This window comes from Clostridium magnum DSM 2767 (assembly GCF_001623875.1).
GTDB classification, from domain to species: domain Bacteria; phylum Bacillota; class Clostridia; order Clostridiales; family Clostridiaceae; genus Clostridium_AM; species Clostridium_AM magnum.
In genome coordinates this window covers 1-57,671 of sequence record NZ_LWAE01000013.1, presented here as the reverse complement: position 1 = coordinate 57,671, position 57,671 = coordinate 1, and the positions used below count along the sequence as shown (strand labels likewise).

The 57,671-nt window shown below is 30.7% G+C and carries 62 protein-coding genes and 1 pseudogene (1 of these 63 running past the window's edge); 16 read left to right on the top strand and 47 right to left on the bottom strand.

Annotation, left to right across the window (positions count from 1 at the left end; all coding sequences use genetic code 11):
* Positions 1-522: the 5' portion of a S1 RNA-binding domain-containing protein gene (locus tag CLMAG_RS27690; protein WP_066630437.1), read on the bottom strand. The gene continues 330 nt to the left of window position 1, outside the view; only the first 522 of its 852 coding nucleotides appear in the window; its start codon is at positions 520-522; the stop codon falls past the left edge of the window.
* A 40-nt stretch (positions 523-562) separates the two neighbouring features.
* Positions 563-1,465 carry a hypothetical protein gene (locus CLMAG_RS27685; protein ID WP_066630435.1) on the bottom strand — a complete coding sequence of 301 codons (903 nt, stop codon included), beginning with the start codon at positions 1,463-1,465 and terminating at the stop codon, positions 563-565.
* 676 nt (positions 1,466-2,141) lie between these two features.
* On the opposite strand from CLMAG_RS27685, the gene CLMAG_RS27680 reads away from it, so the two are divergent.
* Positions 2,142-2,735: a Uma2 family endonuclease gene (locus CLMAG_RS27680; RefSeq protein ID WP_066630430.1), complete on the top strand. Its 594-nt coding sequence runs from the start codon at positions 2,142-2,144 to the stop codon at positions 2,733-2,735.
* 361 nt (positions 2,736-3,096) lie between these two features.
* Here the strand turns inward: CLMAG_RS27680 and CLMAG_RS27675 are convergent, their stop codons facing one another.
* From CLMAG_RS27675 to CLMAG_RS27600, 17 genes are all read right to left on the bottom strand, one after another.
* Positions 3,097-3,396 (bottom strand): hypothetical protein, encoded by a 300-nt coding sequence (locus tag CLMAG_RS27675; RefSeq protein WP_066630428.1) that lies wholly within the window; start codon positions 3,394-3,396, stop codon positions 3,097-3,099.
* Between the two features lie 308 nt (positions 3,397-3,704).
* On the bottom strand, positions 3,705-4,802 hold the full coding sequence (locus tag CLMAG_RS27670) for an RNA-guided endonuclease InsQ/TnpB family protein (RefSeq protein WP_423231101.1): 1,098 nt from the start codon (positions 4,800-4,802) through the stop codon (positions 3,705-3,707).
* 63 nt (positions 4,803-4,865) lie between these two features.
* Positions 4,866-5,126, bottom strand: coding sequence for a hypothetical protein (locus CLMAG_RS27665; protein ID WP_066630426.1), 261 nt, complete (start codon positions 5,124-5,126; stop codon positions 4,866-4,868).
* A gap of 32 nt (positions 5,127-5,158) precedes the next feature.
* Positions 5,159-5,557: a hypothetical protein gene (locus tag CLMAG_RS27660; protein WP_066630423.1), complete on the bottom strand. Its 399-nt coding sequence runs from the start codon at positions 5,555-5,557 to the stop codon at positions 5,159-5,161.
* A gap of 26 nt (positions 5,558-5,583) precedes the next feature.
* Entirely contained in the window at positions 5,584-5,985 is a 402-nt protein-coding gene (locus CLMAG_RS27655; protein WP_066630421.1) for a hypothetical protein, read from the bottom strand.
* 100 nt (positions 5,986-6,085) lie between these two features.
* Positions 6,086-6,691 carry a hypothetical protein gene (locus tag CLMAG_RS27650; protein WP_066630419.1) on the bottom strand — a complete coding sequence of 202 codons (606 nt, stop codon included), beginning with the start codon at positions 6,689-6,691 and terminating at the stop codon, positions 6,086-6,088.
* 41 nt (positions 6,692-6,732) lie between these two features.
* Complete coding sequence (locus CLMAG_RS32725; protein WP_161487044.1) at positions 6,733-6,888, bottom strand: hypothetical protein; 156 nt, start codon at positions 6,886-6,888, stop codon at positions 6,733-6,735.
* 181 nt (positions 6,889-7,069) lie between these two features.
* Positions 7,070-8,875: a group II intron reverse transcriptase/maturase gene (gene ltrA, locus CLMAG_RS27645; RefSeq protein WP_066630417.1), complete on the bottom strand. Its 1,806-nt coding sequence runs from the start codon at positions 8,873-8,875 to the stop codon at positions 7,070-7,072.
* Between the two features lie 1,013 nt (positions 8,876-9,888).
* The gene (locus CLMAG_RS27640; RefSeq protein ID WP_066630415.1) at positions 9,889-10,473 is read right to left on the bottom strand and encodes a hypothetical protein; all 585 of its coding nucleotides are present in this window, start codon (positions 10,471-10,473) and stop codon (positions 9,889-9,891) included.
* A gap of 84 nt (positions 10,474-10,557) precedes the next feature.
* Positions 10,558-10,758, bottom strand: a complete 201-nt coding sequence (locus tag CLMAG_RS27635; protein WP_066630413.1) for a hypothetical protein — start codon at positions 10,756-10,758, stop codon at positions 10,558-10,560.
* A gap of 130 nt (positions 10,759-10,888) precedes the next feature.
* On the bottom strand, positions 10,889-11,407 hold the full coding sequence (locus CLMAG_RS27630; RefSeq protein WP_066630411.1) for a hypothetical protein: 519 nt from the start codon (positions 11,405-11,407) through the stop codon (positions 10,889-10,891).
* A 93-nt stretch (positions 11,408-11,500) separates the two neighbouring features.
* The gene (locus CLMAG_RS27625; protein ID WP_066630409.1) at positions 11,501-11,992 is read right to left on the bottom strand and encodes a hypothetical protein; all 492 of its coding nucleotides are present in this window, start codon (positions 11,990-11,992) and stop codon (positions 11,501-11,503) included.
* A gap of 213 nt (positions 11,993-12,205) precedes the next feature.
* Entirely contained in the window at positions 12,206-12,958 is a 753-nt protein-coding gene (locus tag CLMAG_RS27620; protein ID WP_066630404.1) for a PASTA domain-containing protein, read from the bottom strand.
* A gap of 215 nt (positions 12,959-13,173) precedes the next feature.
* Positions 13,174-13,911 carry a replication/maintenance protein RepL gene (locus CLMAG_RS33315; RefSeq protein ID WP_066630402.1) on the bottom strand — a complete coding sequence of 246 codons (738 nt, stop codon included), beginning with the start codon at positions 13,909-13,911 and terminating at the stop codon, positions 13,174-13,176.
* Between the two features lie 7 nt (positions 13,912-13,918).
* Positions 13,919-14,419 carry a helix-turn-helix transcriptional regulator gene (locus tag CLMAG_RS27610; RefSeq protein ID WP_066630401.1) on the bottom strand — a complete coding sequence of 167 codons (501 nt, stop codon included), beginning with the start codon at positions 14,417-14,419 and terminating at the stop codon, positions 13,919-13,921.
* A gap of 90 nt (positions 14,420-14,509) precedes the next feature.
* Positions 14,510-14,833 (bottom strand): hypothetical protein, encoded by a 324-nt coding sequence (locus CLMAG_RS27605; protein ID WP_066630400.1) that lies wholly within the window; start codon positions 14,831-14,833, stop codon positions 14,510-14,512.
* Positions 14,834-14,977: 144 nt separating this feature from the next.
* Positions 14,978-16,021: a DUF6744 family protein gene (locus CLMAG_RS27600; RefSeq protein WP_066630398.1), complete on the bottom strand. Its 1,044-nt coding sequence runs from the start codon at positions 16,019-16,021 to the stop codon at positions 14,978-14,980.
* Positions 16,022-16,362: 341 nt separating this feature from the next.
* Between CLMAG_RS27600 and CLMAG_RS27595 the strand changes: the two genes are divergently transcribed.
* On the top strand, positions 16,363-17,349 hold the full coding sequence (locus CLMAG_RS27595) for an AAA family ATPase (RefSeq protein WP_082832125.1): 987 nt from the start codon (positions 16,363-16,365) through the stop codon (positions 17,347-17,349).
* A 15-nt stretch (positions 17,350-17,364) separates the two neighbouring features.
* Entirely contained in the window at positions 17,365-18,342 is a 978-nt protein-coding gene (locus CLMAG_RS27590) for a ParB/RepB/Spo0J family partition protein (protein ID WP_066630396.1), read from the top strand.
* Between the two features lie 180 nt (positions 18,343-18,522).
* Here CLMAG_RS27590 and CLMAG_RS31215 read toward each other — a convergent pair.
* The 12 genes and pseudogenes from CLMAG_RS31215 to CLMAG_RS27540 form a co-directional block, all read right to left on the bottom strand.
* Positions 18,523-18,654 (bottom strand): annotated as a pseudogene (locus CLMAG_RS31215) (anaerobic ribonucleoside-triphosphate reductase activating protein); the annotation flags it as partial.
* Between the two features lie 267 nt (positions 18,655-18,921).
* On the bottom strand, positions 18,922-20,157 hold the full coding sequence (locus CLMAG_RS27585; protein ID WP_082832124.1) for an RNA-guided endonuclease TnpB family protein: 1,236 nt from the start codon (positions 20,155-20,157) through the stop codon (positions 18,922-18,924).
* Positions 20,158-20,367: 210 nt separating this feature from the next.
* Entirely contained in the window at positions 20,368-20,910 is a 543-nt protein-coding gene (locus CLMAG_RS27580; RefSeq protein ID WP_066630394.1) for a hypothetical protein, read from the bottom strand.
* Between the two features lie 367 nt (positions 20,911-21,277).
* Complete coding sequence (locus CLMAG_RS34525; RefSeq protein WP_278331825.1) at positions 21,278-21,403, bottom strand: hypothetical protein; 126 nt, start codon at positions 21,401-21,403, stop codon at positions 21,278-21,280.
* A 155-nt stretch (positions 21,404-21,558) separates the two neighbouring features.
* Positions 21,559-22,668: an FxLYD domain-containing protein gene (locus CLMAG_RS27575; protein ID WP_066630393.1), complete on the bottom strand. Its 1,110-nt coding sequence runs from the start codon at positions 22,666-22,668 to the stop codon at positions 21,559-21,561.
* Between the two features lie 410 nt (positions 22,669-23,078).
* A complete protein-coding gene (locus tag CLMAG_RS27570; RefSeq protein ID WP_082832123.1) occupies positions 23,079-23,312 on the bottom strand; it encodes a hypothetical protein in 234 nt (77 codons plus the stop codon).
* Between the two features lie 104 nt (positions 23,313-23,416).
* Complete coding sequence (locus CLMAG_RS27565) at positions 23,417-23,851, bottom strand: hypothetical protein (RefSeq protein WP_066630391.1); 435 nt, start codon at positions 23,849-23,851, stop codon at positions 23,417-23,419.
* 117 nt (positions 23,852-23,968) lie between these two features.
* Entirely contained in the window at positions 23,969-24,448 is a 480-nt protein-coding gene (locus CLMAG_RS27560; RefSeq protein ID WP_066630390.1) for a hypothetical protein, read from the bottom strand.
* 93 nt (positions 24,449-24,541) lie between these two features.
* Positions 24,542-24,745: a hypothetical protein gene (locus CLMAG_RS27555; protein ID WP_066630388.1), complete on the bottom strand. Its 204-nt coding sequence runs from the start codon at positions 24,743-24,745 to the stop codon at positions 24,542-24,544.
* Positions 24,746-24,885: 140 nt separating this feature from the next.
* Positions 24,886-25,506: a hypothetical protein gene (locus CLMAG_RS27550; protein ID WP_066630387.1), complete on the bottom strand. Its 621-nt coding sequence runs from the start codon at positions 25,504-25,506 to the stop codon at positions 24,886-24,888.
* An 83-nt stretch (positions 25,507-25,589) separates the two neighbouring features.
* A complete protein-coding gene (locus CLMAG_RS27545) occupies positions 25,590-26,498 on the bottom strand; it encodes a DUF3888 domain-containing protein (protein ID WP_066630385.1) in 909 nt (302 codons plus the stop codon).
* A 213-nt stretch (positions 26,499-26,711) separates the two neighbouring features.
* Positions 26,712-27,050, bottom strand: coding sequence for a hypothetical protein (locus CLMAG_RS27540; RefSeq protein WP_066630382.1), 339 nt, complete (start codon positions 27,048-27,050; stop codon positions 26,712-26,714).
* A gap of 218 nt (positions 27,051-27,268) precedes the next feature.
* Between CLMAG_RS27540 and CLMAG_RS27535 the strand changes: the two genes are divergently transcribed.
* Together CLMAG_RS27535 and CLMAG_RS27530 are read left to right on the top strand one after the other, a co-directional pair.
* Positions 27,269-27,676, top strand: coding sequence for a hypothetical protein (locus CLMAG_RS27535; RefSeq protein ID WP_066630380.1), 408 nt, complete (start codon positions 27,269-27,271; stop codon positions 27,674-27,676).
* Positions 27,677-27,701: 25 nt separating this feature from the next.
* Positions 27,702-28,193 carry a hypothetical protein gene (locus CLMAG_RS27530; protein ID WP_066630376.1) on the top strand — a complete coding sequence of 164 codons (492 nt, stop codon included), beginning with the start codon at positions 27,702-27,704 and terminating at the stop codon, positions 28,191-28,193.
* Between the two features lie 222 nt (positions 28,194-28,415).
* Here the strand turns inward: CLMAG_RS27530 and CLMAG_RS27525 are convergent, their stop codons facing one another.
* From CLMAG_RS27525 to CLMAG_RS27510, 4 genes are all read right to left on the bottom strand, one after another.
* Positions 28,416-29,072: a hypothetical protein gene (locus CLMAG_RS27525; RefSeq protein ID WP_066630374.1), complete on the bottom strand. Its 657-nt coding sequence runs from the start codon at positions 29,070-29,072 to the stop codon at positions 28,416-28,418.
* Between the two features lie 72 nt (positions 29,073-29,144).
* Complete coding sequence (locus tag CLMAG_RS27520) at positions 29,145-29,432, bottom strand: hypothetical protein (protein WP_066630372.1); 288 nt, start codon at positions 29,430-29,432, stop codon at positions 29,145-29,147.
* A gap of 64 nt (positions 29,433-29,496) precedes the next feature.
* Positions 29,497-31,119, bottom strand: coding sequence for a hypothetical protein (locus CLMAG_RS27515; RefSeq protein WP_066630369.1), 1,623 nt, complete (start codon positions 31,117-31,119; stop codon positions 29,497-29,499).
* Between the two features lie 178 nt (positions 31,120-31,297).
* Positions 31,298-31,822, bottom strand: coding sequence for a JAB domain-containing protein (locus tag CLMAG_RS27510; RefSeq protein ID WP_082832122.1), 525 nt, complete (start codon positions 31,820-31,822; stop codon positions 31,298-31,300).
* Between the two features lie 658 nt (positions 31,823-32,480).
* Here CLMAG_RS27510 and CLMAG_RS27505 point away from each other — a divergent pair.
* Positions 32,481-33,176, top strand: coding sequence for a MerR family transcriptional regulator (locus tag CLMAG_RS27505; RefSeq protein ID WP_066630367.1), 696 nt, complete (start codon positions 32,481-32,483; stop codon positions 33,174-33,176).
* A gap of 93 nt (positions 33,177-33,269) precedes the next feature.
* On the opposite strand, the gene CLMAG_RS27500 is transcribed toward CLMAG_RS27505, so the two are convergent.
* The 3 genes from CLMAG_RS27500 to CLMAG_RS27490 form a co-directional block, all read right to left on the bottom strand.
* Positions 33,270-34,514, bottom strand: a complete 1,245-nt coding sequence (locus tag CLMAG_RS27500; protein ID WP_066630363.1) for an AAA family ATPase — start codon at positions 34,512-34,514, stop codon at positions 33,270-33,272.
* 154 nt (positions 34,515-34,668) lie between these two features.
* Positions 34,669-35,958, bottom strand: coding sequence for a hypothetical protein (locus tag CLMAG_RS27495; RefSeq protein WP_066630361.1), 1,290 nt, complete (start codon positions 35,956-35,958; stop codon positions 34,669-34,671).
* Positions 35,959-35,977: 19 nt separating this feature from the next.
* Positions 35,978-36,520 carry a hypothetical protein gene (locus CLMAG_RS27490; RefSeq protein ID WP_066630356.1) on the bottom strand — a complete coding sequence of 181 codons (543 nt, stop codon included), beginning with the start codon at positions 36,518-36,520 and terminating at the stop codon, positions 35,978-35,980.
* A gap of 1,115 nt (positions 36,521-37,635) precedes the next feature.
* Here CLMAG_RS27490 and CLMAG_RS32720 point away from each other — a divergent pair.
* Positions 37,636-37,806 (top strand): hypothetical protein, encoded by a 171-nt coding sequence (locus CLMAG_RS32720; RefSeq protein WP_161487043.1) that lies wholly within the window; start codon positions 37,636-37,638, stop codon positions 37,804-37,806.
* A 553-nt stretch (positions 37,807-38,359) separates the two neighbouring features.
* Here CLMAG_RS32720 and CLMAG_RS27485 read toward each other — a convergent pair.
* The 4 genes from CLMAG_RS27485 to CLMAG_RS27470 form a co-directional block, all read right to left on the bottom strand.
* Complete coding sequence (locus tag CLMAG_RS27485) at positions 38,360-39,565, bottom strand: phospholipase D-like domain-containing protein (RefSeq protein WP_066630352.1); 1,206 nt, start codon at positions 39,563-39,565, stop codon at positions 38,360-38,362.
* A 236-nt stretch (positions 39,566-39,801) separates the two neighbouring features.
* Complete coding sequence (locus CLMAG_RS27480) at positions 39,802-40,014, bottom strand: hypothetical protein (protein WP_066630348.1); 213 nt, start codon at positions 40,012-40,014, stop codon at positions 39,802-39,804.
* Between the two features lie 828 nt (positions 40,015-40,842).
* The gene (locus tag CLMAG_RS27475) at positions 40,843-41,184 is read right to left on the bottom strand and encodes a hypothetical protein (protein ID WP_066630346.1); all 342 of its coding nucleotides are present in this window, start codon (positions 41,182-41,184) and stop codon (positions 40,843-40,845) included.
* A gap of 109 nt (positions 41,185-41,293) precedes the next feature.
* Positions 41,294-42,244, bottom strand: coding sequence for a DnaA N-terminal domain-containing protein (locus CLMAG_RS27470; RefSeq protein WP_066630345.1), 951 nt, complete (start codon positions 42,242-42,244; stop codon positions 41,294-41,296).
* 1,120 nt (positions 42,245-43,364) lie between these two features.
* Between CLMAG_RS27470 and CLMAG_RS27465 the strand changes: the two genes are divergently transcribed.
* The 4 genes from CLMAG_RS27465 to tnpB all read left to right on the top strand — a co-directional run bounded on the left by CLMAG_RS27465 (position 43,365) and on the right by tnpB (position 48,914).
* Positions 43,365-44,816 (top strand): hypothetical protein, encoded by a 1,452-nt coding sequence (locus CLMAG_RS27465; RefSeq protein ID WP_066630344.1) that lies wholly within the window; start codon positions 43,365-43,367, stop codon positions 44,814-44,816.
* A gap of 623 nt (positions 44,817-45,439) precedes the next feature.
* Positions 45,440-46,615, top strand: coding sequence for a hypothetical protein (locus CLMAG_RS27460; protein ID WP_066630343.1), 1,176 nt, complete (start codon positions 45,440-45,442; stop codon positions 46,613-46,615).
* 710 nt (positions 46,616-47,325) lie between these two features.
* A complete protein-coding gene (locus CLMAG_RS27455) occupies positions 47,326-47,643 on the top strand; it encodes a hypothetical protein (RefSeq protein ID WP_066630341.1) in 318 nt (105 codons plus the stop codon).
* A 176-nt stretch (positions 47,644-47,819) separates the two neighbouring features.
* A complete protein-coding gene (tnpB, locus tag CLMAG_RS27450) occupies positions 47,820-48,914 on the top strand; it encodes an IS200/IS605 family element RNA-guided endonuclease TnpB (protein ID WP_066630339.1) in 1,095 nt (364 codons plus the stop codon).
* Between the two features lie 84 nt (positions 48,915-48,998).
* On the opposite strand, the gene CLMAG_RS27445 is transcribed toward tnpB, so the two are convergent.
* Positions 48,999-49,286, bottom strand: a complete 288-nt coding sequence (locus CLMAG_RS27445; RefSeq protein ID WP_066630336.1) for a hypothetical protein — start codon at positions 49,284-49,286, stop codon at positions 48,999-49,001.
* 520 nt (positions 49,287-49,806) lie between these two features.
* On the opposite strand from CLMAG_RS27445, the gene CLMAG_RS27440 reads away from it, so the two are divergent.
* On the top strand, positions 49,807-51,069 hold the full coding sequence (locus CLMAG_RS27440) for an IS1380-like element ISEnca1 family transposase (RefSeq protein WP_066627177.1): 1,263 nt from the start codon (positions 49,807-49,809) through the stop codon (positions 51,067-51,069).
* A 501-nt stretch (positions 51,070-51,570) separates the two neighbouring features.
* Here the strand turns inward: CLMAG_RS27440 and CLMAG_RS27435 are convergent.
* A complete protein-coding gene (locus CLMAG_RS27435; protein WP_066627175.1) occupies positions 51,571-52,776 on the bottom strand; it encodes an ISL3 family transposase in 1,206 nt (401 codons plus the stop codon).
* Between the two features lie 238 nt (positions 52,777-53,014).
* Between CLMAG_RS27435 and CLMAG_RS27430 the strand changes: the two genes are divergently transcribed.
* The 4 genes from CLMAG_RS27430 to CLMAG_RS27415 all read left to right on the top strand — a co-directional run bounded on the left by CLMAG_RS27430 (position 53,015) and on the right by CLMAG_RS27415 (position 55,944).
* Positions 53,015-53,392 carry an ATP-binding protein gene (locus CLMAG_RS27430; protein ID WP_066630333.1) on the top strand — a complete coding sequence of 126 codons (378 nt, stop codon included), beginning with the start codon at positions 53,015-53,017 and terminating at the stop codon, positions 53,390-53,392.
* Positions 53,389-54,417: a methyl-accepting chemotaxis protein gene (locus tag CLMAG_RS27425; RefSeq protein WP_066630331.1), complete on the top strand. Its 1,029-nt coding sequence runs from the start codon at positions 53,389-53,391 to the stop codon at positions 54,415-54,417. Before CLMAG_RS27430 ends, CLMAG_RS27425 begins: the two co-directional genes overlap by 4 nt.
* 248 nt (positions 54,418-54,665) lie before the next feature.
* The gene (locus CLMAG_RS27420; protein WP_066630329.1) at positions 54,666-55,001 is read left to right on the top strand and encodes an STAS domain-containing protein; all 336 of its coding nucleotides are present in this window, start codon (positions 54,666-54,668) and stop codon (positions 54,999-55,001) included.
* A gap of 151 nt (positions 55,002-55,152) precedes the next feature.
* On the top strand, positions 55,153-55,944 hold the full coding sequence (locus tag CLMAG_RS27415; RefSeq protein ID WP_082832120.1) for a cellulose biosynthesis cyclic di-GMP-binding regulatory protein BcsB: 792 nt from the start codon (positions 55,153-55,155) through the stop codon (positions 55,942-55,944).
* Positions 55,945-56,467: 523 nt separating this feature from the next.
* Here CLMAG_RS27415 and CLMAG_RS35125 read toward each other — a convergent pair.
* From CLMAG_RS35125 to CLMAG_RS32060, 3 genes are all read right to left on the bottom strand, one after another.
* Entirely contained in the window at positions 56,468-56,698 is a 231-nt protein-coding gene (locus tag CLMAG_RS35125; RefSeq protein ID WP_423231100.1) for a transposase, read from the bottom strand.
* Between the two features lie 133 nt (positions 56,699-56,831).
* Positions 56,832-57,029, bottom strand: coding sequence for a helix-turn-helix domain-containing protein (locus CLMAG_RS35120; protein WP_161487042.1), 198 nt, complete (start codon positions 57,027-57,029; stop codon positions 56,832-56,834).
* Positions 56,987-57,373, bottom strand: coding sequence for a helix-turn-helix domain-containing protein (locus CLMAG_RS32060; RefSeq protein ID WP_153041009.1), 387 nt, complete (start codon positions 57,371-57,373; stop codon positions 56,987-56,989). Before CLMAG_RS32060 ends, CLMAG_RS35120 begins: the two co-directional genes overlap by 43 nt.
* Positions 57,374-57,671 lie beyond the last annotated feature (298 nt).

Genomic DNA, 57,671 nt, shown 5'->3' with positions numbered 1-57,671 from the left:
AGGATGCGCTATTGGTACTCTTGTAATATCTCTAATAGATAGTATACCGCTTACATCTCCACCTATATCTAACCAAGCTGCATAGCCTTGAATTCCTATTACAACTCCATCTACTACATCACCAACTTTTAACTCTCTAACATATCTTTGGCGTACTTCCTCTACTGCTTCTTTTCTAGAAAGGATAGCTGTAACGCTTCCATCCTCCTCCAATTTTATATGCTTAACTTTGAATGGTACATATAAACCTACTCTGCCTTGGCATTTTCCTAAATGAACAAGACCATCTTTTTCTACTCTATAAGTTACTTCTTCTCTAGCTATGATACCTTTGATTCTCTCCCCTAGCTGTATCTCTAACGAACCATCTTCATCACATTGTATGCAGTAACCACTTAGAGTTTTATTTGTATGCATAGCATTTTTTAGTTCCTTTAAAATCTCTGCATCTGTAGCATTATCATTTCCATTTAGTCCTAATATTATTTCCTCAGGCTTCATTTGGTTTGCATATCTATTCATATTGTTAAGGCTTCCTCCTTGAATTTAAATTTGTTAAATCTTATTTTTTATTTGTAAAGATTAATTTTCTAATTATATATTGAGGTCTAGCTACGTTTCCTTCCATGTACTCTACCTGTAGCTCTCGCCCTGCAACTAGTAATGATTTATACTGCTTTAAGTTGTCAATCATCTTCTGATGTTCTTCCTTCATTTGTGGGTTTTCTTTATAAATAATAATTTCTATTTCAGAGTTAGTACTCGAATCTAATGCCCTACCTTTTAAAAATATAACTGCATTTTCATTGATTATTGGCTTATCCTTTAACACTATTTTGGTTACAGGATATGTATGGGCTGGAGTTATTACTCCAACATCATCTATATCAGAATTACCTTCACCACTGTATTCACCCTCAACATATAGATATGCAAGCACTCCCATATTTTTTAGACATTCTTTCTTACCATTGGCTACTGCATTTTTTTCAGCAGTTCCCAAGGAAGTATGTCCTCCGTACCCTATTCCTTCTACCTCATAATAGGATACAAATGTAGAAGAAGGTTTACAGTTATCTTCATTGTATATTGTCCAGTTACCAATGCTCAGTTTGACATATACTTTGTAATAATGCATGTCACTTTTACCTTCTCTTTTAACTATATCCTTTTCAACTACATCATGTTCGAACCTAATATGATCTGCTCCAAAGACTTCAAATACTCGCATTAATTGCATGGATAGAGGAACTCCCTTACTAACAAAATCATCTCTTTCTCTTCTGACTATTGCATTTTCTTCAAAGGGTAATTGTAGTAGCGGAAGTAATTTCGTTATGTGCTCTGGTGTGATTCGAGATTTATCAAAGTTTACTGGAGCTGGTAGATTGTTTTTTTCTCTTTCTTTATTTAATATCTCCTTATCTTTTTGTAATATCTCCTTATCTTTTTGTAATATCTCCATCAATCTTGTATCACCTCTGTATATATAAATTGTTATTTTTTATCCTTGTATTTAACTTATATATGTATTATAAAACAATAAAATTATTTATACAATACTTTCTATATAATTTTATACAAAATCACATAGTTTATCTTTCCAAACATATTTTTTGAACCTAGTATTTACCTTTAAGTCTCTATTAAACCATTTACACTTATTATAGTAGGGTTTTGCAATATAGCATATATCAAAGTTAATGGATATGTAACATTAGATTCCCAGTTTTCTGTATTTTAAAACAATATAAAAAGGTCAGCGAGTATTTCTAAAGGGTTTACTTTAGTGGTGCAAACAGGAAAAATACAATAACTTTTGAGTGCGAAATTGTAGTGATTTTAGCACTCTATTTATTTGTTCTAAGTCAAAGGGTTAAGGTTGTTTTACTTATAAATTACAATAATTTTTACAAGGTTTTTTGCAGTGCAAAAAGCGGATGTAATAAATTTTTACATCCGCAAAAGTGCTTGTAAAAATGAGTGTAAAAACTATGGCAAAAGTTATAGTTTCGTCAACAATTATTAGTAAATATTGCCATTACGTTTTTATATAGGATATAATGATAGTGAATACTTGTTGCTAAAAACAACTTAAAAGAATTAAAAAGATGGTATAATGTAATAAAGAGGTGATTTATATGGAATTAAAAAACAATAATTATGTGGCTATAACAGAAGAAGAATTTTTAGCAATGGATGATTCTGCAAAAGCTGAATATTGTAACGGTAAAGTAATCTATATGCAGGCTGCTTCACCCAAGCATGAGAGAATAAGACGTAAAATTGAAGCAGAGTTTGCAAAGTTTACAAATGGGACTAAATGTAGCACTCATGGAGCAAATGTTGGTGTAAGAGTTCATAGCAAATATAGACGAAGAATAGTAAGTCCTGATGTATTCATAGAATGTGATAATAATTTTGATAAGGACACTTATAATGGAGTTCCAGTGATACTTGTTGAGATACTATCCCCAGCAACCGCTTCTAATGATGAAGGTAATAAAAAAGATGATTATGCATATATAGGGGTAAGAGAATATCTTATTGTGGACCAGGAGCAGGATATAGTAAAGCAATATAAGCTAATTAGTGACTTTAAAGCTTATACTCTAGTAAATGAATACTCTAAAGAGGATACATATAAATCCGTAGTATTTGCTGATTTACAATTTGATTTAGTAGAAATATTTAAAAATGATTCTACTGATTATATGCCCGATATCCTTAAGTGAATTATCTCTCTGTTTCTATATTATTTAAAATTAAAAAAGGCAAGCCCATAATTAGATGCTTGTCTCTTTATTTTCTATATTCCTTCCGATTAAGTTTTGGGATATATATGTGTATTGCAGTGCCACTCATGACAATAGGACAACTCTAATTAGAAAGTTTATTAAGGTCAATGAATAACTTAATTCGCATTTTTTTCTTATATTGTTCATTAACAACTAAATAATCAAATATAAAAAAGCATGTCATTTCAAATTATTAACATGCTTTTTCTATTGCAAAAATGGTTGTAAAAATCACTGTAGTTTTAAGTTTTGCACCTCTAAAGTAAACCCGTTAGAGTATTTCGCCAGCCTTTTTATATTATACTACCGCAAGATGAAACATTTCTTGCTCCTGCTCAGTCATTGGAAAAGTATTTATACTAATAATCTTATCATTTTCCCAAGCAGTTCTTAAGTCTATATCTGTAATTAATAATTCTTGGTACTTTTCGATAAGCCCCTGTGCTACAGTTATCCTGTTTTGTACTTCTGATTCTAGATCTGCTGTATCAGAAGTGTCCAGCATTTTTGCTATTACTCCTAAGTGCTTAGAAGCATAAGCTTTATAGTCTTTTTTGAAGGATGCAAATTCATTTTTAAGTGAACGACTTTCCCCCAATTAAGCTAACAGTACCCAAATGGTAACACTTTTTATTGTAGAATTATATCTAGCCAAATCTCTTTCTCTGAATGTTAAGGATGAATTATATCCTTTATCATTGTAATCCAGCATTAAATAAGTTTCCTTTAGCAGATTTTCTACTATGATCTTCCTATCATTATCAGTAATCTTGTCAATACCACGCCACTTACTTCGTTGAAGTGGGGGCTTGTAACTCTACTACACATGGTATGCGGATATTATCCTCCCATCTCAAATGTATGTTACGATACGGTGATTGACAACACCGCAACATAGCAAGTTTACTAACTATGCTCTTTGGAGTTATTTTCTATATATTCAAGACCTTTTCTCCAAAGATTTATTGCCCCAATTCTATCATCATTAGATTGATAGCTACAATTTTTACATTTAAAGATATGATTTTTCTTATCTCTATTGGATTTTTCAGTGTGACCACATTTAGGGCAAACTTGACTTGTATATTTAGGAGTAACTGCTACAACCATTGAGTTGTTCATTTTAGCCTTATACTCAAGCATTTGCCTAAATTGATAAAAAGACCAAGATACAGAAACATATCTATTATTAATATTTACTTTTTCAGTAGCTATTCTAACGTTAGTTAAATCTTCAAGAACGAATAATGTATTTGCTCCATACTTGTCAATGAGTGCCTTTGTAATGGTATGGTTAATATCATTAACATAACGGTTTTCTCTTGAACCAATGGATTTAAGTCTGCGTTTTGCCGATTTACTACCACATTCTTGTAGGTCTTTTCTTAAGACTTTATAGTGACCTCTTTTAGCCTTTATATGTCTACCATTATAGAAGACGGTTTTGCCATAACTATCATAAGTAGTTGCTAAAAAGTTTATACCAAGGTCTATACCTACGATTTTATTGATTTCAAAAGGTGTAGTTTGAGGATAGTCTTTAGTCATTGGAATGTGCAAAAAGTATTTATTGTATTTATATACTAATTTAGCAGTACCAAAATTATAAGAACCATCAAAATACTTTTCCATACCTTTAGCTTCATAAGGTATTTTAAGTCTACCTTGCAGACTATTTATAGAGAATATATTTTTATTTAAAGAATAATCCCTATTCCAAACAAGGTCATATTCTAAATTTTTAAACTGCACTAAAGTAAAATCATGGCCATTGGATTTATTGGTTTTATATCTAGCAATAGCAGTTTTCATGCAACTTTGAGCCATTTGAGATTTTAAATCATATGTTTCTCTTAAATAATAATAAGTATCAGCATTTATTTTCTTTTGATTTAAGCAATTATTATCAAAGATATATTTAGATATATAATTTAAGGCTTTTCTTATTTGAAACATAGTTTCTTTTAAAATTTCTATTTGCTCATTAGTAGGATATACTTGTATTTTAGAAGTTATAGTTATTTCTATAATACCAACTCCTTTTACTAATTATAGTATAACGGTTTTTTAACGGAATTCAATATTAGAAAGTGAGATAAAAAGTGGCAATTCCTCCCCTACTTTTTGAAGCGGGAGTATCCTTGCCACGATTGGATGAAGCTCTGTAAAAGATTCTGATGCTTCATCTAGGATTATTTCTAAGAAAGATAAATCATTATTTAAAGCTTTCGTCATTATTTCTTTACCTTTACCAAAAGGTACGTTTTTTTCTGCTAACTCACAGCATAAGATATATATATAATTAATGTTTTCTTTTCCACTTTTCATTCCTCCTAAAATTTGCTCAAATCCTTGGTTTACTATATTACTAATGCAGTCTGGATTTTTTCAGTATCCTTAATATCAGCATCAGGTACTTGTCCCATACGGTCAAGTTGAGTAGTTATTGCACCCCACTGAATTACTAACTTAAAACAGAAAGACCTAACATCTTGTGTTCCTAAAAGCTGTTTATCTTCAATCTCATGGCAAGGCATTCCTGCACACTTAAATATAATTGATGTATCCGTTGTTTCAGATTCAACTCTGTAGCCATGATAAGACAACATTGTTCTTAGAGCAAAAGCTACAGCTTTAAGTCTTAGCTCCACACCTTGCATTGATTTAAGCATTTCCTCAATTGTGATGTTTTCATCTCTCAAATATATATCCATTGCTTTAGTAAATATCGTACTTGGTGAAAATTTTGCTTTTCCCATTTTACATTCCTCCATTTGCATAAAACTTATTGACCTTCATACTCACCTATGATCTTATATATCAGGTCCTCCCATGAAGATTCAGAGTTTAGAACTTGATATTGAGTGTCTGGAATAGAGCTTTCACTAAGAGTTTCAGCATATCGTCTAGCATTGTAACTTAGCTTATCAGTTTCTATTACTGAAGCTAAGATAACCTTATTTATATCACTTAGAGGTATATAATCTCTAAGCTCTAGATAGGCTACTCTTTTACAATCCTTCTCATAGTCTTTATCCAGGTAGGTGCATTGCATTTTATAAAGACACTTCTTTACAAAATATTTTGCCTCATCCCTTTTTTGGATTTTTCTTAGTTCTTCTTTCAAAGCTTTTTCCTTCTTTAGCTCATTTTCATACCAATCAAAGGCAACATCAAACATATTCATATAAAGACCTCCATTTGCTTAAATCCTTAGGGAGACAAGATTTTTTCTTATCTCCCTATTACTTTTCAGTATCTATTTTTTATTTGCATAAAACTTACTACTAGCAGCTTGCCCAACCAAAGTATACGAATTTATAATACTTTTCTATCTTTTGATTAGGTTTTAGAGTTTTAGGTATTGTTTTTATTACTCTCCTCTTGATAACAACTTCAGCTACGGTAGTTTCCCCTTTTACTAAAGTTCTCTCTTTGCGAATTGTAACTTGTCTACCCTCTTTTAGAGCATACTTGCCAGCATATTCTTTAGCTTCTTTCAAAGTATCTTTTTGGGTTAGCAACCTTTCATCATAAGGGTATTTATCTTTACCAATATAAAGACAATATTGTTCTTTATAAACTGGTTTCGTATATTGTCCTCTGTTATTTTCAACTATTACTAACACCATACGTTCTAAACCACAATTAATGTAATCTGCTACATGTTTAGAAGCATTATTAAGGTGCTTATCTACAAGCTTTTCTGTCTCCTTTAATGATGTTTTAGTCAGCTTATCAAACTGCTTTCTACATCTTCCAAGAGAACATGTGCTGATTGTCCCATTATAACTATCGTGTCCATATTCATGCTCTGCTTCTTCTACTAAATAATCAAAGCCCTCACTTGCTGTTTTAGCGGTAATTGATTTGCAAAAATTTGTTGATCCCATTTGTTTTTTCCTCCTTTAATTTGCATAAATCCTTTTTTATTTTATCTTATAGCTGTGAATCCATATTTCTTAGCTGATTTAACTACTTCACTTGTATCTGCACACATATGTGGTTTCAAATTCAAGATGACTCTCAATTCTTCAATTTGAGATATGTCCGTTTCTTGATATTGCAATTCCTCATTTGTGAAAGGCATAATGAAATACTTCCCTCTTATGACAGACACCTTTAACCCGCATCTTTGAAAATACCTCATAGCTTGATTAAAAGTCGGCTAGGTAGGAGGGATTACTCCCTCTTTCCCGCCTAAGAACCGTACTTGTGACTTTCACCACATACGGCTCAAGCATACATTTCTCGGTGATTGCGTTAATAAACTATTTTCTGATTACTTTTCCACCTTTAACTCTCCATTTCTTTTCTGCTCTTAATTGAGCTTCTGTAGGTAGAGTTCCTTTGGCTGGATGTAATCTATGATGGTCAATATGGCAACTAATATGAACTAGTTGTTGATTTTTGATTGTGTTATTTCCTCCCTTTATTTTTGGGATTTTATGATGTCTTTCTAGTCCTTCTTTGCCATCAATAATTGAATATCCACATAGTGGGCATTTGTAACTTTGCTTTTTAGCAAGCTTCTGCCTTAAAGCAACATTATCCCTTTCAAATTCTTTGATATTCCTTCTCTCAAAGTATTCTTTAAGGTTTTTATCAAAAGGACTGTTATTGAATTTGATAAGTTCATGCCGAACTATAGGTCTCCATGAGAATCTAGTGAGTTGTTTTCCAGATATGGGACCAGTTAGAATCCATTTATTCTTGCTTTGTCCATACATATCTTTCTTGTAATATTTCTTTACAATCCATTTCTTACCCTTAGTTGGGTGTAGCCTTCTAAGGAACTTATATTGTATATCCCATAAATGTTTATCTAAGCTGCCAAATACCTTTGAAGAAACTTCTGTACTCCAATAGTTTGCTATTCCTAATATGATAGGGTTTAGTTTTCCTATAAGTATATCAACATTTTTTCCAGTTAATGATTTGGCTGTCTCAGATATTGTTTTTCTAGCCCTTTTTATGGATTCTTTTGATGGTTTAATTAAGACCTTGAAACCACTTTTTGATGTTGTGACTTTGTATCTTTTTACATTGAAACCTAAGAAATTAAATCCTTCATCAATGTGGGTAATTCTTGTCTTGTCCTCGGCTAGTTCTAGTCCTCTTTTGTCAAGATAGGGTTGAAGTAGTTCGTATATGCTTTCGGCTTCATTCTTGCTACTACATATGACAACAAAATCATCTGCATATCTTACTACAGCTTTAGTTCCTCTGTTTTCGTGGACAAGTCCATCACGTTTTTTGTTCATGACCTTGTATGTGATTCCTAATTCAGCTTCCATACCATGTAATGCTATGTTAGCTAGAAGTGGAGATATTATACCCCCTTGTGGTGTTCCAAATTCAGTTTCATTGAATACGTTATTGTCTACGAAACCTGCTTTCAACCATTTCTTAATAATATCGCATGCAGGGAAATCCTTAATTTGTTCTAAAATGTAGTCATGGTTTAGGTTATCAAAACAGCCTCGGAAGTCTCCTTCAAATATCCATTGTTTTCTACTGTTCGCCTTTCCTACTTTGCAGTATATTGCCATAATGGCATCTTGGCAACTTCTCTTGGGTCTAAATCCGTAACTACCTGGTTCAAATTTTGTTTCCCATTGAGGTTCTAATGCTAGTTTAGCGATATTCTGATATATCCTATCTTTAATAGTAGGAATGCCAAGAGGTCTTAGCTTACCGTTTTTCTTTTTAATATAAGTTCTATAAGCTGGTTTTGGATTATGGCACATAATGTTCATGTTTTTCATTTTGTTGTATAGTGCCATTCTTTCTCTTTCAGTGAGAGCTTTGTATCCATCTACTCCTGCGGTTCTTTTACCTTTGTTGATTTGTGTTGCCTGTCTGATAGATAACAATAAAGCTGATTCACTTCTCATCAATAGTCTCTGGAGGTCTCTGACCTTTCGTTTATTACCACAACTTTCCGCATGGTATATCCGCTGCTGTAATTTCTCCACATACCTTTGTATCTTGTTCCAGTTAATACTGTCCCAAGAGGTAGGAGATACAGCGGACTTCTTGATGAATGTTCTTTGTTGACTGACTGAAGCGTTCATCGCACATTACCTCCCTTTCTGTGGAGTATTTACTTTTCGTTTTATTACCATGTTGTACACCAGTTAGAAGTCAGCACCCTTTCAGGTCGTATCACCAGATACTATCCACTCGGTTATGTCCGTTCCCGTTACCTTTCGGTTTAGTGGCTTTCGCTTTTTCTAACATCCTATACCCGCTAGAGGATTGGTTCTCCCTCTCCATAGGATTGTTCGACTTACCATTTGCAAAAAAACACAAATAGAGATTTGTATATATGCTCAAATCTCACTACCTTTGTATAAATCCTTGTTATTTGTGGAAGTTCTAAATATATAGAACTTCACAATCCCAATAAGTTAACAGAAACCATTGGTCATTGTTTACATAGTACAACAAGATTTGCAAATGGACACTAACGGGCTTACCAAGTTCAACTTTGTGTAGATATGAATGATTTAGGTTCCCTCTTTACACCGATGGCTAGGTTACAACGTAGCGACTTAAAAATTTCGCTTTTCTCTGCCATTAGACCATGGTATCAGTGCTATTTCCTTGGCTTTACATTACGATGCTTGTAAGGGTTCATTTTCATTAACCATGTCATTCTTTCCCTTGCCCTGTATTCCTTAACACTAAGATATACATTAGGCTTTTCCTCATGCAACCTACCATTGAATTACTTCAATCGCAGTTTCGGATGGGAATAACTCTGTAACTAAGTTATCTGATTTCTCAGCACTACACTTAGAAGGACAAGTTGCTTCTTGTCGCACTTTTAATTTGTAAAAATCACTTGATTAAATAGATAACCAAGTTTTTGTGTAAATAATTATTTTGTTACTAATATTATAATATGTTTAATAAAAAATTGCAATCTATATGATGAGTTAAACAATAATAAAAACATCACTAATTTATTCCAGCTGCTTCTTGAACTTTTGATTTTGCAGAATGCAAGAGAAAAAAATAAACAGAAGAAAAAAGAGTGAGATCCTTTTTATCTTCTATTTATAACAGCCTAGGAGAATATTAATTATTGTTTTAATGATTTTAATATTTTATCGTATTCATTACGATTATTTTCGTCATTTACAAGCATATAGCCTTGAACTGATATGCCCTTCTTTGTAAATTCCCATTGAGTTCGATATTTAGCCCAAGAGTGATACTCAGTCATTTTTTTACCATCTTCCGCTATATCTGCAAAGAGTATTTGAGGTTCTTCACGATCTGGCTCTGATGAACTTTGATGCTTTATTTGAGTAACAACAATCATTTCTAGCTTGTTGGAATCATACCATATTTGTCTTACCATAGGATCTTCTTTGCTTATATATGTACCATAGTTCTTGAAGCGTTCTGGTATGTATTTAGGAGTAATATAGTTATCTCCAATCTTGCTTTTAGCTTCTTCTTCAGTGGCCTTAACCATTCCCTTTGTAAAAATTTTTTCAATATCCGCAAGCATAATATCTTTACCCTTAGTATCTTTTCCGCTCTCTTCAACCTGTTTATTTTCTGCTTTATTAGTTGGTTTCGTAGCTTGACCACAACCACTAAAAATAGCTAAAACTAATGTGAAGCAAAGTATAATTTTTGATAAATTTCCTTTAGTCATTTGATTCCCTCCGTAATGTACTTTGTTAGATTATCCTATTGCTTTGCATTTATTACGATGACTATTAACTTTGTCAAATCATCTTCACTTGGACAATAGTATTTTATCAAGAATTGTATTAACTGGTATGTATATTAGCAACCATACACCTAAATCAATTAACAGTTTTAAATTTAATAGTCCTTCAGAAAAACTATAATGAAATCCTGTTAATTTATAAATAAAATTAACAATTATAAATGTTAATACAACTGTTAAGATAGTTACATAATTTTTTTTACTCATCTTAGCTCCTCCCTATGATTCGCATTATAGTGCTGTTGCAATTATACTTATTTTTTCTTTAGTTAGTTTACTCATTTCAGAAAGAGCATACTTACCATGTTGAATCGTGGACTTAATTAGGAGATACTCTTCATTCATTTTTTTTTAATATTGGTTTCAAAAATTCTCTTTCAAAATTAATGATATCATTTTCCAAGATACTATTAAGTGTACTATTAATATCAGCTTTAATTGTTTCAAGTTCTTCATTTTCTGTACACTTACGAACGTTCCATGTCTTTAACTTTTTAGTTATCCAATTTTCCTTTATATCCTCACCAACTGTCGTAATCAAAAACTCACAAAATTCCTTTCCACTTGGAGATAGGCCTACATTATTTATAACACAAGAAATATTAACAGTATCAACTCTCGTTTTATGATCAAATTTACTATCTATTTGATATAAAATATAAACCCCTCTTTTCCATTTTATTTTGCTACCCTCTAATGGGGGCAAAATGCTCTCTATAACCTGTGTAGAAAACCCTATAAATCTATCACCTTCAGAATTGTTAGGGCTATAGTTAATATCACCATTTTTACTAGCTCTGTTTTTGCACCATTCTTTTAATATACTTCCTATTTTGCTATACAAATCATTAATCATTATAACCTCCTCCTCTCACTCAATGAACATTATTTTACAATTATTCAAATATCATAAATTTATGATTGATAGATTATATAAGAAGATTCCGAACTACCCCAAATAACTATCTGAAGAAATGTAGGAAATAGTATATTTATCACCAAGTTCCTTTTGTACCTTCTTTAATAGTTCTAGGCCATTTTTGTTGTGCTTCTGTGAGACTTCATAGATATATTCAGATTCATCAAGAACTGTTTTTGAATAGTCATCAATCCAATTCATAGTGTCATCAAACCAAAATCCTTCATTATACATAAAATAATCATCACTCTGCCATAAAGTATAATCTGAAATATTATCTATTTCATATGCTAATCCATGCTCTCTAAACTCATATAATTTAACTACACCATGTTCTTCCAAAATTGATTTTATGAAACTTATCTTTACCGACTTATTAATATACTCTGAATCAAAAGAAATGACATCATCCCTAGTACATTTTTCAAGTGGATACCAATAACGTTTTTCTATATCCCATGTGGATTTTAGTTTTTCTAAAATGTACGTTTTCTTTATATTATTTAACTTGTTTTTTATCATATTATCCTCTCTTTTGCTTCGTCTTAATTTACGGAAGCGTAAATATCCTGAGAGTTAGATACATACGCTTGATAAGAAAATTCTTCAATTAGTATTTTCTATTCTATCCATTAAAACTTTCTTTACCACACTCTTATAAAACAAAAAAAGCCTTAGATAAACTAATAACTAAGACTTTTGGTATCTTACTGATGATACAGGGGGCTGTACTTTTTAATTGCTCGATTTTGTCAATTGCACAGCTTCGTTGGCAGCCCCAGTTGATTCTGTATGCTTAGAAGTCTCCGCAGATTTTGGTGTAGTTTTCACCTCTTCTTTAACTGGCAGTTTCTCCAATTTGTTATCTTTTCTCTGTATGTATATAAATACGGATGCATCTGTATTCCACTGCTGTCCTGCTGTGATATCTTGCTTAACGCAGGTTCCATCCTCATATGGAAAATTTACATGAACCGCTGAATAATCTTCATAAGCCACCCGTACTACAATTCCAAGAGATTTCATTGTTCTGATGGCATCAGCTTCAGTCATACCCTCAACATTAGGCATAGTTACCCACTTTCTTGGCGCATCAAGTCTTTTTAAATCTTCTTCGCTATATATCTTCTTTAACTGAGCTCTATAATCTGGGTCGTTACTTAAATCTACACCTTTATACTGTGTATCTTCTTTATCCTTTGACTCACTATTTTTCCCTACACTACCTTTTTCCTCTTCCTTAGTCTGAGTAACTTGCTTGTCCGAATTTGCAGTATTATCCTGTTTAGTAACCTCGTTAGACTTCTTACTTTCATTCTCTCCTTGAATGTCAGTTAGTGTTTTATTTACCGTTGTCTGTTTTGGCTGGGATGCTGCAAAAGGTATTTGAGGCACGCATAGTACAACTGCTATCACAGCTATGAAAATTTTAATGCCTCTGAGTATAACTTTTGAATCTTTTTTACAATTACCGCCACTTTTTCTCACAATTTTTACCTCACAATTGTAAAGTTTTTTTCATGTAAATATTATCATTTTTCTTAGTATTTTAATAGCTGTAATATTTGCCAACATCTAAAGCACTTTTAAATACTTTATTAACCATTGATTTTAAATAAAGGCTCTATTTAAGAAAGTTGTTGAAAATGATATAGTTATTATACGGTTGTGTCGCAATATTACGATTGCGCCACAATACTTTTCTATAGTGCTGTTGCAATTGTATCTATTTTCTCCTTGGTTATTTTACTAATTTCAGAAAGAGCGTACTTACCATCTTCATTTTTATATATTATATTGAAGCTTCTTAATGTTGCCATACACTTACATATGGTGGTTGCATTTTTCCCTATTGCATCAGCAATATATTTCTGAGTAGGAAATTCATTATTGGAGCTAACTTCTTCTATGATACAGTTAAGTGTTTTTATAGTAGTAGCATTAAAAGTCTTTATAGCATCCATTGCTTCTCTTTCATTAAATGGAGGCTCAACAAAAGCAGCTTTTATAGGCTCATTAAAGGTTACTTTTACTTCTTTATCTTCTACATTAAAATTTTCGATTAACTCCTTTGTTTTTAAAACAGATAGCCCTTTTGTAATTCCCACTAAAGGATCATTTATTACCGCTTCTTCAATACTATCTGAATCCTTACATCCAACGGAATGTAATTGCTTATCATATCTCATTATTTTTTTGGAGAAGTATTTTTTCACCTCACCTTTAGGTATCCAAATCTCCTTTTCTACAATTATAAAATAAGCATCTTCAAGTATTGTTTCCTTTTCTTCTTTATCAGGCTTTCTTCCATTATCAGATACAAAGTTTATATATGATTTCCTTAATAGAGCTGCTATAGATTCCTTTTGTTTCTGTTTTAGGTGACTCCACTTTTTATTTGTTTGTAGCAGTTTTCCTCCAACCTTTATGTGATTCTTCATCAATCGTCTAGTCCTCCATTTCTTCTGCCAGGCTATGTTTTAATTCCATAGAAAGATTCCCACTTAAAAATATCTTTAAAATATGATTTATAATAATATTTATTCTCTCATGTTCCGTAGTATTTTTAGGGAATGCGAGATTTAAGTCATTTATATAACCTTCAAGTAGCTTCTGATTCTTTTCATTAATACATACTGATAACCTTCCAGTTTCCCAAATCTCATCATAGCTTAAATTAGGGAATGTTAGCAAAACCTTCTTTATTTCTTCTGGCTTTAAGTTGTACTCCCCTGTTTCATACTTTGATATTGCCTGTTGACTCTTTTCCCATCTTTCTTTTAAATCCTTTTGTGTATATCCATACTTCTTTCTGTAAAATCTTATCTTATTAGGTGGATCTCCTAACTGTTTTCTGATCCTTTTGTCCTCTATCTTTTCATCCTTCTTGAAATTCTTAGTTTTATCTATATTCTTTGATTCTATATCAATATTAATTTCATTACTCAACTACTCAACCCCTTTATTGTATGCCTTTTTAATCCATCTGATTATATCATAATAAAATGTATCCTTACAATTTATTAGAGTATTGAACTATTATACTGCAGCAAAATCTTTTTCCTCATTAAGAGTTACAACAGAGGTACTTCCATCCCCCCACTTTATAGTGTACTCCCCTTCTGCTATGCTCTCTATTTTTCCTACTCTATTAAAATCAGAAACATATACTTTCATTCCCTTTGAGAATCCTTCAAAGGATATATCATCTATTTCTATAAGTTCCCCTTTTTCAAACTTACCATTGGTCCCATCATCAAAGCCAACTAATATGTTTTTTAATCCTCCTACGAAATCCATTATAGTTCCTGTTTTTCCTATATATAAATCATTTGTTACTACCACTCTTGATGTTAATCTCATAACCTTTCACCTCTCCTCACTTCTTATTAAATTTGAATTTTTTAGATAAGGAAACGTTGACTTATTTGTATTGCTATGAAATCAACCTATCCCCTACCCATCTACTAATGTTCTTTACATTTAATATCATTATCAATATTCAACTCACTTTACTTCTTTTTGTTTCTTCAATTTACTTTCAGTGTCTATTCTGTTTTTTAGCTCCTTTACCTGCATATCTACAAGGTCAATATCTTCATTTAGATTATCAAGCTTTCTTTTAAATAATTCTTCGTAACTTTTCTTTTTCTCCATGAGCTTATTGTATTTTTCTAACCAGACAGATATAACTTTCTCAGAAGCAGTTCCTTTTTTAGTTATAAAGTGGTCAAATCTAGTCATTAAAATATCTAGTTCTTCCTGTAATGAAGCATAGAACTCTTTTGAATATTCCTTTATGTACTTTTCTTCAGACATTACAGGGATTGCAGCAAAAGTTATTGTTCCCTCTCTAATTAAATTCTCTTGTTCAATCATCTGCATAAACATTTCAAGTTTTGCTAATTCTGCTTCTTTGTACTTAGGGATAAAAAATAACTTGCCATGCACATTTATTGGTGAAGCATCTAACTGCTCCATTATGAAGTTTTCTACGAATGTAACCAATCTATTCTCGTTATAACAGGTTTTAGCCAGTTCAAAGAGATCAAGTATCTTCTGGCACTCCTCTTTTAAATCCATACAATCATCTATGCCCTCTATTTCATTTTTTATTGTTACAGGATTTAACTTAACTGTTAGTGTATCTGCTTCTTTATTATAGATGAAGTTTCCTAGGTTAACCATTGGATTCATTTTCTCTTTTATAGTTTCCTTTTTAATCTCTCTAACTAGCACCTTTCCATCTGCCTCTTTCTGATTATCTAGAACTCTTATACGATAAAGATGCAATCTACCTTTTCCATCTACACATTTTCTTCGTTTCTCAAGGCTTTTTGTTGCCGATTTAAAAGCATGCGTATTTACAAATTTAGAAGCTAATAAATCCTCACCAATACCACATTGTGTAACTATCTGTTTAATCATATCTGATGGGATAAAAGCCTTGCCGATCATAAAGTACATTAACCGCCCAATTATATTTGTATTACTATCTTCTTTTACTGCTACAATGTTATTTAAGCTATTTATACTAACTGAATCCAGCATACATTCACCTCCCTTAAATCAAAAATTATTATGCATATATTATACCATATTGTAGAGTATGTTTACTACTATTTAGAGTATTTTCTCAAAAGAAATAGATAAATTTTTATTTTTATAATACCATGGTTATACCATGGTATTAACATGGTATAACCATGATATTATACTGGTAATATCATGGTATGAAATTATTTATATAATCGCAAAAAAACCGTAGATACCACATTTTTTTATAAAATGTTGCAACAATCTTAAATTTCTTTTGACTTATCCTCAATTAACATATAATATTATGTTATAGATAATGTTAATTAGGTTGGTAATGAAAGGTAGTGTTGTATATGGCTAAAGGAAAAATCCTATATGATAAAATTAAGAACAGAAGAATTGAGATTGATGTAACCCAACAAACTGTTTCAGATGTATTGGGAGTACCAAGAGCTACATATGCCTCATTTGAATTAGGTAAACAGGACTTTGATGAAGATAAACTTCAAAAGCTATGCGATTTCTTTAAGATTGAACTTTCTGATGTATACATACCTGGGTTTAGAAATACTGTTGTAGTCCCTCTTATCAACAATAAGGGAGGATCCGGAAAAACCACAGTTACTAACGGATTAAGTTATATTTTATCAACACAAGGATATAAGGTTCTTGTAATTGACAGCGATGCGCAGATGAACCTCACTCATAGCCTTGGTATACTAGATAGGGATTTAGAATGTAACTTGAATACTGCTCTAATTCGTGAGGAGTCTTTATTGAATTTTATAAAACCAACTAAATATGAAAACTTAGATATTATTATGGCTGATTATAGTCTTAGTAGAATAGACACTGAGCTTGCTACTAAGTCATATAGAGAAACATTGTTTAGACGATTATTAAAACCTATTTTGGACAAGGGTATTTATGATTACATATTGATCGATACAAGTCCTAACCTTGGATTATTAAATTCTAATATCATGCTTACAAGTGATTATTGTATGGTTCCTTGTTCTATCGAAGCTTTTGCACTTGATGGTCTTGAAATATTAACAGGATTTATCAATGATTGTAAAAGAGATAATCCTAAACTAAATATACTTGGAATTGTTAAGGTTAAAGTTGATAAAAGAGAAAGCAGCATCCTTTTACAGTTTAATAAAGTGCTTGAAGAACACTTTGGAAGCATTATATTTGATAGTTCTATTCCAATAGATATTAAAATAAAGCAATCCCAATGGAATAACGTACCTGTAAGTGTTCTGGCTGAAAACGGAAAGTCAGACAAAAATTATAAAGAACTAGCAAAAGAATTTGTTAAGAAATCAAAACGTTAATGGAAGGAGATAATCATGAATAGGAACGGAAGATCAGAAAATTATACTCCCACACCTAGAACTAATATTCAAGTAAGTACTACACCAGGGGCGCAGTTAATAGATTTAGCCTTATTAGAGCCAGCACCAAAGAGTTGGAACTTCTACACTCCCCTCTCCGATTTCAAGATGGCCACTTTAAAGGAAAGTATATTGAACAGAGGAGGCATAATCAATCCTATAATTGTTTGGGAAAGACAAGGTGCTAATGGCAAAACATATATGATATTGTCAGGTCATAATAGAGTTGCTGCATATAAAGATATTCTTCAAATGGCAGAAGAAAAAGGATACTCTGAATATATAAATATTTATAACAAGATCCCTGCTATAATAAAGGGCGAATTAGAGATTGATGATAATGAAGCGGAACAAATTATTATAGATTGTAACTGGGCACAAAGAGAATTAACTCCTATGGAAAAAAATAAATCTATCATAAGAAAATACACTCTTGTTAAAGAAAGCCCTAACACTCTAGGACTAGGTGAAGGAAAAACTCGTGATAAAATAGCAGTAGATTTCAACATTACCGGAAGACAAATTCAAAAATATATGAGCTTGTCGAATCTAATTGAAGAGTGGCAGAGCATTTTAAATGAAGGTGATATATCTCTTAAGCTAGCCCTTAAATTACTTAAATTAAATAAAGAAAAACAAGAATACATTTTTAATACTCATTTTGATTCTGTTGTATCACATGGTACTAAAGCAGAAACTGTCTTAGGATCTATTAAGACTAATACTACCTTCAAAAATATTGATTTATTATTTGAAAATATGCTTAAGGATATAGAAACTGAAAAAGAAGCTGATACTTCAGATGTTTCTATGAAATTTTCATTCAAACTATCGAAAAGTGATGCCGAAAAACTAAAGGCTCTTTCAAAAGAAGAAAAATTAAAAATGCAAAAAGAAATAGAAAAACTTGTGAAATCTAAATTTCTTTCATAAACACAATAAGGATAGATAAATGCTGATAGATGGCTCAACCATGCGGGTTTATAGCAAATGGTGGAACCGAGTTCCACCATTCCTTACAAATGGCTCAACCATGCTGTCTACAGCAATTTATCTATCTTTTTTGCTATAATAAAAAAAGGAAGATAAATAAACTTATCTTCCCAAAATATTTTAAAATTTAATGGTTACTACCCTTCCAGAGAGTAATGATTTTTGTATATCAATAATTCGTTGATTAGTTGATCCAGCGTAGAGGTAATTCTCGTCTTTTAGATTTTCGTCAAACCTACCATCTACAATTACATCTAGCTTTTTAGAAGATTAATCTTATATTGGTCTTTACTATTGAGTATTTCGTGAACCTCACATGGTTTAAAGCCACATGCTTCTTTATATTCCTGTTTCGATGAACACTGCCACAGTCTTTAACTATTGGTCTTACACGTTCTCCTGTAGCCAGAGTTGGGCTACTCCTACTACTGTATAATAGGACAGGCACTTCCTCCCGTTCCTAGGAGTGCTTATTCTTGATTAGTATAACTCTATCTTTTGAGTAATCTAAACTTTATATTAAGCTACCTCTAAAAGCCTAATTCCTTCTGCTCTTAGGTTTAATGAAGCATTTTCATCCCTATCATGGACAGTGTGACAAGAACTGCACACCCACTTTCTTTCATTTAAAGTTAACATTATCTTCTTATCACCACAGACGTTGCATAGTTTACTAGAAGCAAAAAATTTATCCACTTGAATAAATTTTTTTCCTTCCCATTCTGCTTTATATTTTATAAATGTGATAAGTTGATACCAACCTGTGTCGGCTATTGCTTTTGCTAATTTTCTATTTTTAATCATACCCTTAATATTTAAGTCTTCCAAAACTACAACTTGGTTTTCGTTAACAATCTTTCGGCTTAACTTATGGGCATAATCTTTTCTGCAATTAGCAGTATAGCTGTACAGTTCATTTATTTTAAGTTTCATCTTTTCATAATTCTTAGAGCCTTTTATCATTTTAGAAAGTCTTCTTTGTAGATTTTTAAGTCTTTTTTCAGATTTAGTTAAATATTTATGATTCTCATACTTTATAGTGATTATACCATTTGAAACAATAGCTAAATGCTTTAGACCTAAGTCTACACCACAAACTTTAGTTAAGTCTATATCTTTAGTATTTATCTGTTTTATTTTAGATATAGTTTCTTCTATACATAGAGATACAAAGTAATTACTCCCTACTTGACCAATAGTAGCTTTAGTTATTTTTACACTATGACTACCTAAGTTGTTAAACTTACCCTTATTTTTACCTTTAGGTATAGAAAAATTAACTTCACCTAGCTTTGGCAATTGAATAGTTTGGCTATCTAAATTAATTTTAATATTATCATTAGTAAAATAAGTGCTATAAGTTTTTTTAGTGTCTTTTTTAGTTTTTAACTTAGGATATTTACTTTGTTTATTAAAAAACCTTTTATAAGCAATTTCTACATTTTCCACTGCGCTTTCTAAAGAAAACTTATCTACTTCTTTAAGAAAACTAAACTTTTCAGTTTTCTTTAAAGGATTTAGTACATTTTTCTTATAGTCATTTACATATAAAGTTTTCTTGTTAACTTTATAGTATTCTTGTCTATCCGCTAAATACTTATTATAGACAAATCTACTACATCCAAAAGTTTTATGGATTTGAGTTGCTTGTTCTCCATTCGGCATTATATGTATCCTTATTCCATAGTTAAGGATTTGTTTATCCTCAGCTTCCAACAACTCATTCTTTTGTTTTACAGTTAGCCTTTTTCCCAAAGATAAACACCTCCTTATACTTGTTAGTCAAGTATAATTATACTATAGAACCTTTGTTCCTACAATAGTTGCAATACTCCAACAACGCCATTCTATGATAGAATATCAGAAGTTTGTTTATTGTAATTTTTATCAGAATATAAACTGGGGCTATGCTCTAGTATTTAACTAAAACATAGCCCTATAAAAAAATGAGTGCAAGCACCCATTCTAGCAGCTTTTCAATATTTTTAATATAGACTTAAGAGATTTTTCTGTATCTCCCCTCTTATATCTTTCGATAAAGTTTATCCATAAAGTTGATATCATTAAATCCAAGCTAATTTTCCGACCATAAAGATCTCCTATTTCTCTTAAAAGAAGTTGCCCTTTTCTTGCCTCATTCTTGTCCATAGTGATAACAATATCAGTTCTTCCACAAGCTAATTTATCATATACATATGTTTCATTACCACAAACTATCTTTATTTTATCGTTATACCCATAGGATTCAGAAATCTCACGATAAATCCGCATAGGATCATATTTTTTGATTGAATTTTTTATGTAGTCTAAGTAAATAACCATAATAAAGTCCTCTACCCTAAAGTGCATTCCAATTTCATCAGAAATATATTCACAAATCATTTCAGTTCGATTGACTATATTAGTAGGTATCATCAATCTTAGCGAAACTTCATTTGCCAGCGACACTGTTAAAGTATCAATAAAGTTAAGCAGTTTATTTCTCAATGGCAAGGTATATGTACTCATAAGTATTTCAACCCCTTTTTCCCTCTATCTTTTGAATACTAAAGGATATGACTAATAGCATTAAAATATGCCTATGTTGTATAAAATCTTTTCTTTTGGTTAAAATCTTAGGTATATTATTTAGGAGGACAAGTAGATGTTTGGAAAGAGTTCACTCACTGATAAAGAAAAAAAAGAAGCTCAGAAATTAATTAAGAAATTAAGAAAGAAAAGTTCAATAAGAATTAAGAGTATAAAAAGTTACTAAAATAAGACATAACCAAAATTAATATATTTTATCGATAAAAAAAAGAAATACGTGAGGTATGCTTAAGTCTGCCTCATGTATTTCTTTTATATTCTTATTATTAAGTTCCATTCTAAAAATTTAATCTTTTTTATTTATTTTTAAATACCCATTTTTCAAAGCATATCCAACTCCAACAGAGCAACACAAAAACCCTGCTGCAAAACTTATTATATAATTAATTAAAATCATCTTATATTGTAACATCGTAATCTCCCCAATATATAAATTCTTCTCTTTTCTTCCCCTAATATACTTAACAAATAGTGCTACATTTTAAAATATACAATTCTAATTACTTTCTGTCAAATATTTTATACAAATAAAATAGAATTGCCATTACTAGCAACTCTACTTCTTTTTTAATAATATTCTACTGAAATAATCTTAAATCGCCTTGTACTATTTTCTGTAACTACTGCTTTGAAAATCCATGTTAAACCATCTTCTAAATTTGCAGTGTTGTCTATTGTACTTCCAACTTGGTTATTATTTTCGTCGTATAAGTTTATATTAACCTGTACATAAGAATATCTTTTTCCAGATGTATTCTTTAAATTTCCCATAGCATAACGCACGCCATTTTGATTAGACCAGTGTATGTCGGTAACTTCATAAGGTCCAACTGGCTTTACTGGAGCTGGAGCTGAAGCTGCCTGAGATGATTTAGATGCTTCATATTTAGCTAGCCTATAAGCATCTACGCTTTCCTTTACCTCTTTATAATGCTCATTGTTAGGGTAAGTTTTTTGTATTTTGTCTAAAAGGAGAGATAATCCCGCATCCCCTTTATTTTCTTCGATTATTTTAACAACTTTTTCGCATAAACCTGCTATATTTTCCTTATCTGAGTAAAAGTTGACTAAATATTCTACCCTACTGGTTAAATCAGAGTAATTTTTAGTATCAATATCTTTTAATGCTTGAGTGTAGTAGTCATTCACTATATACTCATTTCTTTTATCCTCTAAAGTCTTGCTCAAACCATCATAATCATTAGCAGTAATATTATATTTATCTTTTACTGCAAGTAATGTCTTAGAAGCTTTATAATACTCCTTATTTTTCGCATAACCTTCTGCTTCAGTTAATTTGTTCTTTATTTCTGTTTTAATTGCATTCTGCTGCTGAATTACACTATATTGTTTATACTCATATGCTCCTGCTGATATAACTAATAATGCAACTATACTTCCGATAATTAACTTAGACTTTTTAGAAGCTTGTCTACCTTTTCTTAAGGAATTGTCCTTAGTTTCTTTAATTTCTGAATCAACATCACTAACAATAACAGGTTTTGTTATATCAATTACGTGCTCACCATTCTGTAGATCACTTTCAATTGGTGCTACCGCTTCTACTTCTTCTTTAACTTCAATATTATTGATTTCCTCACTTACAATTTTATTACCACATTTATTACAAAATAGACTTTCTACTGGGTTTTCCGCTCCACAGTTTGAGCATAACATATAATTGTTCCTCCTTAAAATATCTTCTTATTTAAATTATATATTGATTAGTAATACGAATTCCATGTTATATTAAGTCATAAAAACCTAAAGGAACCTTAATTGCATAAGTGTGACTTACAATATTTTAAATATGTATGCCCATTATATCTCTGTTTTTATATACTTCCTTAATAGATAACTTTACGTTATTTAGATCAATCCTATAAGCACGTAGTATCAACTGCCGTCTTTTCATGCAACTAATTTTTACGAACTAGCTTAACATGATTTCATTTTACAAACTTTTTGTATCATCTCTTTCTACTATTATCACTCCCTTCTATTTTTATAATATAAAAACACCTAGTGTTACCCATTCCTTTAATAGGCAATTTAAGAAGAAAGCGAACTAACTTTATTTAATCACTTTATCTTTTTTTATTGTAACCTTTTGAACATTGTAAACAAAGACCATTTTCATCCACTTCAAGTGGTTTAAAATACTTCCGAATATTATATGCAGCAATAGAGTATTCTCCTTCAATGTGTTCAGGCATTTCAGGCTTATAACCTTTACTGTGACATATAGGACACTCATTTATCCACTTCAAAAATTCAGGATACATTTTTAAATAAAGTTCGCTATCTCTTTTATGTTTCACTATTAATCCCTCAATCATATCAAATCTTTTTTTACTTCACAAAAAATTACTGCTATGACGCTGCATAAGAATATTGCTATCTATATGTTTATAGGGTAATTTCTTTAATATCCCTCATAATTCATTATCCAATGTGTATTGGGCAAGTAATAAAATTTGTATTTAGTATATTTTTGACTATCTTTATAATATACACCACCTTTTAGTGATACACCGTTTACGACAATAACTTGATAATGTGCTCGCCCACCTTCTTCATGACTATCTGAAATACTTCCAGAGGTCATTTTATAATTTTTTGTTAGAAATGCAGGTATGTCTTTGCAATAATCAATAGTTCCAGGAATCAATGATATTTCGACCACCAATGCAATGATAATTGCAGCTACCCTTATAAATTTATTTACTATTTTAGAAAACCAAAACCTATTTTTAATGATATTCCACTTTCCCCAGTGTCCAACTACTTCCAATGGTATAAAAATCAAACCTGCAATATATGAGAAAAGCCGAATTAGATATTGAACCTTATAAAACAAAATATAGTCTCCTTCCATAAAAATAACGTATTACCTAGTAACTGTAAATCTACATATATTCATTTATCGTAGATTTACAGTTACTAGGTAAAACAGAAAGATTGTGATGTTTAAGATTTATCTTGTCTTTATCTTCAAGCCTAATCCTTTTTTTTGAATGATGTATGAATGCACATTTTCTTCTTTACCTTTAAGTGTACCAATATTGAACTTTGATAAATCCAATAACCCTATAAGTATAGGTGGGATTTCTATATTCCATTCAATACTATCTAACCAATAAGGAAACTCACTTTCTGGATTTTCAGTATGAAAGTACAGAGCATCATCAACACCCTCATACCCATCTAAATATATCCACGTTTGAAAATTCCTTTTATTTTCCTTTGTTTGTTTATCAATTTTCTCGAAAATCTTGAGATAATACAAAATGTGAATTTTTCTATGCTTATCACTCACAGAAGTTATTCCGTCCCAATCTAAATGAATGTGCCACATTCCATACCACGATTCTTCAGACAGATCTACATTGAAATCTCTTAAATCCCTTTCAACACTCCTATAGTGCTTTTTTAAATCTCTGGTTATTTTCTTCATACAATCTTTATCCCCAATCAAGTATTTAGTATTTAATACATAGTTCGTTACGATAGTTTACCATATAAGAATAGTGTTACCTTATTAAAGGCTTTATTTTTTTCTGAAAAGCTTAGGTACTAAATTAGAACGTTTTGAAGCAAATAATACTAATAATTCTGAAATAATCATACCCACTATTATAACCCCAAATACAATTTCTACATATTCATTTGATAATGATATTGGATGTGCAATAATCACAACAAGAACTATTGCTGATACAAATAAGATAATTACTTTTATAATACCTTTCATTTATTTAACTACTCCTTTTATTGTGGATTAAGCAATTTTTATTAAAGTCGGATTAATTTACAATTATTTAAGTATCCTAAATTTATTATTGATAGACTCTATAAAGAAGATCCCGGACCGAAGCTTTTTATAAACACAAGTTACTCTATTAGCCTCCATGGACAATAATACATCAAGATTTTCTCTCCGTTCTCTTCACGCTCACCTAAGTGACTAAACTCTTCGTGAAAAAAACACATCTCCAAGTTAATAAATCCAATGTCTTTTAATACTAAATAATCACATAGTGAACCCGACGAATCAAGATTAGAAATTTGAGAAAATACATCATTAATTTCATCAATATTCAATTTATGTTTCGATACAATCACATAAAGATTGTGCCAATCCCTAAAATTCTTATTTATGAATACATAGTCATTCGTTACCGTTAATTTCTTTGCAAAATAAGACTTATTCCTATCTTCTAAAGGCTTAAATCGTTCTTTTTGCTCTTCTTGGATTTTATAAAAGCTAATTCTATTCCAATTATTCTTAATGAACTCTTTTTCTTTTATTTTCCTTCGAATTTTGTTAAATGCCCATGATGGTGCAATTACATAGTAATGTTTATTATATTTACCGACAAACTCTTCTAAATCCTCTAACTCAATCAAATACATGTTTAGTTTCTTTAAAGCTGGATAATCCTTTGCTAATTTATAGTCCCATTTATATCTTCCTATATTACATGCTGGCTCATATTTGGCTAAAACACACATTCATATCTACCTCTACTTGTCTTTCAATAGTTTCTGCAATAATTAGCAGATTTAATTCAAACTAAAAGGAATTTACGTACTCTCTAATTAATTACACTACTCTTTTTAAAACTAATAAGAGTAGCGCAGTCATCCTCTTTATCAGTTTTTGTGCAAATTCCATACCATATATCATTTGGATAATCCTTTTTTATTATCTGGTCAAAATAGTATATTGTTGATGGGATAAAGGCATTGGGATTAGAATACACATCATATACAGTATCTATTATTTTCTCGCCAGTATACTCTAAATCATACAATTTATTAACCCATGTAATCTCATGCTCACGGGCATATTTAACAATGCGAATTTTAGTAGGTTTTCTATCTTTAATATTCTTAATAAGGTCATCGAGCTTATGGATATTGTAAATTTCAGTATAATATTGTGTTTTAGCTGATGATACGTTGAAAAAAGAAATTTCTACAACGTTTCCTTGTTTTATCGCTTTTTCAAAATCTAAAGACTTATTATTTAAAGTGACACTTTTTTTAATAATATTTTGATAATACGGTGGTAATTCAGAGTCTCTGATATGTTCAAACCTGTTAACTTCAACGTTACCTGTTCCATGTATTGTAATTGTAAGATGATCAACGCCTACGTCAAGATGCGGTCCAACATATGGGGTTACTTGTACTTTAAGAACAAATAGGAATGTACGATAACCATTAGGTCTCTCAACGCTTAAAATATCAATGTTCCAAGGGTCAACTGTAGGAATATCAGTTAGAAATTTTTTATAATAATCTTCTACTGATTTCTGTATATATGGTGAAAGTAGAGAAAAGAAAATATCTTGATATAGTTCTTCCCTAGATTTTTCAATAGGCTTGTAAAATTTTTCATTTTTTAACGGTTTATTTTCAAGTGCATAAGCGTTATATACAGGAAGTTGATCGCATACAAGACTTATAGACATTAGTATTATAATTATTATTTTCTTCATAGCTAAGCCCTCCACAAATAACTTTTTAATAGTATTTCTTAAATCGTCAACGATTATTAAATAGAATCTATTTATGGTATCAATAATAATACTTTCATAAATCTCATGAGTAATTTTAGAATATACGTTAGCTTGTAGATTTGATTACATAAAAAATAGACGCCGTGCACGTCTATTAAATCGCTATATTGAGAAGAATGCGTAACAAGATTATTATTTATTCTTCATTCGTTTAGATAACATTTGTAATCTTTTTTTATTATCATCTTCATACTGTAAAATCTCAATAAAATAGTGTATTAACCAAATCGCAGGATATAATCTCCCACCATTAATACTTATATACCCATACGAAACAAGTCGGTTAATGCTATAACTCAAATCGTTAATACCTATACTGGGAACAACTTTTTCTTGTATATAACAAAATAAATCATCTTTACTAATATCGTTTATTCCTGCAACATCAGAAAGAATACCATCTACAAGCCTTATACTCTTTCCTCTATGAAGTTCTACAATACATAACATCATTAAGCAATCAATATCCATGCTTCTTCTCCTTTTCTTCAGTTAACACGCAACATCTTACTGCTATGACGCTGCATAAGAATACTACGAGTTTACTGCTAACTTTCTTTAAGTGGATTCCTTTTTTTCCTCAAACTATTTAAATGTATAATTTCACACTCATTATCTTAATTCTATATGTAGCAAAAACTTATAAATAACATAAAATATATTGTTATTACTATTAAGGAGTTTATTTCATGTATACAGGTGACTTCAGGTATCTAGATGATGATAGCATCTCTTATAATCCTAACTATACCTATGACTTGCCTCTAAATTGCCCATACAGACAAATGGTTCTGCCCCCAGGATTTTATCAAGGACGACAGGGTCCTCAGAGTGGACCACCTACTGCACCTCCAAGCTTTACGCCACAGGAACCTCAAGCTCAGCAGTTTGGCGCTGAAGCTTTTGCTATAGACCCTGGTGCAATTAAACCTTGTGTCTTTAGATTTGTATATATTTGGCCGAGAAGAGGGGATGGCTTTTGGGCGTGGATTACCTTTGTGGGACGAAGATCTATTTCTGGTTTCCGATGGGGAGGAAATAGATGGATATACTTTGGAATGGACCTAAAAGATATAAGAAGTTTTCAATGCTTTTAAAACTCGAATTTAAATGGAGGCTAAAATGAACAAATTCCTATCTTTTCATGGTATTATCACCAAGATTGATGATTTTTGGGTTAGTGCAAATCCGGAAGACCTTGGATGCTATAAAATTTTCACAGTAGAAGATGGAAGAGGGAATATAGTAAATTTTGTTGTAGAGCCAACTACCTACTTTGTAGATAATGTGGTTATGTCAGCAGGAGATATAGTAACTGGATTTTACGATGCTAGTGCTGCTGTTCCTTTTATTTTCCCCCCACAATATCGAGCAATAGTCATGGCATTGGATATGCAATTCAGAAATGTGACTGTGGAATTTTTTGATAGTCAACTGGTTAACTCTGACAGTACACTCAAATTAAACCTTGCTCCCTACACCCAAATAGCAATCCGTAACGGGCAACCTTTTACCAGAATACCTTCAAATCGTAATTTAATCGTAATCTATGGTGCTTCTACAAAGAGCTTACCTGCGCAGACTACACCCTATAAAATAATAGTTTTGTGTTAAACTAAGTACTGATTAAATCAAGTGTTACTTAATAAAAACAGCCAGCGGAAGCCTCTTTCCACTGGCTACTTGTGTTATATAAAATTTAGTATTAGTTTTGAAACCACCGCCATATCACACATTTTCACCTCAGCAGCAATATTATAACCTTACCTTGTTAAAATATAGATTCCTTTATTCCGTAATTATTTACAAATATAAACTAATCTTAAATATGAAAATTTACCGTTCTTCAAACAAATTGGTCAAATATCCCATTTTAATCATTGCATTGATATATCCTATGAAACGTTGAGTATGTTTTTCAATATCCTCCTCACTTATACCAATAAAAATTATTACTTGATACATAAGACTACATCCAGCACAGCTAAACTGATAATATCCCGTAGTTTCCTCAAATAAGAAACATATATTATCTCCTTGATAAGCCTGCTCGTAAAAAATTTTATTACGTTCTGTATGAGGTAAATAGTATCCATGAATATTAAGTCCAAACTGTTGAGGAGGAGCGCACTCAGCCTCGAGAAACATAGCGCTTCTTTTTTTATGCCATTTGTCTATTTCTTCATCTTTCATATTAGAAAATCTAGGTACTCCATTTTCCGGTCTATTTTTAGAACTGTCCATAACCACGTATCCTTGGAAAAGTTTTATACGACTATCATTAGATGGTAGAGGTAACGCATCACATTGCTCTAAAAAATATTGCTCTATCTCCTCAAATGTATGGGCACATGCAGTCACTAATTTAGCATATTGTTGCATCGTTCGTTGGAATTTTTTCTCCCATTTATCATCGTATATTTTTACTACTCTGCTAACAATGCTTATAAAATTGTTATTTATATTATCATCTTTATTTCTCTTAAGAGACATTATTATTCCTCCAATTCCATAAAAGTTAAATCAATAAACTTTATTACGTTTTGTCTTGCACTTGTGACCTAATTACTTTATTCTAAATATAACTGGGGTAAAATTCACATATATGGACCATAAAAATGCACCTATTATACTAACTATATAGTTATATTGTCCGTATTGCTCATTCAAAATTTGCTTTACATATGAAAAAGAGAATATAATCAAAACTGTTATTACAATCAGAATAGTTCTAGCGTATTTAAATTTTTGGGGTTTTCCAAATAACTTCTTAGGAATATCAGATTTCTTAAATATCCAATCAAATATTATATAGGAAACAACAAAAATTAAAAAATAAATAAAAAATTTCATAACTTTCTCCTTTAATTATTATCTTTAGATTATCCCATCCTCCATTATTAGTTCTAACTATTATTTATATAACTGAGCCTAGTAAATTATTTGCAATTTCTTCTTCTGTTAGATCAGAAGTTTTATATACTTTATCACAAAATCTCTTTATAGTTTTATGAGATACATATCCCCTGCCACCTCTATCTAGGAGTACCCCTACTATCTTAGATTTTTTAGTTTTCTTTACCTTTTCCAACCTCTCAATAACAGAATCACTTACTTCTGCATGACCGTCCGTTATAAATACAACATCTGCACCATCATACTCATTGCTTTCTAATAGCTCTATAGCTTTTTCTAGTGGTTTAGTAAAATTGGTTCCGCTATCATGCATAAAGTTATTACATAAATCTAGTACAAGACTTTCGTTATAGTTGGAGCTATTTACTTCTGTAACTTTTCCCAACCTATATCCAAAAGGAATATCTGCATATTTTCTTTTTTCCTTAACTGCTACATCCAGTAATGCTATGCTGATAGCTTTTGCCCAAAACTCTCTACCTCCGGCTGTTGATCCAGATTCATCTCTGCAACAAATTATATGTCCCCTACCTTTAAACTCTGTAGTTTTTTCACTATACTGTTTCAACTTTTTATTAAAATACTTTCTATAAAATAGAGGTTTGGTTTCTTTCTGAGCCAATAAAGAAAATTCAGAAGCTAGTATCTTTCTAAGGTTATTACCATATTCAATTCCTACCTTCTCTCCCCTTCCATGAATAAACTCCCTATTTAACTGACTTTTAGCAAGTCTTCTCATTTTACCTATAACTTTAGCCATTTCTTTAAACTTACTATTTGAATTAACCCTTTTTATTAATCTACTCTTTCCTTCAATATTCATATCATTGTTGCCAGCTCCATTGCCAAAGGCATCTATAGCATCTTTTATTCCATTTACTTTCTCTAATGCCTTTATCATTGCCTCATTTATCTTTTGGTCTATTTCTTCCCTGTTTGCATAGACATTACCTTGTATAATATCTTCCCAATCTTTAACCTTTTTCTCCATGCTCTCAATCTGCTTATATAAACTCTGTACCTTTTGTTCTACTTCCTTAATTTCATCAGAACTATTTCCGCTTGCTTTCATATTATTGTAAATACTAATTACAGATTCTAATTGTTCACTTTTATTTTTTATAGCTTCCTTAGTTTTATCAATTTGGTTTTGAGTTTCTTTATCCCCTCCTATATCTTTCATCAAATCATCTAGATTATTATATAGGTTATTTAGAAACTCCCTAGTTCCCTCGATACTCTCATAATCCTTACCCTCAGTAATAAGCTTCAGTGGTTGGTAATCTGAATTTTCTCTTACCCTCTCCAATATCTTTTTATTATATCTCGCTACATTGTCAGTTAATTCTTCCTCTGTCCTCATTTCTGGTGCTAGTTTATAAAACATATTAAAAAGGTCTTGGCTCATATGTTCAAAGCTACTAAGTTTTTCATTCCCCTTCTTTTCAGTTTCAGAAATCGTGTAGTCAAAAGATTTATATGATTCATCTATTTTATTTTTCTTATCATTAAAAATTAGTTGTTCCATTCTTGTATGGTTTATAACTTTATTCTGCTTACTGCCAGTTTCTTCTTTAGCTTCAGCAGGCTTATATCTCTGAATTATCTCTTCTACGCTGAACATGTATTTTCACTCCTTATTAATACTTTACCAATTTATCTATGATACTATTATACTATACTTTCGAGTATTAATACAACTTTTTAGAGTATATTGAACGAAAAAGAAAGAGCATACACCTAATTGGGTGCATACTCCTCAAATTATTTTTACTTTTCACATTTGTTAAAATCCTTATTATTTAGAGTAGTCCTTTCTCTTTTAAGGAAACAAATCTTGAATTCTCCCCTAGTATAATATGATCCAATAACTCAATTCCTAGAAGCTTGCCACATTCCTTAAGTCTGCCAGTTATATTAATGTCCTCCTTGCTAGGAGCTGGATCACCAGACGGATGATTGTGTGCTAACAGGATTGATGCTGCATTTTGCAAACAAGCACGTTTAAAAATTTCGCGTGGATGCACAATACTAGAGTTTAAGCTCCCCCTTGAAACTTCAAATATACCTATTACTTTGTTCTTAATGTCAAGTGTTGCCATAGCTAAAACTTCTTCAGCAAGGTACTCCATGTCAAGCACTTGTCTAAAAATATCAGCTGCATCAGCAGGCTTTGAAACTTTCTTGCTAACATCATATTTACCAGAAGATTCTTTTACAATCTTAAGTGAATATGTTGTAATAACTGTTTGTTTCTTTTTACCTTCATTGCTATTACCTTCTGTTAATTCAATACTTACCTGTTCTACATTTTCTAAATAACTCATTTGCTGAAATCCTCCTAATAATTTGAAATTTGCTAAAATCACCTTAAAAAAGGTTACAAAAAAACAAATAGAGAAAACTTACACAACGCCATATGACTTTGCATAAATCTTCTCTATTTGTTAAATCCTTAAATTTGCACTAAACTTCTATTTTGTTCAAATCCTAGTCTTGTTCAAATCCTTGGCTTGAAAAATCCTTCTATTTGCTTTTAACTTTATATTTGTAGAAATCCTTAATTTGCGAAAATCGTCATGTTAAAAATAAATTTAACAATGAATGCTCAAATCACCTATCAGAAATAAATCCAAAAGGGTAATTATATATTAAGTTTGTATGCCTTAATTATAGCACCCTGATTATTTATTTACAACGAACATTTTACCCTATTCATCGCAAAATCTCTTTTTTTAACAATGATTTTACCTTACGTTTATAATTCCTTTTTATTTCTTTATTAATAACCCCCTTTTAAGACTTCTTATGTTACTATTAATAATTAGTAACTTACAATATATGAAATTTAATTGACTAATATTCCATATATTGTAAAATAGAATTAGGGTATTAAGTTTTATTAGGTATATAAGAAGTCTTAAGAGATAATAATCGAATGTAAATATATGAGTATTGGGAATTTTGTATAAAGGGGGAAATACAATGGTTGAGGTTGCAGTAAGAGAAAAAACATATACAACAAGTCAGGTGGCTGAAAAACTAGGGATTACTGAATCTAACTTAAGATATGCTGAGAAAGAATTGGGCGAGTATCTGAGTATTACAAGAGATGATTATATGAACCGAGAGTTTACAGATAAGGATATTCAGCTGCTAAAGAAAGTCTTTGAGATACGGGAATGGGGAATAACAAGCTATAAAGCAATAAAAGTTCTCATAAGCAGAAAAATGATTGATGTGTTAGATGATAAATCTATAGAAGAACATATGCAGTACGAATATAGTTCACTATCCTTGTCTAATGAAAACGTAAAAAAAATCATAACAGAGGTTTCAAATTCAATCAGTAAAAGCGTTGATGATTTAGTGAGCAAAAGAATTGATGAAGCTACACAACAAATTCTCCAAACACTTTCAGGCAATTATGAAGTACTAGCTAATATACAGGATAATTCTATTAAATTGCTTGATGAAGTCTCAGAAGTAAAAAATAATACCACAGATATTATGCCAAGTCTTAATAAATTTTATGTTGATTTCGATGAACTAAAGCAACGCCACAATGAGCTTTTAACTATGGTTGATGAATCTATTGATAGAGCTGTAGATAAGCACGTAAATAAAAAGAAAAAAAGAGAATCTAGTTTTTTCGCAAGGTTATTTGGTAAAAAAGATTAAATTCCAAATACAATCTAACTCTATTAAGATTAAAAAAATGAAGGGCACAATTTGTGCCCTATTAACGATGCATTTTAAGAAGAACGTCTACCTTTAGATATCAGTCATTTCTTTTTCTTCTGCTAATGGTCTATAAGTATAACCGAAACTAATTGTTAACTTCTCATATATCTCTTCAAAATATTTGAAGTTTTCTTTAATTAATTTTTTATCCTCATCTCTAGTAGCTTCAAGATCTGTTTCCTCCAGCATGGTATGAAGTTGAATTAACTCATTCTTAGCCTTTTTCAAGGCTTTCATTTTTGTCTTTTTATCCTTAACACCTTCTCCAAGTTTACTAACCTCTCTAACTGCCTCTTCAACAATTTCTGTAGCAGTTGATTTTAAACCCAGTATCTTATCTTTCAATGGATTTTTAATACATGAGTTTATAATATCATTGATAATCGGAGCATCTTCTACTTTCTCCCAAAGATAATACTTTAATACTACCAAATCCTCTGGTAAAGCCTTATCTCTATTGTTTAGAAGGGCATTAGCTTGAATTAGTATACTGTACTCAAGCTTTTTCCTATCAGAAACGGTATAAGCCGTTTTCTCATATATTTTATTACATATATCCCAAACTAAATCATCAATTGAATCAGGAACCTCCACTTGCCACACCATTTCATTTAATAGCTTTAACTCTGATAAGTCCATAGTATTGTTCATAGCAGCGGCTACCCTTGCCCTCTTAGCTCTTACTGCATCCTTAAAGTTATCCTTTTCCTTGATATACTCAGTAACTAATTTTAAATGCAATCTATCATATAGGGGCTTTAATATCTTATCTTCCTCTTTTGTAAAGTCAGGTATCTCATTTGAAGCAGTAAAAGTAGCAATCCCTTTATTCTGTATTGTAATACCTTCTATATTCACATCTTCACCATTTAAATAGGTTAATAAAGAGTTCAAAATTGCATCTCCACTCTTGAACAGCTCATCAAGGAAACATATATCCCCCTCTAGTAATTTATCTTTAGTTATTATATCAACCGTTCCCTGGGCATATTTTGCGATATCTAATCTTGCAAAGAGCTGATCCTCGTCTTTCTGTTTAGACATTAGAGTTTCATAAAACTTTGCTCCTTCTATTCTCTTTATAAACTCCTTAACTACATATGTTTTTGCTTGACCAGTTGCCCCTAGAAAGAAACTATTCCTTTTAGCAACCAATGCCAGCTTTATTACATTAAAAACTTCTTCTTTTTCCTTTATATATGATGATAATTCTTCTTGTATTGAATTTAGTTTAGCAACTGCACTTTTAACTTCTTTAGTTATTACCTTCGACATATCGATTCCCCTCTCCATTACATAAATATAACTGATACTTATATTATACCACGATTTAGAGTATTAATACAATTATTTAGAGTAAATTAAATATTTTTTTGTTTTCTTTTGTAAGGATTATTATAATAAAAAAACTGAGGAATTAAATCCTCAGTTAATCACCGCTCACCATTCCTAAAATTCTTTGAGCTGCAGTAGTGTTAGTTTCAACTATGGTACTATTATTAGCTTCTGCAACCTCTTTTGGCTGTTTAGAAATATCCTTGGCTTTTTTCTTTGGCTTAGAGCTTTCACTAATCCTTGTAATTTGCTTCAAAATTAAGTTATCTATCATTTGATCCTGCTTTATTTGGTATTCGGACCCTTTTCGGCTGGCATGTAACATATAGTTTCCTATTGGCAGAGGAACTATACTTGTATATCCCATTAATGGAGAAGTTGCTGAAACATTGATATCTTCATCAATAACTGCTTTCTTCTGATTTAACACTTCTTCATCAGTTCCAATTAGAATTAATTTATATCCTATATGATGTTCTCCAATGTATCCCATGTTTTCATCTGTCATATATACTTTCTGTACATCTCTTAAATTGTTTTTTTCTATACCATAGAAAGCATGGAACAACTTAGCAGCCTTGTCCTTATAGTATCTTTTATCGTGAGCCACATCAAAAATAAAGATATTAGGGATATAATGAAGTATAACCTCTCCATCTTTTTTTACAAAGAGCTTATAATATTCTGGTTTATGTGTAACAGTTTGTCTTTGTAAAAGCAACTTTCTATATAGCGAACCTAAACCCTTCCACATGCTTCTTACTATGCCTAGTCTGCACTCAAATTCACTGCTCTCTTCTAGCAAATCAATTATCTCCTGATAGTCCTCCATCCCCAAAATTCTCTCAATAGCTTCAGTAGAATATCCGTAGTTGTTGCCAGTTTTAACTATGGTATTATAGATGTGATTTGTTATATTCATTAATTGATTAAACATTGTAGAACTATGGATAATCTCACCATGCTCCAATAGGTACTCCACCTTCATTATAGATATTTGGAATCTATCGTTTTTCAAATCACTTGATAGATTAATTCTTGAATGATTCTTATAATCCCCTACTGCAAATGAGAATCCAGGCTTCTTTAAATACAGAAACTTATTTTTATTTATATTACTTGAGGCAATGAATCCTAATGCCTCTAATTTTCTAATAATGAATCTGCCTGTTCTCTCCCGGCTTTCATCTGTACTAAGATTAGGCTCAAATAATCCCACAAGCTTGTAAAACTGCTTGTACATAATAAACTTGCCACATAGATCAATTGTTTCTAAATACTTGGCATATCCTTTCTCTATTACCTCCATGTATTTATGAGAAGTAGTAGGAGGTATGTTTACTGGTATTTCATAGACCTTATTTCGTATACTATCTAACTTCACTTTCTATCTCTCCCACCTTTTACAAACTATATTCTATCGGTTTATGTGTATGCAGCATTATATAATCATCACAGTTATATCTAATAAATTCTTTTTTTGCTTCTATATCTTCGGCCATGTAGCTACTTGTTATAATTTCAACTCCTATTTTCTTGCCATTACTTATATACATAGCATCTGTTGTCTTTGCTGAATGAGGATAGTCAATTTGTAATCTTGACTCGGTTAGCCAGCTCTCCTTTTCTTCTGCGGACAAATATAGATAAGTCCTCAGAAGTACATAATCATGTTCTAACTGTCCTATATCCCCTTTATAAAGATTGATTAGAAAATCACCTTGCATTCTTTTTTTTGTTCTAGGAGTAAGAGTATAAACATTTGTTGCAGATCCATAAATAAGAAACCGCCCCTTTTTCTCTACATTACCAGAAGCTAGATGTTGTCTTAATCTTGTTTGGTTTAATCCGAGCATAGGCAAAAACTTTTCAACCATAAGTCCAGTCTTAGCTATAGCCTTTAGTAGTTGGATATCCTGCTCCATCTCAATACCTATTTCTTTCAAATGCATCTCTCCTCCATTATTGTTTATTAAATCATATAAATATATTTCAAACAATAAATTTGTTTTAATGTAATTATACAATATTCCCGAACAATAGTCAAAACGTTGTAATTAAGTCAATTAACCGCCTTATAATAACTATTAGATAGCTTATGAATTATATAAATATAAATATAAATATAAAGCTAAAGACATTGATAAGACTTCTTATATGCTTCTCACTAGTTGCTAATATTATCACCATGGTATAGTCATGGTAATGCCCTGTTAACACCATGGTAATACCATGGTATACAGATCAATGAATCCCATTCAAAGAAGTTCATTTTGCAAAGTTCTAATTATTTTACTCCTTTACCATGGTATTACCATGATATGACCATGTTAGTATCATGGTATTGCCATGGTATATATTAATTATTAACATGCCTAATTGTCATAGCTATTAAGTCTTAATATATATCAGAGAATTTTGATCCTTCCTCCAGTAAAAACTACGCTGAATTAAAATCAGCAATTATATTGCACCAAACTTTATCATAGTAAGATTTTTTAATAAATTAGATATGTATTTTTTTCTGAAAGTCCCACTTTAATCCTGTTACTTTAATAATTTAGAGCAGCTTCTACGCTTCCATTTCATTACCAAAAAGTAACACATTTCCATATTTTATTTTTAAGTACACCATATCGGAATTTAAAAACAGCTTATAAAAATGCCAAAAATCCATTAACAATCCATTGTGTGTGGTTTTCAAGCGGAAGGTATATTGCATCAATACTTAGCACTTCCCCTCCTACAAAAAATCCTTAAAATAAGGTTAAAATTAACTAGAGAAAAACATTAAATTTTATATACAATGATACGATAATTGAGTTGTAACCGGGAAATCCAATGTAAGTTATAATCACCACAATTGTAATAAGAACTGAAATATAAGGATATGGCTAATATTACTTATTTACACTAATATGGGGAAGGATTTATAATTTACATGTAAGCAGTAAGATAAAGCACTTATGCTATGCAAATATAAGGATTTGTGTACCTCCCAGGATCTGTGCAAATTAGATTTAAAAAAAATTAAATTTAATTACATGGAGGTATTATGAATATGAAAACTTATAATTACTTATACGAAGATGGGTGTCTAATAATTTTTAAAGGTAAAGAAGTATTGCATGTAGAGTATATAGAAGAATTGGCTTTAGTAGAAGATACTATATGTGAATTACAAGAAGAAGGATTAATTCCTTGTATTAATATTAAAAGGATTTACCGTTAGAGACTTCCGCAAATGAGATTTAACCATAAAAGACAAGTATAGGTGCTTTATATGATTTAGTATTAATATGAGGGCAAGATATTTAGCCCTTATTTTTTTTATTTCTAATTATTTTTATGGTTTTATACTTCACTATCAAGGTTTATATTTCTTATAAAAATTCTTAAACAACAATATAATTTATCTTATCTTCATGATTCTTATCAAGCTTAATACAAGACCTTTTTATTATTTTTATAGATTGCAAAATTGATACATAAATTAAGAATTATTGCAGTAGTTATATCTCTAAGTATTGATGTAATAGATCCTCCGCTTGAAAGTCCTCAAACCCTTTATTTGAAATAATGAAATGTAATGAAATGGAACGCTTATTTCATCCTGCATAATGTACCTTGAAATGGAATGAGTTTTACGCCAAAAGATTGGATTTTAGCAGCTGAAAAAATAACTTAATGGGGATTTATTAAATTTGTAGATTAATAATTTTATATAACAAAACTTTTGAGTAAACAAACAGATAGGTAATCTGAAAACAGATTACCTATTAATTTTAAAAATCAAAATAATTGCTTCTTTTAATTCTTATTAATTCAAGGTTCCTAGTATAGTCTGCTCCTTCATGTCTAGTATCTTCATTTTCATATTCTCCCTTAAAGGAAAGAAAATTAAAACTTCCTGAAATGCAAAAATCTTCATCACATATTAATAGTTTATAATGTGTATTTGTTTTTTTAACTTTGAAGAGTTCTCCGTATTTAGCAAATTTTCTAACCAAACCCATAGCAACTTTATCTGAAGTATCCTCTCTTCTATTTGAGCGACTATTATCTTTTATCCCATATAAAATTTTAATTTTAGTTTTTCTCTTTAAGGTGTTTTCTACCAAATTAATAAATTCATCATCTAAAACCCATTCTCCTATCCATGGGCATACGATGTCAATCTCTTCTTTAGCTTTTTTAAAAGCATAAATAAAATACTCTCTAATATCTTTCGATTGTATATGTTTGGTATTGGAAAAGTCTACTTTTTCTTTTTTAAATTCATCTATCAACTTTTTACTTATATCTTCTATAATTATATCTACATTTTTATCTTTAACATTAACTGATTTAATACTGTTTTCAATATTATTGATTTTTTTTATTATATCTTCTTTAACGTATCGTAAATCACTAACACTTCCCAAACGTCCCTTTACTCTTTGCCCGCTATTTGTATTTTTCTTTCTTGTAATAAATACACCATTAATTTTACTGCTATATTCTGGACACTTATTCAAATCACTTATACTAATGGTTCCTGGCCTGTAAATTTCATCACCCACTTTAACTTCATATTTATTTCTAATACTCGATCTATAGTTTATTAGAACTTCATTAATAAAATGTGTTTTAAAATACATTTCTGCTTCTTCTAATTTTAATTCTTCTTTCCTTAAATTTTCTTCTGTAAACTCTTTCCTTACAAAAATTCTTAAAGTTTGCTTGAAAAATTTAGAACTTACATATGATTTTAACTCTTCCTCGTCTTGAAAAAAATTTTTTTCTGCTTTAATAAATTTGTCAAATACAATACTCTTAAAACATTTATCTATACCAATTAAGGTTACATCACATTTTTCTTTTTTATATTCTTGCATCCACTTGATAAGAACTCTATTACAACCTGTACTAAGACAATCTATTGCTTTTTCTTTATCTAGATTTTTTAGACTCAATAATAACTTTATCTCTATATCTTCCACACTTTCCACTACTACCCGCTCCTCATTACACTACTTTAAACTTTTATAATAATTCATTTTTTATATGAATTCTAATACTTCACTTTAATTGAAATCCATATAATATAATGTGCTATACTAGCTCAATATTAAAATAGAAAGTTTAATAAGAGGATAGCTAATTATATTAGGTTTCACCTACTATAATACAGAAAAAAATGACAATTTGAAAGATTTTTTACAACCGCTTTTATATAGAGCTGCTCTTATTTAATATCTATGATTTTACTTGTAAATACAAAGTCTATTACTTCTATAACACCTTTGCTCATATTAAAAAACACTACACCCTGTTTGAAAGTTAATACAAGATTTTCTCCATCTTTAAGTATAGCTCTATTTTCTTTAAATGCTCTTTTAAGTAATTGCTTCTCAAAGTCATTTGGATATACTCTTCCACAAGTAAGTTTTAATTCCATGATTTCCTCCTAAGTTTTTTATTTTTTCAATGCTATGTTTAAAAAACATTATTTCTGTCAATAATCTTAATAGATGAGGTTAGAAAAGTCATACGATTTAATATTGGACAAAACTTATTTTTACTTAGCAGTATAGTCTTAAGACTTAATATAACCCAATTGTAATAATCCTTTTCTGATATAAATCAGCTTTCAGAAATTAGTACGAGATAGACAGGGCCGAGGATAGATAAAGATGAGAAGGATTATCCCCCTTATTTTTTAAGATTTTATTTATATAGATATTATTATATAAGATATTATTTGGATACGATTTTCGTATGGGGGCTATACGATTTTTCAATCGGGGCCATCCGTTAATCCTATGGGGGGATACAAAAATTCAATAGGGATACAGGCACTTTTTTATATAAAATAGACACTTATATACAGTTTTCACATTTTCCACAGGGGATATGAAAATCGTATAGTGGTGTCTTTTTGTTTTTTTGCCTCTTTAGTAATACCACATACAAAAATCGTATCCCATGTGGATAGTGTGAATTGTGTTTATAGTATAAAAAAAGAGCATTTCTAAATGCCCTTAATGTTGAGTATCATGTGAATAGTGTAACTTTTCATTTATGATGACTTATTTCTTTTTCTAGCTATATCTATAATGGCTAAAAAGGTGTCCCACAGTATTTGTTTAAATAATTCTTCATTCTCCTCAATTATCTTCCATATATACGCTTTTAGTTGTTTCAAAATAGGTTCTATTGCCTTTTTGCCTAAAAATCCTATTTGCCTAAAAATCCTAAAATTCGTTCGCTAATCATTTTTTTCCCATCATCTTTCGTTAAGCATTTTTCTAGCAATCTTACTCATTATTTTATTTTTTTCATTATTTGCAACTGATGATAATAGTTTAATTGCTAAGTCTTGATCTGAAATATCTGGAGTATTATTGATAATTTTTTCTGCTTCATCAGCCAATTTATCCGTATCTATTTTACATTCAGTCACAATTTGTTCAGCTACTGTATCTTTTCCTAATTGTTTAATTACTTCATCATTTTCTAGCATATTTGATTTTTCTATTGTTGATAGAACTATATCTGTAGCTATACTAATTTCTTTATCATAAGCTTTTTGTAAACTTAGATTTTCTTCTTTTATTTCTTCTTTCATAGTATGTATTCTCCTTAGTAAATTGCTTATTCTTTTATTATACCAAACAAGTTTCGATAGAAGAATCACTTGCTGATATAAAAAAGTTCCTCATTTGCGAGGAACTATCTTAATTTAATTCAACAACTGCTTTAATATCAGTAAAATCTATATATAGCTTAAATAATTCTTTTAGCTGATTTGAATATCTCTGCTCATAAACATCTTTTGTAAATTCATTTGGCACAGGTATAAATATACTTCCTTTATCTATCCAAGCACCAGATACATAATTTTTAAACCATGTGTTGTATTGCACATCACTATACAAACCCCTTAACTGACTTATAACAGAGTTTAAAGCTTCATCAAAGGAGTTAGCTTTATTTGGGGCAGGAGCTTCTATAACTTCTGATTTTTGATTATCCTTTACAGGAACCGCTTCATCTATTGCCTCATTATCCTCTTCATCAAAGGTTTCTATAACTGTATTCTTTTGCATTGATTTTACAATTCTATTTGCTTCCTTTTTTAACTCAGCTGGAAGACCTTCATGTAAATCCGGTGGCAGTATAGGAACCGTACTTCTCACTACAAAAACGCTTCCTACTTGCATTCCATCCTTCTCTCTCTCTGTCTGAAACATATAGCCAAAATCATATTTCTCCAGTATATTCATATACTCTGTTAATGTCTGAGCCTTAATTCCTAAGAGCTTTGCTATAGTCTGCTTGCTTGTAGTGGTGATTTCTCTCTCATGGAAATCATAGGAACGGAGCATGATATAAGCAAAGGTTGCATCTTTTCCAAGATAGTAACTCCACACATGAAGTATGTAGTTGTGGATTATAGTAAAGTTTCTGTTGTTTCCTATAGGGAATATGTCACCTTTGAATTTCCAATTTTTAATTTGTTCTTCGGTAAAATACATTTTGTCATACACTTTCACTCTGTACTCAACAGCTCTCTTCATGCCTGTTTCATCCTTGATATTCTTGTAGCGGTGCTCGGCCTTGCCAGTATCTACGTTCCGAAAGAATCTTAGCTTTTCTTTTGTATTCTTTATATTTTTATCACTCATGCCCTTAAGCCTCCACAAATCTTTATTATTCACTATATGAAGCTAAGCATTATCAGCATTCTAACTGCTCTTTGCATGTTATTAAGACTTAGTACTAACCTTATAATTATTTACTGTATTATTTGTATATTTATTGTATAGTTGCATTTAAACAATAAATTTATTTATTAAATTATATTTTTGTGATATAATTATAGCATAGGAACTATACATTGAAAAGGGGTAGAAATAAAATGGGAGTTCAATCTTTCGATTACCATGATTTTCAGAAAAAGCATATGAACAATTATTAGCTTGGAGATAAAGTGATAATCATAGGTAAAATCAAATCAAAAAGTTTCACCAACAGCAGTAATGGATATTCCGTATATAGTATGTCGGTATCGAAGGATATTCAAATTGAGCTTGATGGTAAAGAAGTGGAGCACTAACTAAAAGAGGATATAAGAATCGCTGGCTATTCTGTAATGGATATCAATCAGGATTTTAGAGTAGTAGGAGTGGTTACTAACTATAAAGGTTTAAATATAATATCATCATTATCGGTGATGTAGAGTTAGCATATGCTATTAGTATTCACAAAAGACAATGAAGCCAATATCCAGAAGTAATTATGCCTGTCCATTATCGGAATTACAAAATACTTTCAAGATGTCTTTGTTATACAGAAATAACCAGGGCAAAAAGTATGTTAGCTCTTGTTGGACAGATGAAAGCATATGATAACAAATGATGGGGTAGTGCAACGCAATACTAGGCTAAGAAGTATTATATAACTCCTGCTAATATTTAATAGGAGATTAATAAAGGATTAAAGGGATATAGACCTATTTTGGCTTATATCCCTTGCTTTATATTTGTAATACAACAATGTTTGATTTTAGACTGAACTTACTATGTGATTTTAATAATAGTTGTTTAACAGGGGGATACTATGTCTTAATAATATAATGTTTTCTTTATTAACTAAAAACTATATAATATGTCTGAGTAAAATAATATCATTCAATTAATTATAATGTGATGCTTAAGATTTAAACTTATAATACCCAAATTCTATTTAAATATGTATTGCAATTACATGATAATTGGTATAATAAGAAAAAGAGGTGAACAATGAATGAAGATATCTGATGAATTAATGAATGAAGCTGTACAAAAAATAGATGATAATTTTAAAAATAAGTATGATGAATTAGTCACTGATAAAGAAAATTATGATACTTTTATTAGAACTGTAAAATACGAATTACTTAAAAAAATAAATATAAATAGTAAAGCAGAATTTAACATAGATAAACATCTAAGCACTACAATACAAAACAGAAAAAAGACTAAAAAGAGATGGTTTAAAAATGAATCTACCAGTAACTCTCTATTACAAAATAATATTCAAAAGCAGGCAGAAAAGATGTTCAGGGATGATATAGATTCATTTAAACAGATTTATAAGGTAAACTCCATAGAAGAGTTTAAATCTGATATAGCGAATTTACAAAATAAAAAATATGAGAAAACACTGGATTGGCTAAAAGATGATGAGGAATTTTTAATAAAATATGAGTATTTGAAGAATAAAAAAACCTGGCAAATACAACAGGCTTTTCAAACAGATATAGCTATCATTATATTAAGTTACTTGAAAAATAACTTGAGCTCCAATGATACAATGGCAATGCCTATGGTTATGAGTGACATTCCTGTAGACCTTGGAGGCCGAAGAAAGGTATCATTAGATGACTTGGCTTGCGTTACAACCTTGGATAACAACAAAGAAGAAGTTTATTACCACGACATAGAAGAATATAAAGATTTGCAAATAAATACCTACATAGGGCTAGATTATGTCCAAAAATACTGTTTGAACAAAGCTTTCAAACATTTTAATGCTACTGATAAGAAGATATTTGGATTTATTTTATCTAAAAGACCTGCTGAGTTCTTTGAAACTAGACAAATAGTTGTTGAAATTGGTGATATAGTAGCTGCTGTATTTGAAACTGACGGTTCCAAAAACTATGACACTGTTAGAGAAAGTATTGCTAAGATGGCAAACATAAAAATGCAGTTCACTGTTAAAGGACTAAGCGGCTTTGTTTCTAGAATCTTTACTGAAGTTTTCTTTACTGAAAGAGTAGTAGGTGGGAAAACTTCAGTTACCACTGCTACTATCTTTGTAAGTGATATTATAGTTAAGCAGCTCATGGAGCAGCAGACTATGTACATATATGGAGATAAGATTAATGAAATTGGTCCAGAAGCTTTTTCTCTTGTTTGTGCCCTTCAAGGCAGAAGAATGAAGCTATACGGAGAAGGTAAAAACGTAATAGATGATGTACTGCCTTACTCATTTTTTCAAATCAGATTCAGAATGAGTGATAAGAGAAAAAAAAGAAACTTGCCAATAATAAAAGCATTGTTAGAAGAAGTTAGAGATAAAAACATTATAATTAAGCAGTGTCAACAGGTTGCAGATGATTTTCATGTTACCTATTATCCTTTAAGTGCTAAAGAAATTGCTAACTTTGATGCACATGAAGAACATTTATATCTGATACCAGCAGAAGGATAAACCTCATTGTTTGAGGTTTTCTTTTTTTATAAATAGACAAACTAACCCCTAATTCAACAGTTAAAAACACAAAAAACTTTGCCACTTGTCCGAAATCTCCCGTACTGAATGGCACTTGTCCTAAAATCTCCGTACCAAGTGGTACTTATCCAAACTAGTTCCGTACTGTGTGGCACTTGTCTAAAAAAGTCCGTACTGAATGGTCTGAACCAAAAAAACTTAACAAATTAAAAAAAAACTTTTATGTAACATATGGTAGCATTTCGTTGAAAAAGCGACCAGTTGTCTAAAAATGTACCGTTCTAAGTGGCAGTTGTCTGAAAATCTCCGTACTGAATGGCACTTGTCCGTAATTATCCGTACTGAGTGGTCTGAAAAACTAAGATTTTTGTGATTTTTTAAGATAAAGCAAAATCTGGAAAGTGAAAAACATAGCAAAATAGCCAACTGTGTCCACTTGTCCGAAATTTCCCGTACTGAGTGGCACTCTTCTCCATGCCTTGATTTAACTCAGCTGAAAATCAGTTGTCCAGAAATCTCCGTACCAAGTGGCCTATTAGACAAACGATAAGAAATATATTATAAATATCATAGCGGTTAAATTGAAGAGGAGGTGTAATGACATGAGTAATAACATAAATAGACTTGTATTCAATGTTGGAAAGAAGATGCTGCGCTATATAACAGAGCCTATTGCTACAAAAAAAGTAGAATATGTTACTGTTAATCAATGTAGTGGGGAAAACTGCATATTTTTTAATGCAGATGATTCCTATTCAAAGCTATACTGCAGTAAGTTCTGTCCTAAAACTCGTGTTATTATGCCAATAGTAAAGCCATTATTAAGGGTTTCTCCTGTAAAAAAAACTTTACTTAAACTAATTAATCCAAAAGGTATATACACTGCAAAACCATGTTTGAAGATTCGTGCCTTTATAGCTCAAAAACAAATTTCAGAAAGACAATACCTAAGACTATCAGCTACACAGATTAAACAAGTGCTAGCTCTATTTTCCCACGCCAATAGTGGAGGTATTATAAAAAGCATTAGCAAGAGTGACATTGCCAGTGCTATTAATTGTACTGAAAAAACTATAGAGAATAATAATAGAGTATTATCTAAACTTGGTATAATATCTATATCAAAATCTATAGTTGAAGATGGTAAACTATGTATTATTATAAATAATTATAGAGATCAATACAAGGAATCCGGCAGCGGTTATTACGTTATGTCTGGAGAAATGTTCTCTACATTAGTTCAGATTGAAAATGTAAACGCTCTAAGACTAGCTATTCATTCACTTATTAAAGATGATATGAATAGTGTTGTCAATAATGTTACCAAGTTCTCCAGAAAAGAATTGAAAAACATATTACCTTCCCATGCTAATACATATACCTCAATAAAGAATATAATCGGCACCTTTGTATCTGATGTTAAAACTAATGTTTTTAACTGGAAAGATGAAACAGAATATTTTATCGTAAATATAGACAGAGCTTATGATGGAAAGGTGATAAAGAAGGATCTTTCAGTTAAGTTTGAAAATGACTTTATGAAAGCAATCTCAGAAAATTATTCTGCTGATGAAAATATAAATGAAGAAAGTTTAAAGGAGAAATTCTCTAGGGATATAAAAGATCTGGTATCCATGAGTTTTGAATATGGCTTTGATGTAGTTAAGAAGGTTGCACTGCAAGCTTTATCTATCAAAGATGATATCAAGACCTTTGGAGCCTATGTCCGTAAGTTAATATCCACCTTACCACAGCAAGGAAAAATTGACCTTACCTAAAAGGTCTTTTTGCCTTGCCTTTTTTTATACCTATTATTATTTTTTCAGTAATATCATCAAATTTAATAGAGATTTTAAATTTTTTTGTAGAATAAAATTTTTTTAACTTTCTTTTGTAACCATCAAGAAAAAAATAATCCACAATTAGAAATATTTAATTATAATTAGTAAAAAAACAGTTATAAATAGTAAATTTAGACTTAACAAAAAACAAAAAAAGAGTAACTAATTCGTATAAAAGATACACATAATTACATAAAGCTTACACATTTTTAAGATTTTTATGTGGGCAAAGAAAATGTTGATTTTCACTAATCTCGTAGTGGATTGATATTACTGGACTTGAATGCTATAAGGGTTACGCTAAGCTCTGTTCCTTTAATTGCTGCTTTCCTAATTGCTGGAGATTAAGATTTGAAATTTAAAGGGACTTCTCACCCCTTCTCCTCTATTCTATTCTCTTCTCTTTTTTTATTATTATGATTATACTCTCAAAAATAGAACAAGAAATTATGCTTTTATAAAATCAATTTTAAAGAGGGGTAAGTAGCAGAGTTATACGAGGTCATCATATTGTTATAAAATAGCCCTAATACAGTCTCACAGTTGCTATTAAGTTTTAACATGCTATTAAGTACTCCTAGAATCTTAAGTCTACAATATACTCAAAGTGCGCATTATTATGATAAAATAATAGATGGGTGATGCGAATGGCTAGTTGGAAGAATGCATGGCTTGAGCTTGAAAACAGCGTGAAAGGTTCTGCCGAAAAACTTTCTGACAAAAAGGGTATGGTTAAAGAAAAACAGATAGTTAATGAGATGATTAATCTGATGAAATATATTGCTGAAAGAAATAATATTCCAATGAGCGATATAGTAGTACCTAAAGAAAAGAAAGAAACCGTTACTGCAAACAAAGCAGTAGTAAAAAAGGATACGTCTAGTACCAGAAAGAAGAAACGGACATATCGAAAGAAGCGTAAATCAATAATAGATAAGGCTCTAGATTTCCTGGGTTTAGATTAATAAAAAAAGGATGCAACTACAATTAACAGTATTTGCATCCATTATCTATCCTAAACTAGAAAGAGTACACCTATCTTCTAAAGTGTGTGGTGAATTGCATTAAAGCCTTTATTTCCAATACTTACAACTGTTTTTTGAACTAAAAAAATGGTATAATTATCATAGGTGGTGATACTATGGAAAAAGGCTTTAAGTTTAGGTTAAAACCCAATAAAGAACAAGAAATATTCTTAAATAAAATGTTTGGATGTACTAGATTTATTTATAATTATTTCTTAGCCTTAAAAAAAGAACATTATAATACATACAAAGAACAGTTAAGCTATAAAGAATGTTCAGCTATGTTGCCTAACCTTAAAGAACAGTATCCATGGCTTAAAGAAGCTGATGCTGTAGCAGTACAACAAACTCTTAAAAAACTTGAGATTACTTATAAAAACTTTTTTAAAGGTAGTGGTTTTCCAAAGTTTAAAAGTAAACATAACTATTTTCAAAGTTATAAAACCACCTACAGTCATAATAATATTGAGATAAAAGGTAATCATATAAAACTTCCTAAGGTTGGTTTAGTGAAGTTTATTAACCATAGAGAAATTCAAGGTAAAATAGTTAATGCCACTTTAAGCAGAACTAATACTGGTAAATACTTTGTTAGTATTTGTTGTAATGTAGATATTGAACCTATGCCAAAGCTTACTCAATCAGTGGGCATAGATGTAGGCGTAAAGTGCTTCGCAACCCTTTCAAATGGTGAAGAAGTGACTAATCCTAAATTTCTAAGCAAATACCTTAACAGAATTAAGGATCTACAAAGACAGTTATCCTATAAGACTAAGGGCAGTATTAACTATCATAAAGTAAGAATAAAACTGGCAAAACTACATGAAAAGGTTGCTAACTGTAGATTTGACTTTTTGCAAAAGCTTTCAACTAGACTTATACGTGAAAACCAAACTATAAGTGTAGAAGGGCTTAACATAAAGTCAATGATGGAAAACAATGATTTATCCCAAAGTATAAGTGACGTTTCTTGGAGTAAGTTTTTTACCATGATTGAGTATAAAGCTAACTGGTATGGGCGTACCTTTAATAAGGTAGATACCTATTTCCCAAGTAGTCAGCTATGCTCTGTTTGTGGTGCAATAAACAAAGAGGTTAAATCCCTTTCTGTTAGGGAGTGGGTTTGTGCTAAGTGCAACACTACTCATCAAAGGGACTTTAATGCTAGTGTAAATATAAATAATGAAGGATTAAGATTATCCTTAACATAGAAAGCGGTTGGGACAACCGTTACCCTTGTGGCTTTTTAGCCCTATAGGAAGCTCCCGCGTCTACAAGCGGTGAGTAGTTCACTTCTAAGCATATATAAACTCAATCCTATCATTCTTATGTATTGAATCCTTTAAGAATCCTATTTCCTGTAGCTCTATCGTTGCTATTATCATTAATATTCTAAAAGCAGCATTTTTACTTTTGATTATCTGATCCTGTAAAGAATTTATATTTAACTTACCAGGCTTGGACTCCTTTAAATATAGATAAAGATTTTTTGCAACAGGATGCTCCAGTTTAGAATATATGATATCCTCACATTCTATTTCCTTAAAATTTATTACATCTTGTCCAATCATTTGACCTATCATGTTTACCCCTCCCTAAAATATCAACTTCTATTTATAGTATTGACCAAAGGACAAGCTTTATACCGTTAATGTAAAAATTTTTATATATTTTTTTAAAGGGCAATTTGCAATATTACAAAAGAAAACAAAAAAATTTTCTACTTATCAGGGATTCTATGAAAGAACCTTATTTAGAATTAGTTTTTGATATGTTTTAGCCTGCTACTAAGTCTAATGAGCATGTTTATAAATCACATCAATACCCTACTAATAGCGTGATGTTAGCATGGTATTGCCATGGTGTTGACAGGGTGTAATTTATTATAAAAGTGTCCAGAAAGTTATTTTACTATATACTGAGATTCTACGTCAGTACTTTATAAACCACCCTCAAAGCATTGATAAATATACGTTCCTTCAAAATTCAGCTTTCACCCATTGGGTGAAAGAAAAATGCTCAAAAATGTGTTGAATTATCAGCTTTTATGAGTCGATATATGGTACAATAATAGTAACAAAAGCAGAAAAAGGGGTTTAAATTATGATTAATAAAATTGATTTCACAGCTAAGAATCTAACATCAAATGCAGGTCTTTTTCTTCTCCTTGAGAACGCAAAAAGTAATGAGATTTTTGATCTAGTTGAAAATGACCTCGTATTTGATAATGACTCCACAAATAAAATCAAGATGAATCATATAAAGACGATGATCTGTGGTCACTTTATTGGTATAGACAAGCTAGAACGTCTAAAGCTCCTTCAAAATGATCCACTCGTTAATGAATTTGATATTTCCGTAAAAGAACCTGAAACAGTGTCACGGTTTTTAGGAAACTTCACCTTTAAGACAACACAAATGTTTAGAGACATTAATTTTAAAGTCTTTAAAAAACTGCTCACTAAAAGTAAATTGACATCCATTACGATTGATATTGATAGTAGTGTAATCAACGTAGAAGGTCATCAAGAAGGTGCATCAAAAGGATATAATCCCAAGAAACTAGGAACCCGATGCTACAATATCCAGTTTGCATTTTGCGACGAATTAAAAGCCTACGTCACCGGATTTGTAAGAAGTGGCAATACTTACACAGCTAACGGTGCATCTGAAATGATCAAAGAAATAGTAGCCAACATCAAAACAGATGATTTAGAGATTTTATTTCGAATGGATAGTGGCTACTTTGATGAAAAAATTATTGAAACGATAGAATCTCTTGGTTGCAAATATTTAATTAAAGCCAAAAGTTATTCTACGCTTGCATCCCAAGCAACGAATTCATCGGTTGTATTCGTTAAAGGTGAAGAAGGCAGAGAAACTACAGAACTGTTTACAAAATTAGATAACTGGGAGAAAGACAGAAGGTTTGTTGTGTCTCGCGTACTGAAACCAGAAAAAGAAAGAGCACAAATATCACTTTTAGAAGGCTCTGAGTACGAATACTTTTTCTTTGTGACAAACACTACATTGCTTTCTGAAAAAGTAGTTATATCCTATGAAAAACGTGGCAATGCTGAGAACTATATTAAAGAAGCCAAATACGACATGGCGGTGGGTCATCTTTTACTTAAATCATTTTGGGCAAATGAAGCGGTGTTTCAAATGATGATGCTTTCATATAACCTGTTTTTGTTGTTCAAGATTGATTCCTTAGAGCCTTCAGAATACAGACAGCAAATAAAGACCTTTCGTTTGAAGTATGTATTTCTTGCAGCCAAAATCATTAAAACCGCAAGAACTGTAATTATGAATTTGTCAGAAAACTATCCGTACAAGGAAGTGTATGAAAAATGTCTGGTATAATAAAGATATCATCTTGAAAATCGAGTGTTGCTCTGTGGATAACTTGCAGGGTTTAATAAGTATCTTTACTCCAAAGTTGCAATCAATAATTTATTGAAAAAGATTGAAAGGTGGTGGTAAATAATGTTACAATGTGGGAGTATCAGTTTAAATTTTTCTTGAAATAGTGTTCTTTTAAGCTAATAAAAAATGCACGTGGAATTTAGGTACAAGATTCAAATATGTACGATTTTAAAAAATATCTAGATGACTATTTAAATGATATGATATTAAAAGATGGTAAATTAAGGTTCAACCACGACTTTTGTGAAACCACCTAATAACTGTAAAAACATATCAGGAAATAGTACGACTATTTTCCAGTAATATGGAGTCCAAATATTTGTAACATATCATATGTTTTGTTAATAATGAAAAGTAAACATATATAGCATTTTACTGCCAAATGTAATATTTATAGTATCCTTGAGTTAAGATGTATACACTGCTATATGTCCAAATTCAGGCACATTCGGAACATATTCTTAATCTAAAGTTATCAATGTTACGGTAGCCATAACCCCTACGCTTAATATTTTTAAGTTTATGATTTCTACCTTCAGTTGGACCATTGCTTATAAAAAAATAATAATAGTTGAGTATATATTCTCTCCAGTTATTTAGAGTTTTACAAAATGATTGTAATTCTGGTATTTCACTTTCAGCTACAAGAGCTGTGAAATAGTCGATATAAACACTTGCTTCATCTATGTTTGTTATATGAAAAAATGTTCTAAACTCTTCTTTTAACTCATAACAAGTGCGAAGCATTGGGTATTCACTGCAAACTTGCTCCAAGAGTTTTTCTTCTTCTGCTTTTAAATCCTCATGATTTTTTAAAAAGGCCCAGCGTATACCAAATACTTTCTTTTTATCGCCATCTTCCTTACGGATTTTATTTTGGATGTGTTTCCTTGCCTTATCTACTGCTACATGGAAGGCCTGAGATATATGAAATCTATCAGTAACCAGAGCAGCATTAGGAAAGCACTCTAATACTGCTGCCGCATAAGTTTTACTCATATCCAAGGATACAGCTAAAACACTTTCACGTTGTTCCTTAGTAAAATTCTTTGTAATGTATTTAACAACACTTTCTTTTGTTCTGCCGTCAATTAGTGCTGCTACATCACCAGTTTCATGATTGTATATCACTGTATAATATACGTGTCCTTTAGATTTTGCAATATCATCAATGCCGAGGAAAATAAAAGGTCCCATTTCCTTTGTATCTATCTTAATTTTTGCATAATGATTGAATATGCGCTGTACCTTATTATCGCTAAATCCAAGTAATTCAGCCACATTCTTTATAGTGTTTTTGCACGTAAGTTTAAAGATAAACTCTTCAAATGGTATAGTATGAGGCTGGTATTTTCTTATGAACGAAAATGCTTCATCAAATGGATGATTAAAATCACATTCACATATATATCTACGAATCTTTAGATGTAGTATAGTTGTTTTATCACATATGGGCAAATGCTCATATAATTGAATTCTATAATCATGAACTTTATATGTTGTTTTATTGCATTTAGGACAACTAACTGAATGAGTCTTTGATTCTGCATGAATTTCAACTATTCCATTATTTACATTTACAAATATTACCTTAATATCTTGCAATCCTATTAGATTTTCTATAAAATTAAAGTCTAAAGGCATTCGATACTCACTCCTTATTTTGATTTTTCGTGCAAGATAATCATAAAGGAAGTATCGGATGCTTTTCAACTTTTTGACAATACATTGGTAATACAATTAATGGTTATCCTTATTAATCACAAAGGTCGTGGTTGAACCTAAATTAATTGATGATTCCTCAATGATTGCTATAGAAATAAATTAGACTTAGGGTGATAATTATGTTGAATTTAATAAAAATACTCTAACCTTATACGGTATTAATGGTTACAATAATATAATCGAAAGTGTAATAAAAGCTTTAAATGCTTATGATTATTATTTTGACATAAAATTAATTCTAACAGAAGCTTTATTAAATGCTTTTGAGCATGGGAATAATAGCGATAAAAATAAACCTATAAGTTTATTTTACAACTTTGATGGCAAATACTTAAATTTTAAAATAACTAGTTCTGAAAAAACTTTGCCAAAGATTAATATACCTGAATCTGTAAGCAATGAAGATTTACTAAAAGAACATGGCAGAGGACTTTTTCTTATAAAATCTTTATCTGATAAAGTAGAATTCAAAGGTAACTCATTGCTTATCCAAAAAAGCATTTTAGATAATACAAATACGGAGGTCTCTATATGAAAAAAAGTTTAGAAAAAAAATTGATTTCACTAATTCTTATTGCATTTTTAATCCCTATAATACCACTTGAAATTCATATTCTTATGTTTACTTCAGACTCATATAAAAGCTATAATTTATCGATATTAATTATACTAATTGTATTAGCAGCAATATATATTACTTTTTCCTGTATATTTGTTAAACATAAAATTATTAATCCGATAAAGCAACTTGAAACATCAATGACAAAAGCAGGCAATGGAGATTTTACTGTAAAAACAAATATTAAAACTGGTGACGAACTTGAAACTTTAAGTAAATACTTTAATAATATGATAAAAGATCAAGATCATATAGTTAAAAACATAAGAAACTTTTCTGAAACTTTAACTGCAGAATCTGAGGAAATATCTGCATCTAGTGAAGAAATTAGTTCTGCAACTGAAGAAGTAGCTGCACATATTGAAGAGGTTGCCCAAAGCTGTGAAAAACAAAATGGCTTAATTGTACAAACTTCAGAAGTTCTAGTTCAGCTTTCTAGTTTAGTTCAAATTGCTCAAAATAAAGCTTCAACTGCTAAAAACAATTCAAATACCACTATGAATGCTGCTAATAACGGAAGAACTCAGATTGAAAAAACATTGAATGCTATAAACAATATAAGCCAAACCTCTGCTGAAGCTGAAAATATTATGCATACTCTAGACGATCTTTCAAATAAAGTAAGTGGAATAATAACAACAATAAATGATATATCAGAGCAAACAAATTTACTTGCTTTAAATGCCGCAATAGAAGCCGCAAGAGCTGGTGAACATGGCAAAGGCTTTTCCGTAGTTGCTGATGAAGTTAGAAACCTTTCGGAACAAACAAGCAATGGTGCTAATGAAATATCTAAATTAATAACTGAAATGACTACTTTAACAAGAAAAGCTGTTGAATCCATGACTTCTAATAAAAAAGCAGTCGAAAATGGTGTATCTGTAGCTACAGATACCGATAAATCTTTTGTGAATATAATTTCTTCAGTAAATCAATTGTAAGTGATGTTAATGAAATAGTTGATGTAACTAAAGATGAAGTTGCAAGTTCAGAACAGATAGTAAAGTTAATAGATTCAGTTGCAAGCATTACAGAAAAGAATACTGCAAGCAGTGAACAAGTTGCTGCTGCATCAGAAGAACAAGCATCTGCTATTCAAAATGTTGCCGCTAGTTCAGAACATACAAGTGAAACTGCAATCGACATGAATAAATTAATTGAAAAATACAATGTTTAGAAGGTGATAATAATGAAAAACATTACAATACCAGAGAATTTTTCTGTTGAGGAAGCTTCTGAATATAGAAAAAAACTTAATGAATTAATTGAAAATGGTGAAAAAGACTTTACATTAGATTTTAGTAATTGTACTTTTATCGATAGTACTGGATTGGGTGTCCTAGTTGGCGTTTATAAAAAGTGCAATGAACTTAATGGAAATTTTGTGGTTCAATCAATAACAAACCCTCAAGTTTTAAAGATATTTAAACTCACAAGACTAATAAAGTCTTCAATATTGCGAAGTAGCAATGCTTCGTCACATAAACCAATAGGGGTTTGGGCTTTTAGCCCATGTGATTCTTGAACTAGATAAAAGTATTATCTTAAATAGTCCTATAAATCTAAGGTTCAAAAATTGTAAAATACTAAGAAATTTCAATAACTCGCTGAAAAAATTCTCAGACAATTGAAATATCTAAGTATTTTACAATTTTTGAGCCAAGATTTATTAGGGTATATATGTTAATGGAATTCCTATAGGCAGTAAAAAACTAGATAAGGATAAATGTAATGGAGATCAGTTAGAATTACCCATACCTAAGGATATGCAGATATCCAATTATATGGATATACAAATTGCATTTGATCTTGAACAGCCAAATTTAAATTGTCAGTTTAGGCAGGAGGAAATGCCCTGGGCTATTGTGACAGGGGATTCATATATCTATATACCTAATAATAAAGTGGATTTTTACAAATTCGATAACTATCCTCAACCGTTTATTTCAGACAAACAAGTTAATAACATAGGAATTGTAGTACCAGAAAATCTATCAGAAAAAGAGCTGGAAGGAATAAGCAGAATCTTTTCATATATGGGCAATGATATGGAATACAATAACGGAGAGTTAACGGTTATAGAAGAGAAAAATTTCTCAAGTAAGTATCATAATATGAATCTTATAGTATATGGTACTCCTCAGAGAAATAAGGTTATAAAGGAATTAAACTCTAAGTTGTGGTTTAAATATAATAAGAATTATAGCTCCTTTGAAGGAAGTGAAAAATTATATTTAACAGAACCCTATGCTTCAAATATAGCATCTTTTCAGTTTGATGTATCGCCATATAATAAAGGCAGGGCTATTTTAGTTTTAACGTCACCAAAGGATGACATACTTTTAAAATCATTGATGTTTTTATCCACAACAAAATATAGTTCAAAACTTTCAGGAGACTCTGTTTTAATAGATACCTATGGTAATATAAGAACTTTAAGTTTAAAAAGGAAGATAATAAATCTTTAAAGGATAAGTTTAATATTATAGAGACAAATACTAAAGTTTTTCTTGGCTTCATAGGGCTGTTCTTATATTTAGTGCCACTGCGGTAGTTTTATATTACTTTAAAAATAAGAGATTTAAATAAATATAGATAAAAAATTCATAAATTGACATATTCACTTAGCTAAGGTATTGAGTTTACTGAACAATAGTTAATGAATATGTAAAGCTTTGAAGTTGGATATCTATATATAGGGTTACACACCTACAACTTAACTTATACACATGTTAAAACCTTGTGGTTTCAATGCTTTGATTATATGAATAAATTAAGTTTAGACTAAGTAACCCTATATAGGGTTCAACGATTTAAATTTAACTTATACTAGGAAACTTCTAGCATATGCTAACGAACGAATCTTATCAAAGTCATTGTTGAGTTCGTCAAATAGCAACTTAATATCAGATATTAACTCAAAAATAGAACTTCTAGAAGAAGGTCTAAATAATTTAGCCTTTAGATAGTTCCAGATATTCTCCTGAGGATTCATGTTGGGGGAATACCTAGGTAGTATATGACTGTTAGTTTTCCTTTGTTATCAAAGAAAAAACTTTGCATTTCATAGCTTGTGTGAAATTTAGCATTATCCATGAATAGTACTACTTTTTTACCTTCATTAATTTCTATTAGATTTTCTATGTGAGCTTTTACTTCTTTTGAAGTTATAGAGTGTTCGGAAGAATATAAGTCATTGACAGTATGGAAATTATTTAAAATTGAAGTAGAGCCTATGATATTAACACCATCATGCGAAGCATTTTTTCAAGAACAGGGGGATTTCCTACAGGACTCCAAAAGAGACGGTTGTCCGATTCAACACAAACTTTAGTTTCATCTAAAGCATAGACAACTACCTCAGATGAACTCTAAAGTGTCTAGTGTTTCTAAAGTTTTTTTTAAAAGCTTCCTGTTCATCTTTGTCAGCTTTCGTAGGCTTTGGTTGAGCTCTTTTGTAAGATAGTCTATTAGCAATAAGAGTTACCCTTATTGTTTCACCTGATACTTTTATTCCATATGTTTTTTCAATATAAGAGATAAAAGTTGGCAAGACCAATTATGGCATGTGAATTCAAAATCGGCAGGTGACTTATTTGTAGCCACATAAATAAGATCATCAACCATCTCTGGTTCTAATTTACTTTCAGAACCGCCACGGTTATCTTTTATGGATTCTATGCCATGAGCATTCCATTCTTTAATATGCTTAACAATGGAAGTCTTGCTTAACCTGGTAGCCTCAATAATGTCAGTATTCGACTGTCCGAAGTATCGCATTGTTACTACAGCCAGTGCTAATCTTGAATATTTGCTATCTGTGTTATTCTTTAGATCAACTAAATCTTCAATTTTATATCCATGTAATGTTTCTATGCTGAATGACTTTCTTCCCATAATCAAAACTCCTTTCTCCGTACATTTAGTTTTTGGAGAAGAATTTTAATTATTCGGTATAAGTTAAGTTATGACCCTTGAACCCTATATACACACCCCCACCAGAAAGTAGACTTCCACGCAGGTATATGTTTCCAAAGCTGAAGGCACATATAAAACTTTTTAATCAATCTTATATTTAGAAATCTTAGGACTTCTGATATGTTTGAGGTACGAGTTTATCAGATGTTCTTAGATTTTCAAAATACTAAGCTTTAGAGTGATAAAAAGTTTTTATAGTGCTGAAGCTTGGAAACAT

Bases quoted from the DNA above. Each gene is read 5' to 3' on its own strand.
- CLMAG_RS27665 (WP_066630426.1), bottom strand. From the start codon at position 5,126: ATGAAAAGTGGAAAAGAAAACATTAATTATATATATATCTTATGCTGT.
- CLMAG_RS27480 (WP_066630348.1), bottom strand. From the start codon at position 40,014: ATGGAATTAAAACTTACTTGTGGAAGAGTATATCCAAATGACTTTGAG.
- CLMAG_RS27680 (WP_066630430.1), top strand. From the start codon at position 2,142: ATGGAATTAAAAAACAATAATTATGTGGCTATAACAGAAGAAGAATTT.
- CLMAG_RS27425 (WP_066630331.1), top strand. From the start codon at position 53,389: ATGAAAAAAAGTTTAGAAAAAAAATTGATTTCACTAATTCTTATTGCA.
- CLMAG_RS32720 (WP_161487043.1), top strand. From the start codon at position 37,636: ATGAAAACTTATAATTACTTATACGAAGATGGGTGTCTAATAATTTTT.
- CLMAG_RS27435 (WP_066627175.1), bottom strand. From the start codon at position 52,776: ATGCCTTTAGACTTTAATTTTATAGAAAATCTAATAGGATTGCAAGAT.
- CLMAG_RS27590 (WP_066630396.1), top strand. From the start codon at position 17,365: ATGAATAGGAACGGAAGATCAGAAAATTATACTCCCACACCTAGAACT.
- CLMAG_RS27530 (WP_066630376.1), top strand. From the start codon at position 27,702: ATGAACAAATTCCTATCTTTTCATGGTATTATCACCAAGATTGATGAT.
- CLMAG_RS27445 (WP_066630336.1), bottom strand. From the start codon at position 49,286: ATGATAGGTCAAATGATTGGACAAGATGTAATAAATTTTAAGGAAATA.
- CLMAG_RS27440 (WP_066627177.1), top strand. From the start codon at position 49,807: ATGATTAATAAAATTGATTTCACAGCTAAGAATCTAACATCAAATGCA.
- CLMAG_RS32725 (WP_161487044.1), bottom strand. From the start codon at position 6,888: ATGCCTTTCACAAATGAGGAATTGCAATATCAAGAAACGGACATATCT.
- tnpB (WP_066630339.1), top strand. From the start codon at position 47,820: ATGGAAAAAGGCTTTAAGTTTAGGTTAAAACCCAATAAAGAACAAGAA.
- ltrA (WP_066630417.1), bottom strand. From the start codon at position 8,875: ATGAACGCTTCAGTCAGTCAACAAAGAACATTCATCAAGAAGTCCGCT.
- CLMAG_RS27535 (WP_066630380.1), top strand. From the start codon at position 27,269: ATGTATACAGGTGACTTCAGGTATCTAGATGATGATAGCATCTCTTAT.
- CLMAG_RS27540 (WP_066630382.1), bottom strand. From the start codon at position 27,050: ATGGATATTGATTGCTTAATGATGTTATGTATTGTAGAACTTCATAGA.
- CLMAG_RS27420 (WP_066630329.1), top strand. From the start codon at position 54,666: ATGAAAAACATTACAATACCAGAGAATTTTTCTGTTGAGGAAGCTTCT.
- CLMAG_RS27650 (WP_066630419.1), bottom strand. From the start codon at position 6,691: ATGGGATCAACAAATTTTTGCAAATCAATTACCGCTAAAACAGCAAGT.
- CLMAG_RS32060 (WP_153041009.1), bottom strand. From the start codon at position 57,373: ATGGGAAGAAAGTCATTCAGCATAGAAACATTACATGGATATAAAATT.
- CLMAG_RS27460 (WP_066630343.1), top strand. From the start codon at position 45,440: ATGAGTAATAACATAAATAGACTTGTATTCAATGTTGGAAAGAAGATG.
- CLMAG_RS27600 (WP_066630398.1), bottom strand. From the start codon at position 16,021: ATGCTGGATTCAGTTAGTATAAATAGCTTAAATAACATTGTAGCAGTA.
- CLMAG_RS27525 (WP_066630374.1), bottom strand. From the start codon at position 29,072: ATGTCTCTTAAGAGAAATAAAGATGATAATATAAATAACAATTTTATA.
- CLMAG_RS27470 (WP_066630345.1), bottom strand. From the start codon at position 42,244: ATGAGTGATAAAAATATAAAGAATACAAAAGAAAAGCTAAGATTCTTT.
- CLMAG_RS27520 (WP_066630372.1), bottom strand. From the start codon at position 29,432: ATGAAATTTTTTATTTATTTTTTAATTTTTGTTGTTTCCTATATAATA.
- CLMAG_RS27560 (WP_066630390.1), bottom strand. From the start codon at position 24,448: ATGAAGAAAATAACCAGAGATTTAAAAAAGCACTATAGGAGTGTTGAA.
- CLMAG_RS27660 (WP_066630423.1), bottom strand. From the start codon at position 5,557: ATGGGAAAAGCAAAATTTTCACCAAGTACGATATTTACTAAAGCAATG.
- CLMAG_RS27685 (WP_066630435.1), bottom strand. From the start codon at position 1,465: ATGGAGATATTACAAAAAGATAAGGAGATATTACAAAAAGATAAGGAG.
- CLMAG_RS33315 (WP_066630402.1), bottom strand. From the start codon at position 13,911: ATGAAGAATCACATAAAGGTTGGAGGAAAACTGCTACAAACAAATAAA.
- CLMAG_RS27625 (WP_066630409.1), bottom strand. From the start codon at position 11,992: ATGATAAAAAACAAGTTAAATAATATAAAGAAAACGTACATTTTAGAA.
- CLMAG_RS27505 (WP_066630367.1), top strand. From the start codon at position 32,481: ATGGTTGAGGTTGCAGTAAGAGAAAAAACATATACAACAAGTCAGGTG.
- CLMAG_RS27630 (WP_066630411.1), bottom strand. From the start codon at position 11,407: ATGATTAATGATTTGTATAGCAAAATAGGAAGTATATTAAAAGAATGG.
- CLMAG_RS27455 (WP_066630341.1), top strand. From the start codon at position 47,326: ATGGCTAGTTGGAAGAATGCATGGCTTGAGCTTGAAAACAGCGTGAAA.
- CLMAG_RS27595 (WP_082832125.1), top strand. From the start codon at position 16,363: ATGGCTAAAGGAAAAATCCTATATGATAAAATTAAGAACAGAAGAATT.
- CLMAG_RS27635 (WP_066630413.1), bottom strand. From the start codon at position 10,758: ATGAGTAAAAAAAATTATGTAACTATCTTAACAGTTGTATTAACATTT.
- CLMAG_RS27605 (WP_066630400.1), bottom strand. From the start codon at position 14,833: ATGAGATTAACATCAAGAGTGGTAGTAACAAATGATTTATATATAGGA.
- CLMAG_RS34525 (WP_278331825.1), bottom strand. From the start codon at position 21,403: ATGTTACAATATAAGATGATTTTAATTAATTATATAATAAGTTTTGCA.
- CLMAG_RS27545 (WP_066630385.1), bottom strand. From the start codon at position 26,498: ATGAAGAAAATAATAATTATAATACTAATGTCTATAAGTCTTGTATGC.
- CLMAG_RS27580 (WP_066630394.1), bottom strand. From the start codon at position 20,910: ATGAGTACATATACCTTGCCATTGAGAAATAAACTGCTTAACTTTATT.
- CLMAG_RS27515 (WP_066630369.1), bottom strand. From the start codon at position 31,119: ATGTTCAGCGTAGAAGAGATAATTCAGAGATATAAGCCTGCTGAAGCT.
- CLMAG_RS27465 (WP_066630344.1), top strand. From the start codon at position 43,365: ATGAAGATATCTGATGAATTAATGAATGAAGCTGTACAAAAAATAGAT.
- CLMAG_RS27655 (WP_066630421.1), bottom strand. From the start codon at position 5,985: ATGAATATGTTTGATGTTGCCTTTGATTGGTATGAAAATGAGCTAAAG.
- CLMAG_RS27510 (WP_082832122.1), bottom strand. From the start codon at position 31,822: ATGAGTTATTTAGAAAATGTAGAACAGGTAAGTATTGAATTAACAGAA.
- CLMAG_RS27550 (WP_066630387.1), bottom strand. From the start codon at position 25,506: ATGTGTGTTTTAGCCAAATATGAGCCAGCATGTAATATAGGAAGATAT.
- CLMAG_RS27475 (WP_066630346.1), bottom strand. From the start codon at position 41,184: ATGAAAGAAGAAATAAAAGAAGAAAATCTAAGTTTACAAAAAGCTTAT.
- CLMAG_RS27500 (WP_066630363.1), bottom strand. From the start codon at position 34,514: ATGTCGAAGGTAATAACTAAAGAAGTTAAAAGTGCAGTTGCTAAACTA.
- CLMAG_RS27555 (WP_066630388.1), bottom strand. From the start codon at position 24,745: ATGAAAGGTATTATAAAAGTAATTATCTTATTTGTATCAGCAATAGTT.
- CLMAG_RS27575 (WP_066630393.1), bottom strand. From the start codon at position 22,668: ATGTTATGCTCAAACTGTGGAGCGGAAAACCCAGTAGAAAGTCTATTT.
- CLMAG_RS27640 (WP_066630415.1), bottom strand. From the start codon at position 10,473: ATGACTAAAGGAAATTTATCAAAAATTATACTTTGCTTCACATTAGTT.